This is a genomic window from Ruminiclostridium cellobioparum DSM 1351 = ATCC 15832, from assembly GCF_000621505.1.
Classification (GTDB): domain Bacteria; phylum Bacillota; class Clostridia; order Acetivibrionales; family DSM-1351; genus Ruminiclostridium; species Ruminiclostridium cellobioparum.
Genome location: NZ_JHYD01000044.1, coordinates 1 through 56,996, shown reverse-complemented (window position 1 = coordinate 56,996; position 56,996 = coordinate 1). Strand labels below are relative to the sequence as shown.

Below are 56,996 nucleotides of genomic sequence, written 5' to 3'. Positions count from 1 at the left end.
TATGACATCGAAGCTGGTAAAACAAGGAGCTCAAAGCACCGTTTTGCAAGAGCCACTTTCGCTGCTGCTAATATACATCTGGATGCTTGGATCAAACACAAATCCTTTAGTATTCTGAGTCTATTGCAATAGTACAAGAACTTTTCAAACAGCATTTAAAAATCTTTGAATTTCAAAGGTTTATTTGCTGTCCCAAAAAATCTGGGCTCAAAATTACACAACTATTAATTTCTCAAGGTACAATGCTTTTTCTACAAATAGCTCCATTTCACAAAGAAAATGGAGTGAAGTATTGGTTTTTCTCGAAATTACCAATTACTTTTCGAGAGTATTCTCATAATATTATTGTTTTAAAAAAGTAAAAAATATAAAAAAGCCCTCAATCCCTTAAACAAGGGACGAGGACTTATAATCCACGCGGTACCACCCAAATTGGTAAAAAACCATCTCAATCATGTACGGGAATATAATCATACATATCCGATACACTCCTACTATAACGGGAAGGACCCGGTATGACCTACGAATAAAGTTCAATCACACTGTTCATGGGAGAACTCACAAATATATTATCCTGCAGTACTTTCACCGCCTACTGCTCGCTTTGAAGAATCATATGATCTGCCAACTGATTTATTTCTTAAAGAATCAGTTTTCCCATTCATCACATTTAAGCTTACGATTATTATATTAATAGATATCTTAACATGTTACTTTTTTTAATGTCAACTACTTTTTTGAATTTATTACTATTTCCCAAAAAATAATCTATATATTCTTAAGTATTCTTTCGATAACCGAGGATCTGGCAGCGGTCTCAAAGGTGTCATCCAATTGTCCCAAAGTATCAAAATCAGTGTATTTCTGTTTTAGTGCCAGAGTGAGCAAATGGTCCGTCAGCCGAGGATTTTTTGGAAGAAGGCTGCCATGTGAATAGGAGCAGTAAACATTATTGTACACTGCGCCTTCATAACCGTCGGTTCCGTTATTGCCACTGCCAGAAAGAACCTTACCCAGGGGTCTGATACCCTCTCCAAGATAAGTTCTCCCGGAGTGGTTCTCAAAACCTACTATTTTTAAAGGTTTTCCGTCTTCCGATATAAAATCGCTTTCAAACACGATGTTTCCTATCATGCGTTCCTTTCCGCCCACCGTCCACAGGTCCAGTGCGCCAAGAAACTCTATTTCCTTGCCGTCCCAGGTCTTATAGTACTTGCCCATTAACTGATATCCTCCGCAAATGCACAGAAAGACCTTCATATTGTCTATGGCTGTCTTTATTTCACTGCCTTTCTGATTTAACACATCAGCCTGGATGATTTCCTGTTCGTAATCCTGTCCGCCGCCCAGGAAAATAATATCGTACTCTGATGAATCAAAAGAGTCACCGATGGTAATATTGGTTATCTGTGTGTTTATTCCATGCCACTGGGCTCGTCTCTGCAGGGCCAGGATATTGCCTCTGTCCCCATAGGTATTGAGCAGATCGGGGTATAAATGACAAATGTTCAAATCATACATAAAATCTCCAATCAGCTGCTTGTGCAGCGTCTCATTAGTGATGAAAACCCCGCTGAGGGTTTTTGCAACGCGAAATAGACAATGTTCGCACTTCTATATGTTTCGCGTTTTTTACGCTATTTCCAGAACTCCTTTAAATTGTACTTTTTCTTTAGGATACCACGAATATCCAGCATTGCAGTATAGGTGGGCAATATGTGGAAGCAGCCTCCGGGGGGAGTTTGCTCCAGACCGCGGTCCAGCAGCAGCTGGTAGTCCTTAATAATCCTTATTTTTCTGGTGTCCAGACCACTGTATTTCAATCTGACGGCCATATCCTCGCCTCGGAGTCCGGAGGCAAACAGATTGCCTATTTTATCGGGGCTTTTGTTAAGCTGCTCGAAATCCACGTCCCAAAGCCAGGAGATATCAGTGCCGTCGGCCAGCTTGTCATTTATGAGAAACGCCGCATTTAACTGTTGCTCGTCAAGAGCAAGAAAGCTCAATACCTGATTGAATCCTGTGGGATTTTTTACAAGGATAAGTTTTATTGTTTTATCTCCAACCGTTATGGCTTCCATTCTTCCAAACCCGCATTCAAAAGACTGCATGGCACTGATCACCGTATTGGCACCATAGTTTAAAGCAAGGCCGCATGTGGCTGCTGCCATTGCATTGTAAACGTTATACAGGCCTGGAAGATTGATGCGGGTGGTATATTCCTGCAAAGTTTCGGAAAGGGGAGGAGCGGATTTCCAGTTTATTGTGGTATGGCTGCTGCCTGCTTCCTGTATACCGGTACATTCAAGGCTGGCAGCAGGTCTTTTGTAACCGCAGCCGGTACAGAAAAATCCCCCCAGGTGACCATAAATATGATGGGTATACTGATATTTGCTTTTACAGTTTATACAGAATATGGCATCGGTATTAATATCACCTGAGTTCAGGGTATCACCGGCTTGGGCCTCCGGAGCAATGCCGTAGTAAAATACGGGTTTATTTGTTTCTCTGCCCAAAGATGCACACATGGAATCATCGGCATTAAGAATAAGGGCTGTATTGTCACCTACCCTCTCAAGGCCTGATTTGACGGCGTTCAGGGTTGAATAAAGCTCACCGAACCTGTCAAGCTGATCCCTGAAAAAGTTGGTGACAACGACAGCTTTGGGCTGAAGATGCTTGGTGACCTGATTAAAGGCGGCTTCATCGCTTTCAATAAGTGCCACCCTGTGCCTGGGCTTTCCTGTGAGAGTAACAGCCTGAATAAATATGGTTGTTATTCCGCTTAAAAGATTTGCTCCGGATTTATTGGTTATGTAGTCTATATTGTTGTTTTTCAAAATCTCTTCTATAATTCTGGTGGTTGTGGTTTTGCCGTTTGTACCTGTTACCATGATTATTTCAAAGTTCCCGGCAATCGATCTGAGTATGCCGGGGTAAATTTTAAAGGCCAGTTTGCCGGGGAGAGTAGTTCCGCCCTTTTTTATAAGCCGGAGTACTTTTATGGCAAGTTTTGATATAAAAATAGATATTACCTGTCTCAATTTCATAAATGCTCCTAATCGTTTAATACCATAATGATACAATTTCTTGGCAGATGCCTATAGTATTATTAATATAAAACATTATAACACCATACCGCAATATGCAAAACATTAATACGATATTACTAAATAAAATAAACTAAATTACCTATATACTTATTATTAACAGATTTATTAACATCTTATTTGATGGGCAATACATTTTTATGATATAATTATCCTGTTAAATGCCCGTAGATTAACACATCCGGGTGGTTGTGAAATAGGCCCCAGGCCAATAGATCTCCATTTAAAAGCTTTAAGAAGTCTGGGAGCCAAAATCAATGACACCAATGGCGGATATATCACCTGTGAAACAGACGGACTTATTGGTTGTGACATATATCTGGATTATCCCAGTGTAGGCGCTACTGAAAATGCCATGATAGCAGCTGTTTATGCACGGGGGGATACAATTATCAGAAATGCTGCCAAAGAACCCGAAATAGTTGATCTGCAGAACTTCCTGCAAAAGATAGGCGCCAGGGTAACCGGAGCAGGTTCAAGTGTCATACGGATCAGGGGCTTCGAGAAGAAATTTAATAATGTAGAATACAACGTAATTCCTGACAGGATCATTACTGGTACATATATGGTTGCTTCGGCAATTACAGGCGGAAATGTTGTTATCAAGGATATTATCCCCGAACACATTATTTCAATAGCGTCGGTTTTACGGGATATTGGCTGTCAGATCAATATTAAAAGAAACGATATTCAAATTGTTTCAGGGTCCAAGCTGGAATCGGTTGAAGTTATCAGGACTTTACCATATCCAGGTTTTCCCACAGATATGCAGGCTCAGATAATGGCTTTGCTCACCGTGTGCAAAGGCACGAGCATAATAATAGAAACCATATTTGAGAGTAGATATAAGCATGTGGATGAGCTTTTAAAGATGGGAGCAAATATAAGAATAGATGGCCGTATGGCCGTAATAAAGGGAGTCGGCAGGCTGAACGGGGCCCAGGTGGCGGCAAGGGATCTGCGGGGCGGAGCTGCATTGATACTGGCAGGCCTTGCTGCAAACGGAGAAACTTTTGTATCCGGTCTGGATCACATTGACAGGGGCTATTACAAAGTGGAAGAAAAACTGGCTTCGTTAGGAGCAGATATATTAAGGAATTAACAAATGAAAAAAACACCACCAGCTTCAAATGTAAAGAAAAAGAAAGTAAGCAAAAAAGTGCGCAGAAGAATGAGAAGAATCCGGCGGTTTTTCCTCTTTGTTCTGATTGCTGCGGGGATAATCATATTTGCCAGATCATCGGTTTTTATCGTCGATAAAATAGAAACAGCAGGCAATAAAAAATATTCAGCAAATGAGTTAATTCTGAGTACCGGTCTTGTTCCCGGGAAAAATGTATTCAACATGCTGGGAGAAAAACCAAAGAATCTGCTGACTTTAAGCTTTAGCGAACTGGAACAGGAAGTATTGAATTCTATGCCGTATGTTAAGTCTGTGAGCATAAGGCCGGCCTTACCAAAATCAATTAAAATAAAAGTGCAGGAAAGAACACCGTTTGCAGTTCTTGATAATGGAGGGACAAATCTCCTCATTGACAGGGAGGGTTATGTGCTGGAGCTCCTTGACAGCAAATCTCCGAAATTGAAGGATTATTTTAAAATAATAGGTATTTCGGTGGATAGCTATAAATTGGGACAAGCTGTAAAATTTAAAGGAGAGAATCCCTTAATTGATCTGATAAGTTTTTGTGATCTTATTGCAAAAAGTGATAAGGATGAAAAATTAAAATTATATAAAAAAATTACTTCGGTTGATTTGTCCGATGTACCTTATATGTCTGTACAGTTTGACAAAAGAGTTACCGCCAAATTTGGAGATTTGGAGTATACAGATTATCAGATAAGTGTTTTTAGACATTTATTTGTTAATAATATCAATGAAACGCAAAAAGGTACTCTGGATTTTACAAAGGGGAGCAATCCGTACTTTGTACCGGGAGAGTAATGGTTTTACAGGCGGAATTATACATATAATCAAGTAAAGCTAATGCCAATCTAAAAATATTTAACAGACAACAAGAGAGAAAAGGAGTAAAATGCTATGATACCAATATTAGGATTAATTTTAGGAATACTTATTGGACTGTTCATTCCAATTACCATTCCGTCCCAATACTTTACATATGTGGCTGTTGCAATTCTGGCCGCCATGGACTCGGTATTCGGGGGAATAGTTGCCACCATAAACAAAAAATTCGAAATGAGAATATTTTTATCCGGATTTTTTGGAAATGCTTTGCTGGCCGCAGGTCTGGCATATATTGGAGACAAGCTGGGAATTCAGATATATCTTGCCGCAATATTTGCATTTGGAAACAGGCTCTTTTTAAACTTTGCTTTAATTAGAAGATATCTATTGAATAAATTTCTCAAAAAAGATAATATAGTAAAAGAGGATATTTAAGCGCATTTCGAGGCATTTTTGATGCATAAATTAGGGGGGCAGTTTCGTGTCTGATGTTATTGTAGGAGTGGATATAGGAACTTCAAAAGTAAGCACCGTAGTTGGAAAAACCAATAATACAGGTGAAGTTGAAATCTTAGGCAAAGGTATTGAAAGCTGTTCGGGTATAAAAAAAGGAATAATTGTTGACATTGAAGCTACCTCCAATTCAATACAAAGTTCTGTAAAAAAAGCGGAAGCCCAGGCAGAGTTGAAGGTTGGTTCAGCCTACGTCAACATCTCCGGTCTGCATGTTGATATCATCAATCATAAGACATATACGAATATAGCCAGCGATTCCAGGGAAATCTCCAGGCATGATGTGGAAAAGCTACTTTATGCGGCAGGAACCATTTCAATACCTGCTGACAGCGAGATAATAGATGTGGTTCCCAGACAGTTTATTGTCGACGGTTATGATGGGATAAACGATCCCGTGGGAATGAAGGGAACCAAGCTTGAAGGGGATTTTGACGTCGTGGTTGGAAAAATTATTTCCATACAGAACATTGTCAGAAGTATGGAAAAAGCGGGAATCAAGGTGGACGGGCTCATTGCCGAAGGTTTTGCCGCGGGAGAATGCATTCTGCTCCCTGATGAAAAAGATATGGGTGTCATACTCATTGATATTGGCGGGGGGACCACCGAGATCAGTGTGTATAAGGATGAAAAGCTTGTGATGAACAGATGCCTTCCTGTAGGCGGGGATCATATCACAAATGATTTATCCATAGCGTTAAAAATGACTTATGCCGAATCTGAAAAAATCAAGAGACAATTCCAACTGGCATTGACCACACTTATCAAAAACGATCAGGAAATATCTGTTAATGATCTGAGCGAGAGTTTCAAGAAAAATATAAAGGTTTCCGATGCGATAGAAGTTATAGAGGCAAGAGTATATGAAATATTCAGCCTCTGCAAAGACCTCGTTTATACAAATTGCCCCGGCAGCTACGGTGCGGGAGTTGTACTTTCAGGAAATGGGATATCCACCCTGGATGGTGCCATGCAGATAGCATATGACATTTTTGACATCCCTGTCAGGGTTGCCGCTCCAAAAGTGAAAAACATACCCACACTTGATTACTGTACTGCAGCAGGAATGGTGAAATATATAGCGCGGCAGGACAGGGAAGCAAGCACCATCAGTATAAAGAGTATTCCCAAAGCCAATAAAAAGGTCAGGGAACGAACCTTCCTCAAGAAGGTTATCAGTGCTTTGAAAGATTTTTTTTATTAGGCAATATAAACAAAACTTGCCTAAATTACATTTTTACTATATTATTATTATGTGCTTTTTATAACTTTTTTGGATTATTAACCATTTAATCAATATACACAGGTAGGCAATTCAAGTCTAATTTACCAATGCTAAAGGGGGATTTACTTTGCTAGATTTCGAGATTGATATGGATCATTTTGCCCAGATAAAGGTAGTAGGATGCGGCGGAGGAGGAAACAATGCCGTTAACAGGATGATTGATGCAGGACTTAGAGGTGTGGATTTTATAGCTATAAATACAGATAAACAGGCTTTGTTTTTATCCAAGGCAAACACCAAGATTCAAATTGGAGACAAGCTTACAAAGGGTCTTGGAGCAGGTGCTAATCCCGATATCGGAGAAAAGGCGGCAAATGAAAGCAGAGATGAAATCGCCCAGGCAATAAAAGGTGCAGACATGGTATTTGTAACCGCAGGTATGGGCGGTGGTACCGGTACGGGTGCTGCTCCCGTGGTAGCACAGCTTGCCAGGGAAATGGGAATTCTGACAGTAGCGGTTGTTACAAAACCTTTTATGTTTGAAAGCAGAACGCGCATGCAGCATGCTGAAAGAGGAATAGAGAACCTTAAAAATTCAGTTGATTCACTTGTCACCATTCCAAATGACAGGTTGCTTCAGGTTGTGGAAAAGCGCACTACTATGGTGGAAGCTTTTAGGATGGCTGATGATGTGCTTCGGCAGGGTGTTCAGGGTATATCCGATTTGATAGCCGTACCTGGCTTGGTAAATCTTGACTTTGCAGATGTTAAGACTATAATGCTGAGCTCCGGCCTTGCCCATATGGGTATAGGAAGAGCCAATGGTGAAAGCAGGGCCGAAGAAGCGGCAAGACAGGCAATTCACAGTCCTCTGCTGGAAACTTCAATCGAAGGGGCAAGAAGAGTACTGGTAAATATCACCGGCGGTCCCGATCTGGGTTTGTTTGAAGTTAATACAGCCGCGGAGCTTGTCCAGAAGTCGGCAGATCCCGAAGCAAATATCATATTTGGAGCTGTTATTGACGACAACCTTAAGGATGAATTGATGATAACGGTTATAGCTACGGGTTTTGAGAACAGTCCGGTTTTAAAGAAATTTGACAAACCTGCTGAAAAACCGAAGCAGGCACCGACGGCTGTTCCGGCTCATGACAGCAGCAGCTACGCAGCAGCAACTGCTGAAAAGAATAATGCCAATGCAGTTTCTTCTGATAACGAGCTTGACATACCAACCTTCCTGAGAAGGAACAGATTTAAATAATGGAATATTAAGAATATGGTAAAATATCTGGGAAGTGCCGCAGACTACTGTTAAAGTGGGATGTGCACTTCCTTTTTAATAAGTTGACCCGTTGTGCTAATTAAAATTTTTGTTTTGCTTTACAGATAGATTTAATCAGAATCAACTGGTACGTGAGTACAACTTCATGAAATAAGATGCACAGTTAAAAACAATTGCGGTAAATTGTCGACGAAGGTAAAGTGGTTTTGCCGGCAAAGCAACAGGACGTTGCTTTGAGCTTCAAATCAAGACAGGAGGTCGAGTTTGAGCGACGGCAAAACCGCTTTAAATGAGGCGATACAATTTTCGTAATTGTTTTGGGGGCATCCTTATTTCATGAAGTTAGTACGGAAGTTACCATTTGATATAAAAAAATTAAAAAGGTAAAGCAAAAATTAAAATAACTAGCACAACACGTTAAGTTAACTTGTAAAATTGTTACACAGCTTTGCAGTTGCAAGTTTATGCTGATTATAGAGTTTAAATAAATTTTCAAAGGAAGTGTACCATGTATAAAATTTTTCTTGTTGAAGATGACGGTGTAATTTCGGCAGAGATCAAAAAGCATCTGCAAAGGTGGGGTTATGACGTGCATAGTGTCGGCGATTTCAACAATGTTGTGGGAGAATTCATAAAGTTTGATCCCCAGCTGGTATTGATGGATATATCCCTCCCCTTTTATAACGGCTTTTACTGGTGTACCGAGATCAGAAAGCTATCCAAGATCCCTGTGATTTTTGTTTCCTCCGCCGGTGATAATATGAATATCGTAATGGCTGTAAATATGGGGGGAGATGACTTTATTGCAAAGCCCTTTGATTTTGAGGTGCTTACAGCCAAGGTCCAGGCAATATTAAGAAGAACTTATGCTTACAATGAACAGACGGCTTACCAGGAGCATAATGGCGTTTTGTTCAATTCTATGGACGGGACTCTGGTATACCGCGATCAGAAGCTGGAGCTTACCAAGAATGAGCAGAGGATCATACAGCTGCTCTATGAAAACATTGGAAGGATAGTGAGCCGGGAGCAAATTATGAAGCGTCTGTGGGATAATGATTGTTTTGTGGATGACAACACACTTACGGTAAACATGACCAGATTGCGCAAAAAATTGGAGGACGCTTCCATTGAAAACTTTATACAGACTAAAAAAGGTATAGGATATATTATAGGTGGTTAGCGTGAAAGACTTCGCCAATACTCGTCTTCCAAACTAACCTGTGAATTTATGGCCGTGCGAAATATTCAAAGTATTTTGCAATACTTTGAAAGCGCACATGGCCAATTAACCTCCTTTATTCGCCACATTGCGATAAAGGATATAGGTTTTCATTACATTTTGTGGCCGCAATGCGGCTCATGGAGGTTAATATGAGGGACAGGCGCTCTTTAGGGATGTTACTGCAATATGTCAGGGACAGGCGAAAAGTAATCTTGATGTTTCTTCTGTACCAGCTCATTTTTGGTGCCATATGTGCACTGTATCAGTTGGAAAATCTGGACAAGCTTCTTTACGGTGTCTATATTTCCATTTTTATAAGTCTGTGCATCGGTGTATGGGATTTTACGGAGTATGCTGACAGGATAGCAAAAACTGAAGAAATGTGTTCAAATCTTGAAAATGTAATTGAACTGCTGCCTCAGGCAACCGACCGGAAGGAAACACAATATCAGGAGATTATCAGGGGCTTGTATGAGGAAATGCAGCAATTGCAGTTCAATACAAATCTCAAAGAGTCGGAAATGAAGGATTATTACTCGCTGTGGGCCCATCAGATAAAAACACCTCTGGCGGCAATGAGGCTCATGCTCCAGAATGATGAGAAGGAGATAAGTTCTTATGCCCTGCAGGAAGAATTGTTTAAGATTGAACAATATATAGAAATGGTAATGCATTATCTCAGGCTGGAAAGCATGTCTTCCGATATGATTTTGAGGGAATACCGGTTAAAGGATATTGTCAATCAGGCTGTTAAAAGAAATGCCGTATTGTTTATCAACAGCAAGCTTTCCATTGATATCAGGGACTTTGACTGTAGGGTCATAACCGACGAAAAGTGGCTTTTATTTGTTATAGAACAGCTTATTACCAATGCTGTCAAGTATACTCCAGTCGGAGGTATAACAATAAGCCTGGAAAAAAACAATAATAAAGAATGGCTTGTTATTCAGGATACCGGCATTGGAATCAAGTCTGAAGATTTGCCGAGGATTTTTGAAAAAGGCTTTACAGGATATAACGGCAGGTTTGACAAGAGATCTACCGGAATTGGTCTCTATTTATGCAAACAGGTTCTGGACAAATTGTCCCATAGGATAGAGGTTTTTTCAGAGGTGGGCAGGGGTACAAAAGCCTGCATAGATGTCTCGGTCAGGACTTTTTAAGAGAACAAAAACATACCTTACAGAAATGTAAGGTTAACCGTGGAAATGTAAGTCAGGTCTATGGCAGCCAATTTCTAAATATTCCATAATATATCCATAAAGTATTTTTATTAAACAAATGAAAAGGCACACGGCCTGTCCCGGAAATATTATGGCCGCTGTGCGGCTCAAAGCAACAATACGATTTATGGAGGTTAACATGGCACTTTTAGAAATTAAAAATGTAAAGAAGATATATACTTCACGGTTTGGAGGAAATAAGGTACAGGCTTTGGACAGTGTCACCTTCTCGGTTGAGAAAGGTGAATACGTGGCAATAATGGGAGAGTCGGGCTCTGGCAAGACAACGCTTCTGAATATTCTGGCTTCTATTGATAAGGCCACCAGCGGACAGGTCATGCTGGACGGCAGGGATCTGTCAAAAATAAAGCAAGGTGAGCTTTCGGCTTTCCGAAGGGATAATCTGGGCTTTGTTTTTCAGGATTTTAATCTATTGGATACGTTTTCCTTGCAGGATAACATTTTTTTGCCCCTTGTTTTATCGGGCCATTCCTATGATGAAATGCACAGGAGACTGGAACCGTTGGCCAAAAAGCTGGGAATTGACCAGCTGCTGCAAAAATACCCATATGAGGTATCGGGCGGTGAGAAGCAGAGGGCAGCGGCAGCCAGGGCCCTGATAACAAATCCCAAGATCGTTCTGGCAGATGAACCTACCGGTGCTCTTGACTCCAAGGCTTCTGCCAGATTGCTCAGACTTTTTTCGGAAATAAATGCAGAGGGTCAGACGATATTGATGGTAACTCACAGTATACAGGCTGCAAGCCATGCCGGCAGAGTTCTGTTCATCAAGGACGGCTGTGTCTTCAATCAGATATACCGTGCGAACGCCACCAAGGAGGAAATGTTTAAGAAAATAGCCGATACCATGACAGTGCTGCAAACAGGAGGAACACAGTATGAATAAGAGGTTTCTTCTGCCAAAGCTGGCTTTTGTGGGTATTAAGAAAAATGGAATAACGTACTTTCCATATATGCTTGCAGGAATATTCTCAGTTTTTGTATTTTTCGTTTTTTCATCCATAATGAATAATGAGTTGATGAAAAAGCTTCCTCACAGTGCTTATTTAGTGGTTCTTATGGGGATTGGGCTTTTTCTCCTGGGCGTTATATTGGTACCGTTTTTATTGTACTCAAACAGTTTTCTTATAAAGAGAAGGAAGCTGGAGCTGGGATTATACAGTATTCTCGGGCTTGAGAAAAAGCATATAGCCATTATGATGTTCTTTGAGACCATGTATATTTTTCTTGTTATATTTACAGGCGGAATCATTCTTGGAGTAGTTTTTTCAAAACTGCTGTTCCTTGTGCTGCTGAATCTTACACGATTGCCGGTAGACACTGGATTTACTTTTAGTTTCATTGCTCTTAAAATATCATTTTATTACTTTGTAGGGGTCAGTCTGCTCAATTTGATAGTGAATCTGGTGCAGGTATTCAAATCGAATCCCAATGATTTGATGAAGGGGGCAAAATCAGGGGAAAAACCCCCGAAACGCCTATGGATATCTGCTCTGCTGGGAATAGTATTACTTGCGGCGGGATATTATATCGCTATAATCTCAAAGGTTGATTCAGGTATTTTCACCGATTTTCTTCTGGCAGTTGCGTTGGTGGTGCTGGGAACACATTTTTTCTTCAAGGCCGGGATACTTGCGCTGCTCCGTATACTTAAGGGAAACAGGAATTTTTATTACCGCAAGGCAAATTACACCACCATATCGGGAATGCTGTACCGAATGAAGAAAAGTGCCGCCAGCCTGGCAAATATATGCATATTCAGTACCATGACCATAATTACATTGTTATGTACGGCTGCTCTATGGTTTGGAACATCCGGTGTACTTGATTTCCAATACCCCTTTGATTTTCGGATTGATTATAAGTCAGGCGGTTCCATAGACAGAAAAGGGTTGGATTCCATGCTTTCCCAGTTGTCCGGGGAAGCTCATATAAATGTCTATGATAAAATTTCCTATGCCTATATGGATACCGGTGCACTGAAAACTGAAAACAAATTTGCCAAAAAGTCTGGGAAAGGGTTTCTACCAAATGCTGAAACCATAAAGCTGATTACGCTTCAGGACTATAATCGGATGGAGCGTCAGAACGAAGAACTGGGGGAAGATGAGGTTCTTGTATATTCCACTGGGGCTGATTTCGGTTTCAGCAGTGTACTTTTTGGCAGTGACACCTACACGGTAAAAAAGGAATTGGCCCAAACGAACTTCGATCGGAAATCTTCGGTCGCACGGTTTGGCCAGGATTATTATTTCATTGTGAAGGATCAAAATACAGTAAAAAAGATTATGGTGGAGGCAGGCAACCCGGAAAAGGATTTTACTGATTCCATAGCCTTTCAGGTAAATGGGGAGGATAAAAATAAAAAAGAATTTGCAAATCTCTTAAGCGGCTGGTTCAAGGATAAAAAAGAAGTCGTTTTATTAAAGAATGGAATAGTGGGCCGTGACGAAACAGTTTCAATGAACGGAGGATTGCTGTTTCTTGGAATATTCTTCGGTATCATATTCAGTATGTGCCTGCTTTTGATAATGTACTACAAGCAGATAACCGAAGGTTTTGATGACAGGGATAAATTCAGTATCATGCAGAAGGTAGGCATGAGTGATCCGGAGGTAAAAGGCACCATCAAACGCCAGATTCTCCTGGTATTCTTCCTGCCGCTGGTATTTGCAGTCCTTCATACACTGGCCGGGTTTGGAATGATCACAGAACTGCTGGGTGTACTGTTCCTGTACAACCGGACATTAATAATAGCGACGGGTGTTGTTGTATCCTGTATTTTTGCAGTGTTGTACGGACTGAGTTATATATTTACATCCAAAGTATACTACAGCATAGTCAGGCAAATGAACTAGTACAATATACAGAATATTGTACTGGATAGGAAGATCTGAAGTAAGCAGCATATGCTCCCTGGCAGTTTGGCAGGAGCATATGCTGTTTATTTTAGTTTCCCGGTATAGGAATTTATATATTATTTTGATAGAGAAATGAGCCCGGTGAGTTTTCTTGTCACACAATATTTCTTTTTCTACATTTGTTTTTGACAAACTTTTGTAAATTAACTATGTATAATTAGGAATGGATAAAAAAGAAGGTTGATGTAATAACTCGGCATAAAAACAAAGGCGCTTGAATAATAGTAAAGTATGGACTAATAGTGTTTATGCGTTATTTTACTATTGGGTGAGGGAAACAAAGTGGAAATATATTTGGATATTCTGTTACTTGAAAATTTAGTTATAAATTATTTGATACTTTATGTTACAGCAAAGTTCTCCCGGGTAAGGGTCAGTACTCTCCGACTGTTTGCAGGAGCAATAGTGGGAGCACTTTATGTGATATTCATAATATTACAGCCGGGAATGAAGGTATATTATACGGCATTTGCCAAAATACTGCTGTCTGTTTTCATAATAGCAATAACCTTTTCGCCGCGGAAGGTTTTGCCGTTCTTAAAAACATTGGTGATCTTCTACATATCTACCTTCATATTTGCAGGGGCAGCCCTGGCCTTTTTGTATTTCAACCAGCAGGGCGGGTTTGTAAGAAATGGCATAATATATGTTTTCGGACAGTCCAGGGGCAGTTTGATGTTCTTTGGTATTGTGACGGTAGGCATAATCGTCAAGATTTTCATGGAGGTTATTCAAAGCAGGATCAACAAGGATAAGCTGCTTATCCCTGTAAAGATAGCTTTTGATAATAGAATAATCGGTTTGCCGGCTCTGGTGGATACAGGTAATTCACTGAGGGACCCCCTTACAAATATTCCGGTTATGGTAGTTGAATTTAAAGCATTGGAAGAACTTCTGCCGTCGGAAATAAGAAGTATTTTTGAGAACTCCAAGGAGGATGATCTCAATTGTGTAACTGCGACAATATCAACCTCCAGGTGGTTTTCCAGATTCAGACTGATCCCCTTTAGTTCTCTGGGAAAAGAAAATGGCATGCTTATAGGTTTTAAACCGGATTTTATTGAAGTTGGAGAGGAAGAAGAAAAACGTGACATAAAAAATGTAATTGTGGGAATATACAACAGATCCTTATCCGGAAATGATAAGTACAAGGCATTACTGGGACCGGAATTAGTCGCTTAGCCATATGTAACATACAAATGCACACAGGATATTTAACTGCATTTTAATTACGCTTTACCAATTTATCCACATTTGAAAGGGGACAGCCAAATGAAATTTTTTACCAGACTGAAAATGTGCTTTCTTATAAGCTATGAGAAGCTTTTAAGAAAGCTGAAATTAGGAGGGATATTTCCTGTTCATTACATAGGGGGCAGTGAGGCCCTGCCGCCACCGCTTACCGTTGATGAGGAGACCTATCTTCTGCATAAGCTTGAACAGAGTGATTACGGCGTAAAGAGCATTCTGATCGAAAGAAATTTAAGGCTGGTAGTCTATATAGCAAGAAAGTTTGAGAACACCGGTGTTGGTGTTGAAGACCTTATTTCCATTGGCACGATCGGACTGATTAAGGCTATAAATACCTTTAACCCCTCAAAAAATATAAAGCTGGCAACTTATGCATCACGGTGCATTGAAAATGAAATACTAATGTATCTCAGGAGAAATAACAGGGTAAAAGCTGAGATTTCAATTGATGAACCTCTGAATATCGACTGGGACGGAAATGAATTGCTGTTATCGGATATTCTGGGAACTGAAAATGATATGATTCACAGAAGCATTGAGGACGAAGTCGATAAGGAGCTTCTCAATACTGCAATGAAAAAATTATCCATCCGGGAAAAAAGAATTATGGAATTGAGATTCGGTCTCACAAACGGTGTGGAAAAAACTCAAAAAGAAGTAGCAGATATGCTTGGAATCTCCCAATCCTACATATCCCGTCTTGAAAAAAGAATAATAAGCCGGTTGAAAAAGGAAATCAGCCGCATGACCTGACAGGACTGCAAAAGGCCTTAAAATAGGCTTTGTCAAGGCCTTTGACGAAAATATTTTACTTGTGAAAACAGTATAAAAAGTACCTCCATGGCAATAATGATATTGACAAAGTCAATCTTAATAATTGACTTTGTTATTATAGCTCGGGAGGTTTTTATATGCTTATTAATAAAGTTGAAATCTGTGGTGTTAATACTTCAAAACTTCCTGTTTTGACAAATGAACAGAAAAAAGTGCTGTTCGAAAGAATGCATAAGGGTGATAATTCTGCCAGGGATGAATTCATCAAAGGCAATCTCAGGTTGGTCTTAAGTGTGATTCAGAGGTTCAATAACAGAGGCGAATATGTGGACGATCTGTTCCAGGTCGGCTGCATCGGATTAATTAAAGCTATTGATAATTTTGATGTTTCTCAAAATGTTAAATTCTCAACCTATGCTGTTCCTATGATAATCGGTGAAATCCGGAGATATTTAAGAGACAACAATTCCATAAGGGTCAGCAGGTCCTTGAGAGATATTGCTTATAAGGCTTTGCAGGCCAAGGAAAGACTGACTACGAAAAATTCCAAGGAGCCCACCATCGCAGAGCTTGCAGCCGAGCTCCAGCTCCCCAAGGAGGATATTGTATTTGCTCTGGATGCCATACAGGATCCCATTTCATTATTCGAATCAGTATATCATGACGGCGGGGATGCAATATTCGTAATGGATCAGGTCAGTGACGACAAGAATATTGATGAGAACTGGCTGGAGACCATAACCCTGAAGGAGGCCATGAGAAAGCTCAATGACAGGGAGAAGCTTATTCTCAATCTAAGATTTTTCGAAGGCCGCACCCAGATGGAAGTTGCAGATGAGATAGGAATTTCACAGGCTCAGGTGTCCAGGCTGGAAAAAACAGCTCTGATGCATATGAAAAAGTATATCTGAGGCGGGCAGGCAGCCGGACTTTTTAGCAGTATTCAAAAAAGGTATACAAATTTTTTCAAATAAGGTAAAATGGATATTGAATTATGGAGGATTAAAAAATGAAGTGTCCATTTTGCGGTTTTATTGAAGATAAGGTCATTGATTCCAGACCTACCGATGAAGGCTCGGCTATTCGAAGAAGAAGAGAGTGCATAAAGTGTTCCAAAAGGTTTACGACTTATGAAAAGGTTGAAAGCCTTCCTTTGATGGTAATAAAAAAGGACAAATCCAGGCAGCCCTTTGACAGGGAAAAGTTAATGAACGGACTTTTAAGGGCATGTGAAAAAAGGCCCATATCAATTAATGATCTTGAAAAAATGGTTGAAAATATAGAAACCCAGCTCCATAACTCCCTCATCAGGGAAGTAACTACCGAGGATATCGGAGAGATGGTAATGGCAAAGCTTAAGAACATGGACGAAGTGGCATATGTAAGATTTGCATCGGTGTATCGCCAGTTTAAAGATATCAATACATTCATGGATGAGCTGAAAAATCTGCTGAGAGACGAAAAATAGGAATTTAACCGCCGGCAATATGTGACTTTTAGGTGTTACAGACCACTGGTTGTGAGCTGCTTCTTAAATAAACAGAAGCAGCTTTTATATTTATAGGATCAAAAAACGGGATTAGCCCGTAAAATTTACCTGATACTGTTTTGGACTTACTCCGACTACTTTCTTGAAGATCCTGCTAAAATGAGGGAAATTTTCATATCCCACTTTGGCAGAGACATCGCTTACACGTTCCCCCTGGGCCAATAAAGCCTTTGCCTTTTCAATACGCACCTGTATGATATAGTCCTGCAGTGCGGTTCCAGTCTCCAGTTTGAAAATCCGGGAGAGATAGTTGGAATTGTAGTTAAAGGCTCTTGAAAGGCTGCTTACAGATATATCTGAGGAAATCTGCTCCTCTATCATATATTTTATTTTTTCAACAACTTTCCTGTTCTGAGTCAGCTGCATATTTGCAATGTAATCCATGTATTGATTGATGGCTCCGTAACATAAATCCTCAAAAACCTCAAGTGATATGAGGGTATTTGAAGCTTCAAAAAACTCCTTATAATTTTTTCCCCACTGGTTGATGCGGACATTCCTTTGCAGGGAATCCGATATGAGAGTACCCGTTACAGCGTGATATGTCTGCAAAATATTATCCTGGGTCTGATATTCGGGCTGTCTGAGCTCCTTGAATATTTCTGCTATCCTGCCGGTCAATTTTTCCCTTTGAAAAGTACTTAGCAGAGTTAACAAGGAGGGTCGCTTAAGCAGTGTTTTTAGTTCACTGGACTGCTTTTTATCGTCTGCTTCCGGCCCGAGTATTCCGCCCGACAGCATGCCGATCCGCCTCCTTATACGCTCTGATATGCCTTGATAGGCTTCTCCTATTTTAGCCAGTTCAACAGGGAAATCCCAGAATATGGAGACAGTGCAGCCCAGTGATTCGGTGATGGAAAGCTGGAAAAACTCAAGCCGGTCTACAATTTGTTTGAATAATAAGTTTAGCCATCCCCGGTCCTGGCTTAAAAAGAGAAGATTGTAGCTGTCCGTCATGCTGTGATAGGTTATGGTTCTGCAATTTTCACATAAAAGCTGAAAGGATAGATCTTTTAATGCAATATTCACGATACTTGAATTAACAGGCTGGGAGATCCATTCATCTACTTTTATGGTAACAAAAAAGCCATAATCCCCCGGATATATGTCTAAACCGGTTTCGGCCAGAGCACCGGAGGTTTTCCAGGGAGCCTCCATACCTTTTTCAAGCCATAGATTGAGATATCTCTCCTGTATGAAAGGTCTTATCTGGTCTATTTTTTTCTTGGCTTCTTCGACTATGAAGCTTTGTTGCAAATCCTGCTTAATCTCAGATAATGCCTCTGCAACTATTAATTTGAGAGCCTCATATTCAAGGGGTTTAAGTACGTAGCGGAAAACTTTGATATTGATTGCCCGCTGGGCATAGTCAAAATCCTTATAGCCCGACAAAATAATTATTTTTGTATACGAATTCAGCTTAAGTATCCTGTCACATAATGTCAGACCGTCGGTTCCTGGCATGCGGATATCGGTAATCACTATGTCTATATGATGGCTTCCCAGTATTTCCAATGCAGAGGGGACATCGGCAGCACGGAAAACATCTCTGATTTCAAGTTCGTTCCAATCGATATTGTAATACAGACCGTCAAGTATGCTCTTTTCATCATCTACCAGTAATAAATTATACATTTTTCAGCAGCTCCTGTTCCTGTTTTATTATTGTTTTTGGAATACTGAAGGTAAATTTTGTTCCGCGACCCATATCAGTGCTGATGTTTAACTCCACTTCCCCGCCGTACATGAGCCTGAAGCGGGAGAAAACATTTTGGATGCCGTGTGTCTTATCTGAGAAATCCAGGTTTAGCTGGCTTAAAATATTCCCGAGTTGTTCCTGGCTTAAGCCTATTCCATTGTCTTCAACAATCAGCTGTACATTTTCGTCTACACATATGGCTTTTATATCTATGAAATTTTTCCTGTTATGATTTACAAATGCGTGTGAAATGGCGTTCTCAACTATGGTCTGCAATGAAAGGGAAGGAATGATCATCTCTTCAAGCCCGGCATCAATCAGACAATTGTAATCAAACTTTTCGGGGGAGCGCAGTTGATGTATTTTGAGATAAAGTTTAATATTTTCCATTTCCCGCAGGATTGTTGTGTCCTTATCGTCAAAATGGGTGATCTTCTGGTAGAAGTGTCCGAGATACATGGTCATATCTGCGGCATTATCCAGGTTCTCGCTTTTTATCATATTATAAATGCTGTAAAGACAGTTGTACAGGAAATGGGGCTTTATTTGAGATTTTAAAAACTTTAAATGTGCTTTGTTTAAATTCTCCTGTGCCAGATATTTTTCTTTTAAGGATTTATCCAGTTGATCCACCATGTTATTAAACTGTACCGACATCATGCCGAATTCCGAATTATTGATTATATGGGTATGAGACTGAAAATCCCCCTCTGCCACCCGTTTCATGGCATCCACCAGTACATTGGCCGGGGAATATATTTTTCTGTATGAAACAATAATATAAAAGGCAACCGCAATGGCGGCAAAAATCAGGATGGCTACCAGGAACGACATCATCCGGGTAACGGGACTGAGGATCTCTTTTTCATTATATATGATTCCGATTATACATTGGTAAGTATCCAGTTTGCTGAAAACTATACGGTAAAGGCCGTCCTTGTCCTTATATGTAAAGGGTTCGGATTTTGTATTGTTGTTGTTCTGCTCCATAATATTCTGAAGAATATTTTGATTTAATATATTATCCTTGTCCAGCTTAAAGACTTTGCCGTTTATGTCTATAAGAAAGGAAGCCATGATTTTGTCATTGTCTCCAAATAAAGCCTTAAGCTGCCCCACGATTTCCGACTCGCTTATCTCTATGGAAATCAGCGGGCGGCTCTGCCTGGGGTAGGCATAGCCTTTGATAATAGAGTAGCACTTTTCATTGGGGTTTCTCAGTGAAGGCCTGACAGCCCATATGGGTTGATCTCTGTTCAATTCCTGCAAATTTCCAAGCATATTGTATTTGCTGAAGGAGTCAACACCGTATTTTGTGGAAATAACACGCTTCTGAATGGGAAGAATGACCGATACATTTGAGGCAATAAACCGGGATGCGAAATAGAGGGACAGCCTCGATTTAAAAATGGTATAACTCCACAAATCCAGGCTGTTTTTATCCATGACCGACATTTTGACCAGATCTTCATCCACTAAAAGCGGAGCAGCTGTCATTTCAAGATCTCTTAATTTGTCGGAAAACTGATCCGAAATTAACTTTGTATTGTTTGCATAGGAAATGTCATACTCGTCACGCAGCATATCCATGCTGGAATAGCTGTATATAAGGCACAGGGCTATGGTAGGAACTATTACAAGCAGAAAACCCCCCGCCAGTATTCTTATAATGGAAGAGTGCAATAACTTTTGAAGGCCCTTCATAAAATCCTCCTGAGTATGAGCAATATATTTAAGTAAGTAATATTTCGCATGACAATATTAACACTTTACATAAAATTTTTAAAGTAAAATCGGCTTATTTTTGTCTATTTTGTATATGATGTCTGATTAGTGCAAATAAAATATGATTAAATCATGTACTCAAAATCTTTCTGTTGTTAACATTGATAAAGTAGCAGACAATATTTTAATATTTGGAGGAGGAATATTAAGCATGAAAAGAAAATTGATTTCGGTGGCAAGCATGTTAATTGCAGGTTCTTTGTTGTTTTCTGCTTGTGGCTCTGATTCGGGAACAACGGCTTCGGAAACCCAAAGCTCAAGTTCCGGTACAGGTGCGCAGGCTTCGGGAACATCAGGGGAAAAGAGTTATTTTAAAAAATACGATGAACCTATAACTCTTACAACACATGCGGTTGTCGGTGCCGATACCATGTATCAGGACGGCGGGACAGCTGAAAATAATGCCTGGACTCAATGGCAGAAGGAACACCTGGGTATAATATGGAAACTGAAATGGGTTGCACCTGACGGAGCCACCGACCAGCAAAAACTTGATCTGGCTTTTGCAAGCGGAGATCTCCCGGATGTTATCAGTCCAACTAAAGAACAGCTGGCAAAATATGTTGCGGAGGATCAGATTCTGCCTTTGAATAATCTGATTGAAGATTATGCCTCTCCATTGATAAAGTGGGCTATTGGGGAAGCGAAAGAAAGAACAAAAGGTTCTTTGTTCCTGCCTTTTACAAAAGCCGGACAAATATACGGTTTTCCCGTTATGAAGGAATTGATGGATTATTATAACACAAACTTCATCCGGGATGATATTTTAAACCAGATGGGTGTAGCTGTACCTAAAACCCTTGCCGAATATGAAAATGTTCTTGAAAAATACCATCAGCAGTATCCAAAGGGCTATGGCCTTGGTATGGATAACACCTTGAGTGCACAGGCAATACCTATGGCGGCATATAAGGCTTATCCGAAGCACTGGGTCAAAACCGGCAACGGAGAGATAGTTTATGGAAGCATACAGCCTGAAGCCCGCGAGGCTCTTGTAAAATTGGCCGAATGGTATAAAAAGGGCTATATTGATCCGGAATTTGCCGTAAAAGACAATTCCAAGCTTCAGGAAGATGTTGTCCAGGGAAATATACTGACCTATTATGGGCATTGGGCAAGCATAGCAGCGCCCTTTAACGGAATGTGGAGCAAGGTAGCGGGTTCCAATGTGACCTGTATGCCAAATTTAACCGGGGAAGACGGTAAGACTGGAGTAATGGCAAACCCATGGTTTGATGGCTCAAGAGCAATAACCAAGGCCTGCAAGAATCCTGAGGCTGTAATGTATCTTTTAAATGAAAACTGGGATTCCTTCTATAGAAATTACACGGATCTCCGTGAAAAGATGAAAAACGAATACGGATATGAATTTAAGTACCCTGTAACCGAAGAAAGAAAACCGTTAAATGTTGACCAGGTTGCCAGGGATTATCCCGGTGCGGCTCAGCCGAGACAGCTCTGGAAATATGATTATCCGGCAGACCTTGAAGGCTGCGGATTTATGAACAGTTTCTATACACATTATACAGTCTTGTTCGGATTTACCGGAGGACCGGTCAGCATAGCAAACGGCGCACTGGCATCCATGGCTGATGCGGTAAACAAGAATGATACTTCTGTTCTGATCGGTGAAGGAAAGAATATGTACGCCGAGTGGACCAATACCAACCCTAAAATGCTTACAACCTTTGCAAGTACATATAACTACTGGAGCGAATTTGAAAAAACCGACGAGTTTTCGGCAGACGCCTTTTCAGGAGCTGCAACTCCGACCATGACAGAAAAGAAGCAATATCTCGATAAATTGGAGCTGGAAACCTATACCCGTATAATAATGGGGTCACTGCCCATCACTGCTTTTGATGAATTCGTTCAGAACTGGAAAAAGAACGGCGGAGATCAGATAACCAAAGAAGTAAATGAATGGGCCAAGGGGCTTTAATTGAACCAATTATATTTTAACTATAAATTTGTTGTTTATTTGTACATGGGAGGCCAATCCGGCTGGCCCATGTACAAATAAAACAGCAGGAGACGGAGCGACAATGCACACAACATACATCAAGCAAAAATGGCCATTGTATGCCATGCTTGTAATACCGGTTTTTTTTGTAATCCTTTTCAACTATGTTCCATTGTATGGCGTTGTGATAGCTTTTAAAAATTACAGTCCCGCAAGAGGTTTCTGGGGAAGTGAATGGGTCGGTTTAAAGTGGTTTGAAACAGCTGTTAATATGCCGGATTTTAAGTTTATATTACGAAATACATTTGTTATTGCTGTTGGGAAAATTATTTTCGGACAGGTTTTTTCCATAATATTCGCACTGCTTTTAAATGAAATCAAAAATAAAGTCTACAAAAAGACTGTGCAGACAATAACATACTTTCCTCATTTCCTATCCTGGGTTATTATCGGCGGAATATTTACAGATATGCTTTTGACCAGGGGAATTATAAACCAGCTTATAGGTCTCTTCGGAATCAAGCCCATATTCTTTTTAGGCAGCAACCAATGGTTCCAGCCCACTGTAGTTATCCTTGAAACCTGGAAAGAGTTCGGCTGGGGAGCAATAATTTATCTGGCTGCAATGACCAACATAAATCCTGAGATTTATGAGGCGGCAATCATGGACGGGGCAAGTCTGTTCAGAAGGATATGGAATGTCACTTTACCGGGAATAAGTTCAATTATAGTTATGCTGGCTGTTCTGAGTATAGGAAATATATTGAATGCCGGCTTCGAGCAGATACTTGTGCTCTATAACCCTGCGGTATATCAAACGGGTGACATTCTCGACACTTTCATATACCGTCAGGGACTTCTGCAGGCGCAATATTCACTATCAACCGCTATTGGTTTGTTCAAATCAATTATCGCATTGACACTGACACTGTTAGCTAATTTTCTGGCAACAAAATATACCGATTACAGAATTTTTTAGGGGGCAGATAACAATGAATATAACCTATACAAAGGGAGAGCGGATTTTTAATTTTTTCAATTATTTTCTCCTTGCCATTATTACTTTGACCTGCATATTGCCAATGATCCATGTTATCGCTCTTTCGCTAAGCGATACGGTGTCCGCCACTTCAAACTCGGTACGGTTCTGGCCCAAAGGATTCAATTTTGCGGCATATGAAACAATGTTCAGCAATTCGGCTTTTATAAAAGCACTTGGTGTATCGGTTTTTAGAACTATCGTAGGTTGTTCGGTCAATATGCTTGTAACAATTTTGGCGGCTTATCCGCTTTCAAAAGAAAACCGTGAGCTTAAGGGAAGAAAATTTTTAAGCTTCTTCTTCATAATTCCCATGATGGTAAGCGGAGGCTTGATACCTCTGTTTATACTGGTAAAAAACCTTCATATGCTGGATAGTATCTGGTCATTGATTCTTCCGGGCTGTGTGCCGATATTTAACGTAGTGATGATGATGAACTTTTTCCGAGGAATAAATAAGAGTATTTTTGAATCGGCTTCCATTGATGGGGCAAATGAATTTGTTATTCTTTTAAAAATTGTAATTCCGCTCTCAATGGCATCCATTGCCACACTTTCTCTTTTCCAGCTGGTGGGACATTGGAATGATTGGTTCGGAGCTACGATATATATAAATGACAGAAATAAATGGCCGCTGCAAACGCTGCTTCACAATATGCTTACCACAATAGATTTCAGCAATTTCAGTGCCGCTGATGTGAACAGGCTGAAACAATTATCGGACCGTTCCTTCCGCGGAGCAATGATTGTTTTTGCAACAATACCGATTTTATTTGTATATCCCTTTATGCAAAAGTATTTTATCTCGGGTGTGACCATCGGTTCGGTAAAAGAATAGGAGATAAGCCATGAACAATTATAATGACCATTATAATGAAGAACTTTTCAAAAATCCTCCTGCAAGGTTCAGAGGAGCACCATTTTGGGCATGGAATACAAAGCTTGAAAAGGATGAGCTTTTGAGGCAAATTGATATTTTTAAGGCAATGGGGATGGGAGGCTTCCATATACATTGCCGCTCAGGGCTGGAAACGGAATATCTGGGTGAGGAATATATGGAGCTTGTGGGAGCATGTAACGAAAAGGCCAAAAAAGAGGAAATGCTGTGCTATCTCTACGATGAAGACCGCTGGCCTTCGGGTTCGGGCGGCGGCCTCGTCACAAAAGACAGAAAGTACCGGGCAAGGTATCTGAGCTTTGGTCCGGCGGATGTTAATGAAAATAACAGCATTTCAACAAATTCGGAGGATAACGCCGGCAGGCAGGAAAGTGACGGCAAATCCGTCATTGCCAGATTTGCGGTCACTCTGAAAGACGGGTTCCTGCAGGAATATAAACGGCTGCAGGCTTCTGAAACCGCAACCGGCGGGGCGTCGGTATGGGAGGCAGCCCTGGTTATAGCCGAAGATAATCCCTGGTTCAACAACCAGGCCTATGTTAACACTCTGGATAAAAAAGCCATCGAAAGGTTTATAGAGGTGACCCACGAAAAATATTATGAGAAGTTCGGTGACGATTTCGGTACGGCAATTCCCTCAATTTTCACTGATGAGCCTCAATTTACACATAAACAGACGCTGAAATTTTCCACTGACAGAACTAATATCGCATTGCCGTTTACCGATGATTTTGAGGAAACATACAAGTCGGTATATGGTGAAAGTATTATTGATCATTTGCCGGAACTGGTCTGGGAATTGCCCGAGGGTAAGATTTCCGCCGCAAGATATAATTATCACGATCATGTTGCCGAAAGATTTTCTTCAGCTTTTGCCGACACCGTCGGAAATTGGTGTAAAGCCCATAATATAAAGCTTACAGGGCATATGATGGAGGAGCCGACTTTACAGTCGCAAACAGCCGCTCTCGGAGAAGCCATGCGGTCATACCGCTCATTTGATATGCCCGGTATTGATATGCTTTGCGATTGGAGGGAATATACAACTGCAAAGCAGGCCCAATCTGCCGCGCACCAGTATGGTAGAACCGGTGTTTTAAGTGAACTGTATGGAGTTACAAACTGGGATTTTGATTTCAGGAACCACAAGCTGCAGGGTGACTGGCAGGCGGCTCTCGGTGTGACACTGCGGGTTCACCATCTGACCTGGGTGTCGATGAATGGGGAAGCAAAGCGCGATTACCCTGCCAGCATCGGCTATCAATCCCCATGGTATAAGGAATACAGTTATATTGAAGACCATTTTGCAAGGCTGAATTCGGCACTGACCAGCGGTAAGGCAGAGGTCAGGGTTGGAGTGATTCATCCTGTCGAATCATACTGGCTGTATTATGGGCCCAACGATAAAACCGCCGGAAGAAAAAAAGAGCTGGATGATAATTTTCATGCAATCACAAACTGGCTTTTGTTTGGTCTGGTGGATTTCGATTTCATTGCGGAATCACTTCTGCCGTCACAAGCACCAAAGGCATATGACGGGAAACTGGCAGTGGGTGAAATGGAATATGAAACCATAATAGTTCCCAACTGTATAACTCTGCGCAGTACAACCCTGCAGCAGCTTAAAGCCTTCAAAAAAGCCGGGGGCAGGCTTGTCTTCGCCGGGGAAACGCCTACTCTGCTGGATGCCGGGCCTTCACAGGAGGTTCAGGCTTTTGTAAAGGAATGCGAATGTATCCAATTCAATTATAATAAAATCCACAGTGCAATTTCCGGCAGCAGAGACGTCGACATCATCAATACAAACGGCCAAAGACCGGACAGGTATATTTACCAGCTTCGAAAAGACGGCAAATACAGGTGGCTCTTTATATGTAATGCGAAACCTGCGGAAAATCCCGATATACCCAGGGAGGACAAATTGAAAATAACAGTGGGGGGAGTCTGGAAACCGACGCTTTACGATACTCTAACGGGAGAAATCCACCCTCTTGCCGCAGAATATGACAACGGAAAAACTGTAATTTCCCGTTCCTTTTATGACCATGACAGTCTGCTGCTGCTGCTTGAGGAAGGACGGGCCAGGGAGCCGGAAAAACCATATGAATATAATGTGCAAAGGCTTACAGAGCTTTCACAGCCGGTTTCTTTCAGTCTTTCTGAACCTAATTCACTGGTTCTGGATTGTGCCGAGTATTCATTTGACGGTAAGGAATGGAATTCCAGGGACGAGGTTTTGAGGATAGATAACAGGTTCAGAGAACTGCTTGGCTATCCCCTGCGTATGGAAGCCTGGGCACAGCCCTGGTCGGTTGAAAGGCAGGAAGAGGAAAAGCATGTCCTGGGGCTGAGATACAGTTTTGAATCGGAGATTGAAATCAGGGACTGCTATCTGGCACTTGAAAACATTTCAGGAACAGAAATTATTGTCAACGGTGAAAGTGTCAAAAAAGAAACCGAGGGTTATTTTGTTGATAAATGCATTCAAAAGGTGAAGCTCCCTGCGATAAAAAAGGGCACAAATCAGATAATACTATACATAGACTTCTATTCAAGGACCAATGTGGAATGGTGCTATCTGCTGGGCTCCTTTGGGGTCAGTGTTGCCGGAAGTGCCGCAAAGCTGATAGATATGCCGAAATCCATCAATTTTGGTGATTATGGCAGTCAGGGTTTCCCATTCTACACCGGAAATATAAAGTACCATAATGTAATAAATGTAGATAGCGGTAATTATAAACTGGATTTCTCATCATACCGCTCAACGGTCATGAAGGTCTTTGCGGATGGCAAGGAACGGGGAATAGTTGCCTTTGCTCCGTATACCGTTGATTTGGGGGAGTTGGGCAAGGGAGAACACAGCATTGATATTTTATGCTGCGGCAACAGATATAATTCTTTTGGGGCCCTGCACAATTCAGACTCTTCTGAAAAGTGGCACGGTCCCAACAGCTGGCGCACGGAGGGGAAGAAATGGTCCTATGAGTATCAGCTGAGAGAAATGGGAGTACTGGTCACACCAAGGCTGATAAAGTATTAAAGTAATAAAATATAAAACTATTAATATGTTAAGAGTTTTTAAGCCATGTATATAAGCACGGGAAACGGTGCTTATATACATGGCTTTTTTATGGGCTTTAGCCTGTTGAGTATGAGTGAGTTTCTCGGCAGAGAAATGAGCCATACGAAACAATAAACCACCCGCTATGCGGGTTCGCAACAGAAGTTATACAAAAAAATCACCTTTCCATTAAAATAGAGTTGTTCAAGCTACTATATTAACGAGAGGAAAGGTGATTTTAATGGCAAATAAAGAAAATAGTTTAGCACATACCAAATGGATGTGTAAGTATCACATAGTATTCACTCCAAAGTATAGACGAAAAGTGATATATAATCAATACAAACAAAGTATACGAGAAATACTGATACGATTATGCAAGTACAAAGGAGTGGAAATACTTGAAGGGCATCTAATGCCAGATCACATACACATGTTAGTAAGCATACCACCCAAAATAGCAGTTTCAACGTTTATGGGATATTTGAAGGGAAAAAGTGCATTGATGATATTCGATAAGCATGCAAACTTAAAGTATAAGTTTGGGAATAGGCATTTCTGGGCAGAAGGATTCTATGTAAGCACGGTAGGGCTTAATGAAGCAACTATTAGAAAGTATATACAAGAGCAGGAGAAACACGATATTATGGTGGATAAACTAAAATTTAAAGAATATGAAGACCCCTTCAAGGGGTAGCAAAGGTGGCAAAGGCAATAGTAACTTGAACAAAGTGAAAGCCAGCGTCTTCAAGCGCTGGCCGGTAACAAGCCCTTATAGGGCTAACACAAGCCACCCGTTTTACAGGTGGTTATGACTGTAATGAATTTTTGCATTGTGTAATGTGATTAATGTTAAGTGAAACAGGTAAATCAGACTAGTTTTCGCAATATTCAAAGAATTATTGTTGTAAATAGAAAAACTCAGCTCTATAACTCTCTGAGCAATGGAAGTAACTATTTTAGATATTGGAGAAATGGTAACCTCAAAGTTAACCATAATGAAGTTACATATGTAACGATTTGCATCGATATATCGCCAGATTAAAGGTATCAACAAATTTCATGGACGAGTTAAGGGGCAGCTTTTGTTTTACAAACAAATGTTATATTTTTCGATGTTTTTTTCTACCAAAGTTCGACCAAATTTACATAATTCTACATGATATAATGCTAAATGATGGAAGTTTTGGTATTGTAATGAGAATAAAATTAAACAAAAAAGAGGAGGTAATAATTAAGTTAAGAATTTAACCTATCGAAATTGTTTCAACATTAAGATGCACAAAAAATTATTTTTGGAGGTAATCTATGAATAAGAGGTTCGCAGTTAGAAAAAATGTTTTTATACTTGTTTTTCTTGGTGTTTTGACTCTTTGCATGTTTAGTAAGATTGGAACGATAGAAGCTTTTGCGTTCTCCGGGTCAGGAGCTGGAACTTCAGCAAGTCCGTATGAGATAACAACAAGAGCACAATTAGAAGAAGTTAAGAATAATTTGTCGGCTTATTATAAACTTACTACAAATATAGACTTACAGAACGCCGAATGGACACCAATAGGAACTCAGAAGACACCTTTTATAGGAAATTTTGATGGAAACGATTACACTATAAATAACTTAACGATTAATAAAGGAACAGCGGATTATATCGGGTTTTTTGGATATATAAATAATGCAACAATTAAGAATGTAAAGTTAAATAATGTAAGTGTTACTGGGAAGAATAACGTAGGAGCACTAGTAGGGTTTGCAACGGGAAAAACAAACCTTCAAAATAATTGTTTTGTGGTGTATCAGCTGTAGGAGGATTATTAGGCCGCACTGACACAGGTACTGTTGATGGATGTAGTTCAACTGTTGATGTAAATGTAACAACTAGTTCAGGAGGAGGTTTAGTCGGGTACGGGAAAATCGTTAAAAAAAGTTATGCGACAGGGAATGTTACTGGAGGAAATAGTTGCGGTGGATTGATGGGGACTTTAGTAGACTCTTCAAATATAACAGAGTGTTATGCAACGGGGAATATAATTGGAGTCCAGAACCTTGGTGGATTAGTCGGGCATGGATATAACTCAAGTGTTAGTAATAGTTTTGCACTTGGAAATGTAGCTACCACGAATACTAGTTCAACAGGTAGTGCTTGGTGTGGAGGGTTAGTTGGGTATACAAATACCGTAAAGGTTAAAAACTGCTATTTCGCAGGAGTGGTCACAGGTATAGGAAATTCTATAGGTGGATTGGTTGGTAATAATAATAATTTAACAATAACTAGCTGTTACTATGATGGCTTTAAATCAAAATTTTTACCTAAAACTTCATATGATATTTGTTTGCTAACTTCAGGAATGAAAACAAAAGCGAATTATGATGGGTGGGATTTTACAAATATATGGAATCTGGATGAGGGTAAATCATATCCATATCTCAAAGATGTTAGCAGACCATCTGGTGTAGACGAAGGATTTCCAGCAGATGATGTGGCAGCTGGAGTAGGTACTCCAACTGATCCATATATAATATGTACAGTAGATCAATTAAATAATGTAAAGTTTGGGTTATTAGGATATTACAAGTTATCTGAAAATATTGACATTCAAAATAGTGAATGGCAAGCTATTGGAAGTAAGGAGGCACCATTTACTGGAGTATTCGATGGAAGTGGGTATACAATTAGTAATTTACAAATTAGTAAAGGAACAGAGGATTATATAGGACTGTTTGGAAATATAAATAATGCAACAATTAAAAATGTAAAATTAAATAATGTAAGCGTTACTGGGAAGAATAACGTAGGAGCACTAGTAGGGTTTGCAACGGGAAAAACAAACCTTCAAAATAATTATGTAAGTGGAAATGGAACTGTAACAGGTGTATCAGCTGTAGGAGGATTATTAGGCCGCACTGACACAGGTACTGTTGATGGATGTAGTTCAACTGTTGATGTAAATGTAACAACTAGCTCAGGAGGAGGTTTAGTCGGGTACGGGAAAATCGTTAAAAAAAGTTATGCGACAGGGAATGTTACTGGAGGAAATAGTTGCGGTGGATTGATGGGGACTTTAGTAGACTCTTCAAATATAACAGAGTGTTATGCAACGGGGAATATAATTGGAGTCCAGAACCTTGGTGGATTAATCGGGCATGGATATAACTCAAGTGTTAGTAATAGTTTTGCACTTGGAAATGTAGCCACCACGAATACTAGTTCAACAGGTAGTGCTAGGTGTGGAGGGTTACTTGGGTATACAAATACCATAAAGGTTAAAAATTGCTATTCAGCAGGAGTGGTCACAGGTATAGGAAATTCTATAGGTGGATTGGTTGGTGATAATAATTATTCGATTAATTTAACAATAACTAGTTGTTATTTTGATATGAATACCGCTGGTTTTACAACCCCTACTACCCAAGCAAGAACAACAGATGAATTGATGCACCAGTCCACATATGTTAACTGGGACTTTACAAATATCTGGCACATAATTGAAGGCGAGACTTATGCATACCTAAGAGACTTACCTAATCCGCATCATTACAAAGATGCTCAAGCTCCAACTACACCGCAAAATTTGAATGTTTTATCAAAAACGATAAATTCAATTACCATATTATGGGACCCTTCCACAGATAATATTGGCGTAGCGGGATATAAAATTTTCAGAGATGGCCAGGAAATAGGTACTTCAACTACAAATCAGTATACTGATACAGGTTTAAAAGATGGTACAACATATATCTATACTGTAAAATCATTTGACTATATGGGAAATATATCTCTGCCAAGCAACGAAGTAACAGCTACTACTGAACTTAATGTCCCGTTGCAATTAACAATCGATTTGCCTGAACGAATCCGTGTAAACAATCTTTTAAATTTATCTACAAATCCTGTTGGAGTCGGAACAGTTATATGGACAATGCAAAAAGATGGTATCGTTGTTGATATAAAGACCGTAGCAACTGCAAATCTTGACAAAAATGGTGGTAGTATCACATTTAAGGCTGTTGGAAATTATACCTTAATTGCCAATGTAACTGATTCATCAGGAAATACATATAGCTTTTCAGATACTATCCATGTATATAGTAACAATCCACCAACAACCCCTATAATAACAATGAATCCAAATACCAGCAGTGTAGCACCGGGAACACTTGTTATGATAGATGCACTTTCAACAGATCCAGATGGTGATACTATTACATATGTATGGGTAGGAAGACCTGCACAACAATCAGTATATCCTGTTGGAAAAAACACTATTAAAGTTAAGGCTGTAGATTCATCCGGAGCAGAGTCAGCATGGGCTGCAATAGAGTTTTTCGTTGCAGATGAAACACATGGCGGTGGTGTGGTACTAACTGGACCTGAATCAACAATTATTGAGGAAGGAATTGAAGGAGCCACAATAATTGAGTATACATTTACAGTACCTTCTGTAGAGGGCCATTCAGGTGATGATTATGGGCGAGTAAAGGGATTTAATAAAATTACCGGAGAATGGGAGCAGATTGATTTACAATATACAGCAAACGGTATTATAATGCATAGTGATCTGCCAGTAGGAAAGTATACAAAATTAGAGTTTTACTATTATACGAGCCATGATTGCATGTATAATAAATCAAACATTACATATTCAGTTAAATACAGTTTTGAAAATGGAGTGTTAGATTTTTCAGCCCCAAAAGATTTTTCGTACACTGTAAAAGCAGATAAATCATCAGAGCATGGATTGGAAGAAGACGCATCATCAAGTGTTAAAATAGATACACAAGCACCATCAAACCCTCAGAATCTAACCAATTTCGAAGTATCAACTACAACATCCTCAGCTATAGTGTTATGTTGGGATAGTTCAACAGATAATGTAAAAGTTGAAGGTTATTATATATATAGAAATGGAAAAGAAATCGGGACATCAATAACTACTAATTTTACGGATATTGATGTTATTGCAGGAACAACATATATATACACAATAAAGGCGTATGATGCTGCTGAAAATGTATCTGATGAAAGTGCAGCACTAAGTGTTATAACAAGTGAAGTAAAAAATATTCAAGTACCAATAGTGCAGGAAAGGCAAACATCAAAGCAGCAAATTTGACTAAAACCAGCTTTGAGTGGTAGAACAGCATTAAATTAAAGAATTTTAATTAGTAGTATATTAATAAATACTTTTAAAACAGCTCCATGGTAAGTTTGTGGAGCTGTTTGCTTTTATGTAAAAAATAGGTGATTTTTTAAAATAGCTGTGCTATACTTAAAAAGGATAGTTTTCAATCTGTATTCCTTTAAAGGAAATCAATAATCTCATAATTTGCATAGATATAAATTTTAATCTTTTATATCCAGATCACTAATTAAAAACAGTTTATTATCTGTAATGTTTACACAAGTATATTAAAATTGTGAGTCAATTCTGTTCCAAACATAATCATACTGTATGATGGATATTTTATATCAAAATGCAGTTATCTGGTTGATCCGGCATATATCAAAATTAATAAAATTTAATATGGAAAGGAAATTTTTATGGTTTCAAAAATCAACAGTTGCGCACTTACAGGAATTGACGGCTGCATAGTGGAGGTTGAAACTGACATCAGCAACGGAATTCCCAGCTTTGATATTGTGGGCCTGGGAGATACCGCTGTCAGGGAATCCCGGGAAAGGGTCAGAGCTGCCGTCAAAAACAGCGGTATTGACTTTCCTGTCAGGCGCATAACAATCAATCTTGCCCCTGCCAATCTCCGCAAGGAGGGCTCGTTTTATGACGTGGCAGTGGCAGTGGGCATTCTGGCTGCATCGGAAATAATTCCGTCAACAGAGCTGGGCTCCTATATGTTTCTGGGAGAATTATCACTTGACGGCCGGATTAAGGCTGTACAGGGCATATTATCCATGGCTTGCTGTGCGAGATCCAACGGGATAAAAAATGTATTCGTGCCTGACGCAAATGCTGACGAGGCAGCCGTCTTAAAGGATATAAACATAATTCCCGTAAAAAGTCTTCTGGAAATCGTCAGGCACCTCAACGGACAGGAAGTCATTCCGGCCTATACAGTAGACATCAACAGCATATTTTCACAGAGTATTTCCGACTCCATGGATTTCAGCGATGTGAAAGGGCAGGCAAGTGTTAAGCGGGCGATGGAGATTGCGGCCTGCGGGGCACATAACCTGCTGATGGCGGGCACTCCCGGCAGCGGAAAAACCATGCTGGCAAAAAGACTTCCCACCATCCTGCCCCGGATGACTTTCGACGAGGCTCTGGAATTGACCAAAATATACAGTGTATCAGGCCTTCTTCCCCACAAATCCTCACTCATTTCGGCCAGACCCTTCAGAAATCCCCACCACACAATTTCAGACATTTCATTGGTAGGAGGAGGGAAACCAATAAAGCCTGGTGAAATAAGCCTGGCTCACTACGGTGTTCTCTTCCTGGATGAATTTCCCGAGTTCGGCCCGGAGGCTGCCGAAGTCCTCAGGCAGCCTCTGGAGGACGGAGAAATATGTATTTCCAGGGCAAACAACAGTATTACCTATCCTGCCAGAACAATGCTGGTTTGCGCGGCAAACCCCTGCAAATGCGGTTTCTATTTAGATCCCTCCAGGAAGTGCAGCTGTACTCCTAAAATGCTTCAACGGTATCTTGGAAGGTTCAGCCGTCCTATAATGGACAGGATCGATATACATACCGAAGTACGGCCTGTAAGGTACGATGATCTGGAAAAGGCCGGTGAGGAGGAACCTTCGGCCGTGATCAGGGAACGGGTCAATAAGGCGAGAAATGTACAGCTGGAGAGGTACCGGGGTCTTGGCATCTTTTCAAACTCCGAATTATCCCCTGCCCTTATAAGAAAATACTGTGAGCTTGACCGGGTGACCTCAAAATTGCTGAGGAGGGCGTTTGAAAAGCTGGGCCTGAGTGCCAGGGCACATGACAGAATCCTGAAGGTTGCACGGACTATTGCAGACATGGAAGGAGCTGATGCAATAAAATCCTGGCATGTTGCAGAGGCAATACAGTACAGGAGCTTTGACAGGCTGGTTTCGAAATATTAATACAAAAAACAATAGAGGAGAGTGCAATGAGAGACATTGATTATTGGATATGGTTCTCATCCTTGTCGGGCCTGGGCCCTGTCAAAGCCCGACAGCTGCTGGAGGCTTACAGGGAGCCCAAAATAATTTTTTACCTTACAGTGCAGGAACTTAGAGCATATAAACAGCTTTCACCGAAAAATATAGAAGAGATTCTGAATAAGGAAAAAAGGGAAAGGGTAAATTCAGTAAACGATTTAATGCTTAAAAATGATATTAAAATGGCTACCATCTTTGACAGCAATTACCCCGAAAAGCTGAAACATATTTATGATCCTCCTGTTGCCCTGTATTACCGGGGAAAGCTCAGACTGTCTGAATTTTCAATAGCAGTGGTCGGGTCGAGAAGGACAACAAATTACGGCGCTTCGGCAGCCAAAAAGCTATCCTATGAGCTTGCCATGAGAGGTGTTCAGATAGTGAGCGGTCTGGCAAGAGGAATCGACAGCATTGCCCATGAGGGCTGTCTGGACGCAGGCGGGAGGACAGCGGCAGTTTTGGGCTGCGGACTTGACTACATTTACCCGCCCGAGAATTTCCGGCTCTATGAAAACATATTAAATTCGGGCGGACTGATACTCTCCGAGTACCCTCCCGGGACCCCTCCGCTCCAGCACAACTTCCCGGCCAGGAACAGAATAATCAGCGGAATATCCTCCGGCGTTCTCATAGTGGAAGCCGCCGGCAGGAGCGGCTCACTGATAACCGCCGGCTATGCGCTTGAGCAGGGAAGGGAAGTATTCGCCGTTCCGGGAAATATTGACTGCTCCTACAGCAAGGGCACAAACCGGCTGATACGGGACGGTGCAAAAATGGTACTGGGAGTGGAGGATATACTGGAGGAGTTTGACTATAGGGAGGATGTAAAAATAAATGAACCTTCAGGGCAAACTTCCGGAACAGGCATAAATACCGGACTGAAGACCTATATGGGTTTGAGTACAGAAGAAATACATGTTGTAAAAATAATTCAAAAAGGTATCCGCCACATTGATGAGATAATTGAAAGGAGCAATATTTCCGTAAAGGAGATAAACAATATTCTTTTCATGCTTGAAATGAAGGGTGTCATTACCCAGCAGCCGGGGAAAATTTTTGAAATGTACCTCTAGCGGCCTGTAACATCTAAAAATCACATATTGCCGACGGTTAAATTCCCGCAGAATTTCGTTGCCGCCCTTGCCAGTACATACAGTATTGCCTTCGTCCTCCGCCTTATGCTGCAAAAACTTTCCTCACCGGCCAATATACGCTTCAGATGTTACAGACCACCGGGCATATATAAATATCAGCCTGATGTCATAATTTTATTTAATATGTGCATAATTTGATTAAGTGATGAAAGAATAATTCCAGAATTAAGTATGTGGTATAAAAATTATAAAAATATTCATAAATAATTACAGAATTTACTATTTTATCAGTACAAAACCTCAATGTAAGGTTGACAGATTTAAAAAAGCAGTTTAAATTAGTATTTGTCTGATAAAAATTGTAATATCAAAAAGCACATGAATTAACACGGAGGAATAAAATGGCTGATAACCTGGTTATTGTGGAGTCTCCCGGAAAAGTTAAATCGATCGGCAAGTTTTTGGGAAAAGGCTATAAGGTGGAAGCATCGGTTGGTCATGTAAGGGATTTGCCTAAAAGTCAAATTGGAGTAGATATAGAAAACAACTTTGAGCCCAAATACATCACCATAAGAGGCAAGGGTGATGTTATATCCAAGCTTAAGAAGGAAGCAAAGGCTGCAAAAAAAGTTTATCTGGCTACTGACCCTGACCGTGAGGGTGAGGCGATTTCCTGGCATTTGGCTAATCTTTTGAATATAGATGATGGTCAGAAATGCAGGGTATCCTTTAATGAGATAACTCAGAATGCTGTTAAAAGTGCAATAAAGCAGCCCAGAAAAATTGATATGGATCTTGTTGATGCACAGCAGGCCAGAAGAGTTCTTGACAGAATTGTCGGGTATAAGATAAGCCCCTTGCTTTGGAAAAAGGTAAAGAAGGGTTTGAGTGCCGGCAGGGTTCAATCTGTTGCAACAAAAATGATTTGCGACAGAGAGGAAGAAATTGATAATTTTGTTTCCCAGGAGTATTGGACCATTATATCCAGGCTTGCCAAACCCAAAGTAAGTCCGAACTTCGAAGCAAGGTTTTACGGTACTGAAAATGAAAGACTTGAGCTCAGCAATGAGGAACAGGTCAATTCAATTTTAAAAGAAATAGAAAAAAGCCAATACATTGTTAAAAAAGTAAAGGAACAGGAAAAAAAGCGCGCGGCAGCGGCTCCGTTCATAACAAGTACAATGCAGCAGGAAGCCTCCAGAAAGCTTGGCTTTACGACCAAGAGGACAATGATGGTGGCCCAGCAGCTGTACGAAGGCGTTGAAATCAAAGGACATGGTTCGGTTGGTCTCATAACCTATATGAGAACCGACTCCACCAGAATATCTGCCGAGGCACAAAGTGAAGCCAGGGAATATATCAGTAAGAAATACGGGCAGGCTTATATTCCTCAGACTCCCAAGGTATATAAAAACAAATCGGCTTCACAGGATGCCCATGAAGCTATCCGTCCTACCTATATAGACATGGCACCCGATGATATAAAGGACTCGCTGAGCGCTGAACAATACAAGCTGTATAAGCTGATCTGGAGCAGATTTATAGCAAGCCAGATGTCCTCTGCGGTTTATGACACCGTAAGTGCCGATATATCGGCAGGCAGGTACATCTTTAAGGCAAACGGTTCCAAAGTTAAATTCCCGGGCTTCATGGTACTTTATATTGAAGGCAGGGATACCGAAGGCAGCAGTGACGAAGAGCGCGACGAGGAGGAGAACAACAATCTGCCTGAATTGGTGCAGGGAGATGTTCTGGAGCTTAAGAAAAATACTCCCAAGCAACATTTTACACAGCCGCCTGCCAGATATACCGAGGCAACCCTGGTAAGATCACTTGAAGAAAGAGGCATAGGCAGGCCGAGTACTTACGCTCCCACTATAACTACTATTCTGTCCAGAGGTTATGTGATAAAGGAAAAGAAATTCCTGCTGCCCACAGAGCTTGGAAAAATAGTGAACGATATAATGAAAAAGCATTTTGTGGATATTGTAGATGCGGAATTTACAGCCCAGATGGAAAATGAACTGGATGCTGTGGAAGACGGAGAAAAGCCATGGAAGGACGTAATGAAGGATTTCTATTCCTCATTTGCAGGAGTGCTGAAACAGGCCGAGGAATCCATCGGTGACGTTGAAGTACCTGAAGAAATTTCAGATGTAATATGTGATAAATGCGGCAGAAACATGGTTGTTAAGCATGGCAGATTCGGAAAATTCCTGGCCTGTCCCGGATTCCCGGAGTGCCGGAACACAAAGGCTATTGTTGAAGAAGCCGGAGTATTGTGTCCTCTCTGTCAGGGAAAAGTATTATACAAAAAGACAAAAAAGGGCAGGAAGTACATCGGCTGCGAAAGGAATCCCGAATGCTCGTTTATGAGCTGGGATATGCCAAGCAACGAAACCTGCAGTGTATGCGGCAGCTTTATGCTGAAAAAGTCTTCTGGCAGGAAGAACGAACTTAAATGCAGCAATGAAAAATGTCCAAGCAACAGTGAAGATACTGCAAAAAAGACCAAATAGGTTCAGTCCAAAAGGATAACTAAATGATATAATAAAACCGGAAGTGCATAAAAGCCTTTCGGTTTATTTAGTGTATGGGAATATTAACTTTATTTAATAATGGTTTTAACATAAGGCTAATTTATTTATAACATGTATATTTTATAATATTGATAGTACATTATTTGAATAAGTAATGTATCATACGGAGGGTATATGAACAAAACAGTCAATGTGATAGGAGCGGGTCTGGCAGGCTGTGAAGCTGCTTATCAGCTGGCAAAGCGGGGGATACCTGTTAAGCTCTATGAAATGAAGCCCCAAAAATATTCTCCTGCCCACCATTCCCCGAATTTTGCGGAATTGGTATGCAGCAACTCGCTCCGGTCGGATCAGCTTGAAAATGCGGTTGGTCTGTTAAAGGAAGAATTAAGAACCATGGACTCGTTAATATTGAAGGCTGCCGATGCTACAAGAGTACCTGCAGGAGGAGCTCTTGCCGTGGACCGTGAGGGTTTTGCAGAATATATTACAAAAGCGATAAGGGAAATGGACAATATCGAGATCATTTTCGGGGAGCAGACAGGTATCCCGGATGATAACATCACCATAATTGCGACGGGGCCGCTGACCTCCGAGGGAATGTTCAATTCCATACGGGAAATGCTGGGAGAGGATTACCTGCACTTTTTTGATGCCGCTGCACCGATTGTTTCATATGATTCAATAAATATGGACAGGGCTTTTAAAGCTGCAAGGTATGGACGCGGATCAGAGGACTATATAAACTGTCCCATGAACCGGGAAGAGTATGAAACCTTCTACAACGCCTTAGTGAGTGCAGAGCTTGCCCATATAAAGGAATTTGAAAAAAACATGGTATTCGAAGGCTGCATGCCCATAGAAAGTATGGCCCAAAGGGGACCTGATACCATGCGCTTCGGCCCGCTGAAGCCGGTTGGGCTCATGGACACCAGGACAAACATAAGGCCGTATGCTGTTGTTCAATTGAGACAGGATAACAAAAACGGAACTCTATATAATATTGTAGGTTTTCAAACCCATTTAAAATGGCCCGAACAAAAAAGGGTATTCAGTCTTATTCCAGGCCTTGAGAAGGCAGAATTCGTCAGATATGGCGTTATGCACAGAAATACTTATATAAATTCACCAAAGCTTCTTGATAATACCTATAATCTGAAAAAGAACAATTCCGTATATTTTGCAGGCCAGATTACAGGGGTGGAGGGATATATTGAATCCACATCCTCGGGTTTTTTGGCAGGAATAAATGCGGCTGCCCGGATATTGGACAAGGAGAGGGTGGAATTTCCAGCCAATACGGCAATCGGTGCGTTAAGTAATTATATATCCGATCCGAGCATTAAAAATTTCCAGCCAATGAATGTAAATTTTGGTTTATTTAGTAATATAAGCTCGGATATTCGCGATAAAAGGAAAAGAAATGCAGAAAATGCTGTCAAATCACTGAGTATTTTATCCCATATATATGCAAATGTTAAAAATTGGGTTGAGTAATTAGTCCTATATTAAGTCACATTCTATCTATATTTATTGTCTTTTTAAAATTAATATGCTAGAATTTATCTAATAATATTCGATTATGTAATATTTTTGTGGGGGTGCTTTTGAGTTGATACAAAATTTATACGGTAAAAGTAGTGTTTTGGAAAAATCGCTGAATGCAGCTTGGGCCAGAAATGATGTTATATCGCAAAATTTGGCGAATGTTGACACTCCTGAATATAAACGTAAGGATATTGCTTTTGAAGAATTTCTTAACGATTCAATGGGAAAGACCAGTCTGGAAGGCAATCTTACCGATAAAAGACATATTCCGATAAACAGCGGCAATGTTGAAAAAATTGAGCCGGCGCTGGTTGAGGATAATTCCGATTCCAGTATGAGGATTGATGGAAACAATGTTGATATAGACAGTGAGATGGCTAATCTGGCTAAAAATCAGATTAAATACAATGCCCTTATTCAAATGATCAATGGCAGTTACAGCAGGATAAAGAGTGTTATTTCAGAAGGGAGAAGTTAAAAATGGGTTTTTTTACTTCGCTTGATATCGGCGCTTCGGGCCTGACAGCCCAGAGACTCAGAATGGACACAATATCTCAGAATATTGCAAACATCAATACTACAAGAACAAAGGATGGTTCACCCTATAGAAGAAGAGAAGTCATATTTGAGGAGCGTACAGGAGAAGATTCTTTTTCCTCAATACTCTCCAATGCCGGCAGCAATCTGACCGATGGACAGGGCGTACGTGTCAGCAAGATAATTGAAGACCCTACCGATTTTAAAAAGGTGTATGATCCCGGTCATCCCGATGCAGATAAAGATGGTTATGTAAGCATGCCGAATGTTGATATAGTCACAGAAATGGTAAATATGATTTCAGCTACACGTTCCTATGAAGCTAATGTTACTTCAATAAATGCAACTAAATCCATGGCACTGAAAGCTCTGGAAATTGGTAAATAATTCGGAGGATACATATGTCAGTTAACAGTATTTCGGAAGTTAAGCAATTAATCCCTGATAGCGTAGGGCTGAGCAATATAAATGAGGAGAGCAAAGCTTCCGGTATAAGCTTTGGTGAATATCTGAACTCCGCCCTTATGAAAGTAACCGATCTGGAGAACAATTCAGACCAGTTAAAAGAGGACTTTGCTCTCGGCAAAACGGATAATATTCCCGAAGTGCTCCTTGCCGGTGAAAAGGCCAGTGTTGCATTGCAGTTTACAATGCAGATCAGGAATAAAATACTTGATGCTTATTCAGAAATAATGAGAATGCAAATTTAGTTTACTTAATGTTTATTCAATATGTTATTGGGCATCAGAGCCAGTACAAAAGACAAAATAACTATAAATCGAGGTGGTAGATTTGCCAGAATTTTTATCTCGAATATTAAAGCCGATTCAGGAATTTTGGAAAGGCTTAGATAAGTCACAAAAAATCAGAATCTATATCACATCAGGAATAGTCGTTGTTGCGGTTGGATTAGGACTGTTCTTACTTACAAGACCGTCTTATACAACTGTCATAAACAATGCCGAACCTGCTGATGTCGCGGAAATGCAAAAAATTCTGACTGAAAAAGGTATATCTTACAAGCTGACAGACGATAAATCCGGAATAATAGTTAATATGAAAGATAGTGATACAGCTCACTTTGAATTGGTTTCAGCCGGATATCCCAAAAATGGTCTTACTTTTGCCGATGCTTTGAGCAGTATAAAAATCAACACTACTGAAAGTGACAAAAAGCATATATGGCAGCAGCTTGATGAATCCGATATTGCCAGACAGTTAAAGCTTTTTCAAAATGTTAAAGACGCAAGTGTTACAATCACAAAACCTGAAAAAACGCTTTTTATTGATGATACAGACACTAAAAACGTCAAAGCCTCTGTAGTAATTACGAAAATTGGTGACATAACACCTAAACAGGCAGAAAGTATGGTGAAGGTTGTTGCCAGCAGTGTAGAAGGCCTTGATATTGAAAATGTCACTATTGTGGATCAGGATGGAAATCCTCTCAGTATAGAGCAGGATGAAACCGGCATGCAGAAAACATCAACACAGTATGACATGAAAAAGAAAGTAAAAAGCGATCTTGAAAAAAATCTTAGAGAAGTATTGAATGATCAGTTTGACAGTTTTGATGCAGCCAAGGTTGTAGTAAATCCTGTTCTGGATTTCGATACATTATCCCAATCGTCAAAAGAAATTTCAAATCCCGATGGAATGGAAACCGGCGCTATAGTCAGCAGGAAAGAGGTAAAGGAAGATCTGAAGAACGGTGATTCCGCCGATACTGCTGCAGGAGTCAATTCAAATCCCGGCACGACCCCTTCATATCCTATGGGTTCTTCTGATTCAAAATCATACAAAAAATCCGATACAACTGAAAACTGGGCATATAATGAGACTTCAAAGCAAATTGAGAAATCTCTGGGAGAGGTTATTCCGGAGAGGACAACTGCTGCTATTACGTTATTGTATGGAAGCCGCGTTCCCGATGATTCAAAGTTGACTGATGATTTGATCACCCAGGTAAAGGATCTGGCAAGTAAAGCGACTGGAATTCCGGTGGAAAATCTGGCAGTTACAAAGCTTAAGGTTGCAGCGCCTGTTCAGGAAACACCTACTATGGCAGAAACCATACAGGCTTTACTTTCTACATATGGATTACCGGCACTCCTGATACTGATGCTGATAGCGCTTGTAATTGTAGCCTTGCCAAGGAAAGCAAAGAAGCAGGAACTCGAACCTTTACTTGCAGGTGCAGAAGAAATAGTAATTCCGTCAAAATATAATGTGGAAGTTAAGCAGGAGCCTATTCCTGAGATTGATATAGAAGAAAGATCGGAAGTTAAGAAGCAGCTTGAGAAATTTGTCAAGCAAAAACCTGATGCGGTTGCTCAATTACTCCGCAATTGGTTAACTGATGATTATGAATAATTGAGTCTATTATTTGTGGGGTGGAAAACTTGACGAGAAATAGCACCAAGACAGAATATACCGGCAAGGAAAAAGCGGCCATGCTGCTGATTTCGTTAGGACCTGAAAAGTCTGCCGAGATATTTAAACACTTAAAGGAAGACGAAATAGAGCAGCTTACACTGGAAATAGCCAATATACGTGCGGTAACTCCTGATGAAAAAGAAAGGATTCTGGATGAATTCTACCAGATATGTCTTGCTCAGGAGTATATTGCCGAAGGTGGTATCGGCTACGCAAAGGATATACTTGAAAAGGCGTTGGGTACTCAGAAAGCTGTTGATATTATAAATAAACTCACTGTTTCCTTACAGGTCCGGCCTTTTGATTTTGTAAGAAAAACCGACCCATCCCAGCTTTTAAACTTTATTCAGGGTGAGCACCCGCAGACAATTGCGCTGATACTGGCATATTTAAAGCCGCACCAGGCCTCCGTTGTCCTTTCGGCCTTACCGCAGGACAAGCAGGCCGATGTTGCCAGAAGAGTCGCAACAATGGACAGAACCTCACCTGATGTAATAAAGGAAGTGGAACGAATACTTGAAAAGAAGCTGTCTTCACTTGTAACTGAAGATTATACGGCTGCCGGTGGTGTTCAATCCATAGTCGACATATTGAACTCTGTTGACAGGGGTACTGAAAAGTTTATTATGGAAACTCTTGAAATTGAAGATACAGATCTGGCCGAAGAAATTAAAAGACGTATGTTTGTATTCGAAGATATACTCACCTTGGATGGCAGATCAATTCAGAGATTTCTCAGGGAAGTTGACAACAATCAGCTTGCAGTTGCTCTCAAGGGTGCGACCGACGATGTGCAGAAGCTTATATTTGCAAATATGTCCAAGCGCTTGAGTGAAATGATAAGGGAAGACCTTGAATTTATGGGACCTGTTAGACTTAAGGATGTTGAAGAAGCACAGCAGAAGATTGTCAATATCATCCGTAAGTTAGAGGATGCAGGTGAGATAGTTATTTCCAGAGGCGGAGGAGATGAAATAATTGTCTAATAACAAGATATTTAAAAATAATCAGGTTAATTTGGGAATCCCATTTTTGGTAAAATCACCTGTAACCTATCAGCCTCCGGTTTTACGGGTAAATAATCCCGGCAGGGAGATCGGTCAGGCACGGCAGGAAGAGCTTCCGAAAGTGGATTACCAGGCTATGGGAGAAGAAATCTTAAATAAAGCAAAAATCGAAGCAGATTACATAATAAAGGAAGCACTTCTGGAGGCTAAGGATATTATATCAAAAGCTTCGGTTGAAGTGCAGGAATTAAGGGATAAGGCTTTGCAGGAGGCCGGAGAAGAAGGTTATAATGTCGGCATTGCCCAGGCTCAGGAAGAGTATGAGGGCTTGCTCCGGGAGGCAAGGGAAATAAAAGAGCAGGCAGGAATGGAATACAGACAGGTATTGGATTCGTTGGAGTCGGATGCGGTCAATACAATCATTGATATTGCCAGAAAAGTCATAAGCAAAGAACTTCAATGTAAGGAAAATATCCTGCTTCTGGTGAAGGAGGCCTTTGAAAAGTGTTCAAAGGATCATAAGGCCATGCTTAAGTTATCCGAGCAGGACTTTGATTATGTCAATGAAAACAAGGAACAGCTTGCCAACATGCTTCAAAGATCTGAAGAAATTGAGATAAAAAAAGATCTGTCCTTAAAGGAAGGCGGCTGTGTCATAGAAACACCTTTTGGAAGCATAGATGCCGGCACCGATACAAAATTTGAGAAAATTGTTGATGATTTTGAAGAGCTGCTGGAAGAAAAAATCAGTTAAGGTACGCATATGTGTACCTTGAACTATTTACTAAACTTTTGTCCGGGAGGTCACGATTATAGTGATAGACCTTAAAAAGTACCGAGATGCGTTAGGGACTAAAGATTATATTGACTATATAGGTAAAGTATCAAAGGTTGTAGGTCTTACTATAGAGGCCGATGGTCCCCAGGCCAGTATCGGCGATTTATGCCATATACACGTGTCGAAGGGCGGACCGCTTAAGGCGGAAGTAGTAGGGTTTAAGGATGAAAAGGTACTTCTCATGCCACTGGGGGACATGACGGGAATAAGTCCCGGATGTACAGTTACCGCAAATGGTGACATCCTGAAGGTAGCAGTTGGAGAAGAACTTATAGGCAGAGTTCTGGACGGGCTTGGCAGACCTATGGATGATAAGGGCCCTGTGAACACCAAAAATTTTTACAGGACCGACAACAAACCTCCGAATCCCATGACAAGGAAGAGAATAACCGAACCTTTGCCTTTAGGGGTCAGAGCGATAGATGGACTCCTTACAATCGGCAAGGGTCAGAGAGTGGGGATTTTTGCAGGCAGCGGCGTCGGTAAAAGTACTCTGATGGGTATGATAGCACGTAATACCAAAGCCGATATCAATGTAATCGCACTTATAGGGGAACGAGGAAGAGAAGTCCGGGAATTTATAGAAAGAGATCTGACTGAAGAAGGTTTGGCAAGATCTGTAGTAGTGGTTGCAACCTCCGATCAGCCTGCACTCATAAGACTGAAAGGCGCAATGGTCGCCACAGCCATAGCCGAATATTTCAGGGACAGGGGAAAGGATGTACTGCTCCTGATGGATTCCCTTACCAGATATGCAATGGCTCAGAGGGAAGTCGGGCTTTCCATAGGAGAACCTCCTGTGTCGCGTGGGTATACTCCGTCGGTATTTTCAGTTTTCCCCAAACTGCTGGAGAGAGCGGGAACTGATGTGAAGGGTTCCATTACCGGCCTGTATACCGTTCTGGTTGACGGTGATGATATGACAGAGCCGGTTACAGATACAGCAAGAGGAATATTGGACGGTCACATTGTGTTGTCGAGAGCCCTTGCCAATAAAAATCACTATCCTTCAATAGATGTGCTGGCCAGTGTCAGCAGGGTAATGGGTGATATTATCGATAAAGAGCACAAAAAAAGTGCTTCGGATATAAAAAAGACCATGGCCATCCACAGGGATGCGGAAGATCTCATAAACATCGGAGCCTATGTAAAAGGCAGCAATGACAAGATTGACTATGCCATAGAATGTATTGATGATATAACTGCTTTTTTGCAGCAGGAAACAGATCACAAGGTGTCCTTTGATGAAGTACATGAAAATATATTGAATCTGCTTAAGTGATCACAAACAATATCTGCTGTATATTAAAGCTTGGAATTTAGAAGATCGGAATTGCCGGGAGGTGTGGGAGTGCAGAAATTTGGTTTCAGACTTGAATCAGTGCTTAAACTCAGAACTCAAATTGAAGACAATGCAAAAAACAACCTTGCCCGGGCCGCAAGAGAACTGGAGTACCAGAGGGAATGCCTGAATGAACTGGAGGATATTAAAGAAGCATCAATGACTAGCCTTTCTTCGGCAGTTGATCAGGGGATTCCCGTATACCAGGTGAAGAATTATAACGGTTTCTTTGCTTTAATGAAAAATAAGATTGTATCACAGAAAGAAAATGTAAATAATGCACAAAATGATGTCGATATAAATAGAGGAGCTCTCATCAAGGCAATGCAGGAACGCAAAATCATAGAGAAACTGAAAGAAAAAAAATATGAGGAATATTTAAAAGAAGAAAATAAATCAGAACAGCTTTTAATAGATGAATTAAACAGCTATAAATTCAAAGACGGTTCAGGAGAGAAAAATGCCCGATAAAAAAAATGCCGAAATACCGGAAGTTGAAGAAAGTTCAAAAAAATTAAATAAAAAGCCGGTTACTGATAAGGAAGGTCCTCAGAAGAACAGTATTCTGTTTTATGTTTTATCCATTGTGGCAGCTTTATTACTTGTTTTTTTGATTGTGGGAGGCGCATTCTTTTTTGCCATTAAGAACAATGTTAACGGGATTGCCGACAATATGAGAGATACCATACAAAAGATACCGGTAATGAATTTGGCACTTCCGGACAAGCCGGAACCTGAGGACGAAAAAAATATGACTGAAGAGCAGGTAAGACAGAAATATACCCAGGTAAGAGCTGATAAATCGGCACTTGAAAAGCAGGTGGATGAACTGAATGGCCAGGTTGAAAAACTGAGCAGCCAGCTATCCGCAAAGGACACCGATTCATCACTTCTGCAGCAGCAGAGACAGACAGCTGAAGCAGCCCAGCAGAAACAGGCTGCCGAATATGAAGCATTAAAGAAAGACTACGATGAGATGTCGGCCGTTATAGCTAAAGGAGATCCAAAAGCATATAAGGATTACTTTGACAAGATTGATCCCAAGGTAGCTGCCGATTTATATGAAAAGGTGCTCAAGGATCAGAAAATGAACGATGAAGTGAAGAAATATGTATCCATTTATGAAAATATGGATGCATCGGCTGTAGCTGGAGTTATGGAACAGATGGGAACAGGAAAGATGTCTTTGATAATTGAGATAATGAAAAATCTCAAAAAGGAGACAACAGCCGAAATTTTGACTGAAATGACTCCGGATTTTGCTGCAAAGGTGACCGAAGAGTTGGCAAAGGTCTATAATGTGGGAACTTCCAGCCAGCAGAAATAACGCTTACAAGGTTAATAGAGGGTAAGGCGGCAGCCTGCTCCTATTATATAGAAGAAAAATGCATTGAAAGGAGGTGAAAAAATGATTTCATATAATAACGCACCAATGCTCATGGTTTCCCAGAACAATGACAATTCACTGGTGAACCTGAAGGCAAGAACTTCCCAGGGCTCTTCTTCATCTGACTTTAAATCGGTATTTGATAAGACATTAAACAATTCGTCCAATTCTGCAAAGAATACATCCAATGCTCTGAATTCAAATAATGACGGACAGGCTTCCGGGAATGCCGAGGTGAAGCCGAAGTACAATTCCTTCAGGGATGTACAGGCTGAAAGAGCAGCCGTTTCAAATCAGTCAAATGTCAGGAAAGTGTCGGGCGGAGCGCAGTCAGAAGGACTTGATACAGTATCTGGGACCATGACAAAAGAGGATAAATACGATGATCAAATCGTATTGCTTGCTCAAATGTTTGGAATATCACCCAACGAATTGATGAAGCTGGCAAAGCAGCTTGGTTTTTCTGCCGAAGATCTTAAAGATGTGAAGAAACTTGCCCTTTTTGTTCAAAAGCTGGGAGATGTACTGGAACTTAATGATTCTCAAAAAGAGATATTGTTAAAAATGGCGGAGGAAGCAGGCAGGCAGGCTGGAGCAGTTGAAAAAACCGCAGATGCCGGAGCCGCAGAATCAACTGTTAAAACCGCCGCTTCTGACAACGGTACGGGTCTTGATGCCGATAAGCTGGCCAAACTGTCGGCTGACTTAAAAGCTAAAATTGACGCTATGATCAAAGAGGGAAAAACCGATTCTGAATCAATCAGCTCGGAGATTTCAAAAATTCTTGCTTCTATGAAGGCACAGGCACAGAACAGGGTCAGTGTGAGCAGCGTTTCGGACAACCCTTCGGAAATTTCCTTAAAACCGGAAAACACAGCTGAAAATATCGGTGTTAAACCGGAAATAAAGAAAGAGACCAAAACAGACGGGGCTGAAGAGAATGTGACTGTAAAAGAAGCAGCAGCTTCCGATAAAGCAGCTTCAGCGGTTGATACCAAATCCGCGGGAGTTCAGGTCAACGTGTCCAACGACCAGAATCAGCAGCAGAATGTGCAGGTGTTCGGAGATGTAAAGGTCAATATGGCCAATACCCAGAATACCGTTACAAAATCCGAGTTTACAATGCCGCAGCCGGTCAGAACGACCGAAGTCATGAATCAGGTGGTTGAAAATGCAAAAGTCATACTGGGCCAGGACAAGTCTGAAATGGTTATCCAGCTGAAGCCTGACCATCTGGGCAAGCTTGAGTTGAAAGTTGTTACAGAACAGGGTATCGTTGCTGCAAAGTTTATTGCTGAAAACCAGAAGGTTAAGGAAATAATTGAAACCAATATGCAGCTGCTCAAGGATTCACTTGAGAAACAGGGTATTTCAATTGACTCTGTCAGCGTTCAGGTGGGCCAGGACAGAAAAGGCGATTATCAGCAGCAAAATTCCTATGCAGGCAAAAGCAGCGGTTCGGCAGACAGGGTCAAGCATGGGGAGGGCAGGCAGGAAGGTATTGGAGTAACCGGAAATATTCTGGAGACTTTACCTGAAAGACTCGCTCAATATTCATATGAAACCAATACAATCAATCTGACAGCATAGAGGAAGGAGGTTTGGAATGGCAACAGGCAATGTATCAAATAATCCGACAATAGATCAGATTATTCAAAGCACCCAGAGCAAGAAGGAAACCAGAAAAACCGGCGGAGAGCTTGGAAAGGACGATTTTCTGAACCTGCTGGTAACGCAGCTCAGATATCAGGATCCTCTGGAACCTACAAACGACAAGGAATTTATTGCACAGATGGCACAGTTCAGTTCTCTGGAACAGATGCAGAACATGAACGGGGTTTTGACAAAATCCCAGGCGTTCAATATGATAGGCAAGGATGTAACTGCCAATATTACCGATCCGAAGACTTTTGAGGTCAAAACCGTCACAGGTAACGTTACTACAGTTAAAATGAGGGACGGAAAGGCATTCCTGCTTGTAAACAATCAGGAGGTCGAAGCCGATAAGGTGGTTGAAGTAAATGACAGCATTTACAACACCTACAGCAACCTGTCGGAATATACAAACCTGATAGGCTTCAGAGTCAAAGGTGCTGTTTATGATTCATCCAATGGCAATCTGATCAACCTGAGCGGCGATGTAAAAGAGATCCAGAAAGGCGTTAATGAAGATTACGCGGTAATGGATGATGTTGATGTGGAAATAGCTGAGGTAACAGGTGCAAAATCAACAAGTCCTGCTTATACCAAGGACTATCTGGAACAGAATCTGGGCAAGGAAGTAAAGATAACCATCAAGGATTCCGAAACCGGCAGCAAGGTTCCTGTAACAGCAACGTTGAAGAGCTATAATCTTGATGAGAAGACAGGAAAGATTACAGCAGTTCTTGACGATTTGTATGTTTCAGTGTACAGCGTATCAAATATCAGGAAACAGGAGGCCGGAACCGGAGAACAGGAGACACCGGCAGAAGACGGCACAACCGGAAATTGAAAGAAGGTGAGTTATGGTGATTAACAATAATTTTCCAAACAGGATAATTAATTCGCCTTTAACACCCGGAAGAATTCAGACAAACGGTGTAAAAAATAACAATACCGCTAATGTTAACGGAGTTGGTTTTGAAAATATCCTGCAGCAGGCAATAGACAAGACTGGGGCAGTAAAATTTTCAAAACATGCTGAGATGAGAATGCAGGCCAGAAATATTGATCTGACACAGACTCAAAAGGACAAGATAAACAACGCAGTCTCCATGGCTCAGCAAAAAGGCGTAAAAGATTCATTGGTGATACTGGACAATATGGCTTTTGTGGTTAATGTACCAAGTAAAACTGTCATTACCGCAGTAAACAACAATGAGTTGAAGGAAAATGTTTTTACAAATATCGACGGTGCAATTTTTGCATGACAACAATCAGCTGGACCCTTAGGGGAAGCTGAAAAGGGTTCCCGAATGACGGACGGAACCCGGGATAACCTAAAATAGGGGGTCACTTAATTATGATGAGATCAATGTTTTCTGGTGTGTCGGGACTAAGAGCACACCAGACAAGAATGGACGTTATTGGTAATAACGTTGCCAACGTAAACACAGTTGGCTTTAAGTCAGGGAGAGTAACTTTCCAGGAAGTGTTCAACCAGACTTTAAGAGGTGCAGGCGCACCTGACGCAGCGCTGGGCAGAGGGGGTACCAACCCCATGCAGATCGGTCTGGGTACAGGTGTCGGAGCTATCGACACAATGATGACAAGAGGAAGCTCACAGAGAACCGACAATCCAACCGACCTGTCAATTGAAGGAGAAGGCTTCTTCATTGTAAAAGGTTCAAATGCCGATACCTTCAAGTTTACAAGAGCAGGCAACTTCGGTCTTGACAAGCTGGGCAACCTTGTATCGGGCAGCGGCATGAATGTGTACGGGTGGATGAAATATGACAGACTGCCTGACGGAACGATAAAATACGACACAGAATCCGAAATCGGACCCATTAACCTGTACAATGATGAATTCAATGGAAACAAGAGAGTTATTGCACCAAAGGCTACCACAAATGCCGTATTTTCAGGAAATTTAAATTCGTCGATTAAAACTGATCCTACAATGCTTGATCCACAAAAACCTTCAGAGGGCCAGTTTTCAGTTCCATTTACCGCCTACGATAGCTTAGGAAATTCCCATGAATTCTCTATATGCTATTGGAATACGTCAGATGGTACTACTAATACGTGGAATTATAAGGTGTTTGAGAAAACTATAGACCCTGATACTGGTGAAGTAGGATATGATGAAGTATCTGGTACTACCACTCCACTTACATTTGACGCTAATGGAAAGTTTCAGCCTCCAACTGAACCTGACGAATTATTAATCACAGACTTAGGCAATGGAGCAGCTGAATTGAAAATAACTCTTGACTTCTCCAACGTCACCATGTTCTCGGCCGACTGTTCGGTTAAACCTACCAATATTGACGGGTATACAACCGGTAATCTGGTTACCTTCAACATAGGTTCCGACGGAGTACTGACAGGTATATACAGCAACGGGCAGCAGCAGCCTCTGGGAATGGTTGCACTGGCCAGCTTCTCAAATCCTGCGGGCTTGCAGAAGATAGGCGATAACCTGTTTATCCCGACTACCAATTCAGGTGACTTTACAAAGGGACTTCAGGCAGGTTCGGAGGGCGTGGGCTCACTGAGTCCGGGTACGCTTGAAATGTCGAATGTTGACCTTTCAAGAGAGTTTACCGATATGATCATTACGCAGAGAGGGTTCCAGGCAAACAGCAGAATTATAACAACTTCTGATGAAATGCTCCAGGAACTGGTAAACTTAAAGAGGTAAATTAAATAGTATTACAGCCATGGATCCCGGGTAAGACCTTGGGTCCATGGTAGTAGTAAAATAATGTTTTTAGTCTTATTTTGTAAGTTTTAAGGAATTTATCTATTGTCTTTTTGGAGTAAAAATATTATGATTAGATTAACTAAGCTAAACAGGTCTTCCTTTGTGCTGAACTGTGAATTGATTGAAACTGTAGAAAGTACACCCGATACAGTTATTTCCACAATAAACTGTAAAAAATATGTCGTTCTCGAAAGTGTTGATGAAGTGATTGACAAGGTGATACAATACAAAGGAAATATTATCAAAATAAAAGAAATTTCGACTTGATTTTTACTTTAGTTATTTTGATTTAGACGTTAATAATTATTGCTAATGTATTATTATAGCTAAAACGTTAAGGGGGAAAAAATTTTGGAAGGAAAAAGCAGTTATTTTATTTTACTGGTTATTGTTGCATTTCTTTCAATATCGCTTGCTTTCCTTGCAATAGGATATTTCTTTTTCGACAGCCATGGCTCAACTCCTGAGAAAGAGATAGTTATGGTGACAGAAAAGATTCCAACCGATGATGAACTTGCAAATAAGGTAATTTTTGAAAAAACCAACTTTAATCTTAAGAAAACCAATGACAAACAGGTTGCTGTAATCGTTTTAAGTGCATGCATGAAGCATTACAAAAAAGTAGATGGAATGAAATCCGAGGAAGAAATAGCTGCAAAGATAGATTTCTACAACAAGGAGATAAACTCTGCCATAGGTACTTACTTCCAGGGTTTGACACTTGAGGATGTCAGTCAGGCAGATGCCAAACAAAAAGCCTCCGAGGATTTGAAAAAGATAATAAATGATATTTTGATTAATAACGATAAAAAGGCTAGTCCTCTTGTTTACTCCATAGTTTTTGATTACTGGTTTTATCAATAGGAGGTGAGCTGATTGGGAGATATACTATCTCAAAATGAGATTGATGAACTGTTGAAAGCACTTACCACAGGGGATATAGACGTACAGCAGATTCAAACCACCAAAACTGAAAAGAAAGTAAAATTACATGACTTTAAGAAGCCACCGAAGTTTGCCAATGACCATAAGAGAACTTTACAGTTTATAAACGAAAATTACGCCAGACTGGTTCAGACCTTTTTATCAGGATATTTAAGGTCACTGGTGCAGGTGGACGTTTTATCGGTAGATGCACTGCAGTACAGTGAATTCAGCAATTCACTGGCAAATCCGGTAGTATTGGGAATTGTGGACTTCAGTCCTCTGAACGGCTCGGTTATTTTTGAAATGGATCCAAGTATAGCCTATTCCTTGATAGACAGGATACTTGGAGGCCGGGGATCTGCCATGGAAAGAGTCCGGTCTTTTACCGAAATTGAGCTGGCAATACTGGAGCGGATTATAATACAAATTTTAAACCTGATGCGTGAACCTTGGGAAAGCATTATTTCAGTAAAACCAAGGCTGGAGAAAATTGAAACCAACGCACAGTTTGCTCAAATAATTCACCCAAATGAAATGGTTGCCCTGATTACTCTCAATGTAGTAGTCGGCGAAGTGAAGGGTATGATTAACATATGCATACCGCATATGACTGTTGAGCCAATAATGCCAAAGCTCAGTACAAAGCTTTGGTTCACAAATATTGAAAATGAAAAGACTGAACATAATAAGCAGGATATTGAGTTCAAGATTGAAAATACATTGGTTCCTGTGAGAGCTGTTTTAGGAAAGACGGTAATAAACATAGGCGAGTTCCTTGATCTTCAGAAAGGTGACGTTTTGCCGCTTGAAACGAGTATAAACGGAGATTTGGAGATACTGGTGGGAGATTTGCCGAAGTTTTTAGCAAAACCTGGTGTTAAAAAGAATAAAATTGCAGTGAAAATTACAGAAGTGATTAGAAGGGAGGAAGAATAGAATGGGAGATATGCTTACACAAGCAGAAATTGACGCCTTATTAAATGGCACTTCCTCTTCGGATGAATCCACGGATAATGTTGGCGGCGCCGGCTCAAATGATGGTTTATCGACTCAGGAAATAGATGCCTTGGGAGAGATTGGCAATATAAGTATGGGTACTTCTGCTACAACCTTATTTACCCTGTTGTCTCAGAAAGTTACCATCACCACTCCAAATGTTTCGTTAACTTCATGGTCTGATCTTTCCAAGAGTTATTCTTCACAATATGTTGCGGTAAAAGTTGAGTATACCGATGGATTGATAGGGAGCAACCTTTTGATATTAAAGCAGGATGACGTTAAAATCATTACTGATTTAATGATGGGCGGAGAAGGAGTAATAGCTGAAGGTGAGCTTACCGATCTGCATTTAAGTGCCATCAGTGAAGCTATGAACCAGATGATAGGTTCTTCTGCCACATCCATGTCTTCAATGTTTTCAAAGAGAATAGACATCTCACCTCCGAAAGCTTTCGTTGTTAGTTTTGGTAACGGAGATCCCTTCGGGGAATTTGAAATGAATGATGTCCTTGTAAAAATTGCATTCAAGATGGTAGTGGGTACGTTGATTGACAGTGAAATAATGCAGCTGCTTCCAATGAAGTTTGCCAAGGAGCTGGTCAACAGCCTGCTCAATTCTGAAAAAGCCAAGGCCGCTCCCGAACCGGAAATGCCTGCGGCTCCCCAGCCACAAGCCCAGCCTGCCATGCAGCAGCCGGTTATGCAGCAACCTGTAATGCAACAGCCGGTCATGCAACAGCCTGTTATGCAGCAGCCAATGATGCAACAACCCATGATGCAGCAGCCAATGCAGGGTTATGGGTATGATATGGGCTATCAGGACATGCAAAGGCCGAGAAATCCGGTAAGTGTGCAGCCTGTTCAGTTCCAGGCTTTTGATGACGGTTTGTCCGCATCTGAAAAGAAAAACATAAGCCTTATAATGGACTTACCTCTGCAGGTGACTGTTGAATTGGGTCGGACTCAGAAGCTTATAAGAGATATTTTAGAGTTCGGTTCAGGTTCAATAATTGAATTGGATAAGCTTGCAGGAGAGCCAGTTGATATATTGGTAAACGGAAAAGCTATTGCTAAGGGAGAAGTTGTAGTAATTGATGAAAGCTTTGGTGTAAGAATTACAGATATAATTCATCCATCAAAACGATTATAATTTATGAAAATTAACGAATAGTTAAGGAGAGAGCGTTATGGGGAAAAGTATATTAATTGTTGACGATGCGGCATTTATGAGGATGATGATCAAGGATATATTATCCAAGAATGGCTATGATATAGCAGCAGATGTCGACAATGGATTAAAAGCTATAGAGAAATACAAGGAACTTACTCCTGACTTGGTTATTATGGATATAACAATGCCTGAAATGGACGGGGTAACAGCTGTCAGGGAAATAAAAAAATTACATAGTGACGCCAAAATCATAATGTGTTCAGCTATGGGACAGCAAGCAATGGTTATTGAATCAATACAAGCAGGCGCAAGAGACTTCATTGTTAAACCATTCCAGGCAGACCGCGTTGTTGAGGCGGTTAAAAAAGTTATAGGTTAATGGTCAGATAAACATTTAATGAAAATATCCTGCTGATTGTAATAAATTTATATGGCTCGGTTTCTCCACTGCTATATGATTTTTGTTAGATAACAGCAGGATATTTTATAGTAAATGGATCTTTAACCTTCAAAAATCTGGTGGCAAATAAGTTTTGTTAAAAATTTATTTCATTGCGGCTCAAAATCATAATATGCTCTTGGAGGTTACTATGGATCAAATTTTCAGGTATTTTACAGTAATCCTGGCATTTTTAGTTGTTATGGGCATTTTACTGTTGACAACAAAATATCTGACATATAAGTCAAAGAAGATGATGAAGGGCAACTATATGCAAATAATAGAGTCCCTCAGTCTTGGAGTCAATAACAGATTACATCTCGTGAAAGTGGATAAGGAATTTTTTATACTTTCTGCTTCAAACAAGAATGTGGAGTTTTTGGCCAGAGTTAATATCAGTGATTTTGAAGAAGCAGAAATCAAAAATCCCATATCCGAGGTCATAGATTTCAAATCTGTTTTAAAGAAATATATTCGTGGGTTCAATTCCGGGAATGCGGCAGCTGCTGCCGAAACAAAGCCTGCTGAAACCGTAGTTGATAAAGTGCCGGAAAATTTTCAACGGGATTCAAATGATGACAAGTTCAAGAACAATCTTGAGAAACTGAAACACATAACCAACAGTATGAACGATAGACGGGGATAAAATGAACAAGAAAAGTAAAATTAAAAAGTTTATCTTTATAACATGTATTATGGTAGTTGTTTTTTGTCTGATGGGCGGACAGGCTATGGCTGAACCCAGTATTTCTGTTACACAGGACGGAATAAATATCGGTGCGTCTCAAAATCCGAAGGATGTTTCGTCCAGTATTCAGCTTTTGTTAATGCTCACAGTGCTGGCCGTCGCTCCTTCAATTCTTATAATGATGACAGGTTTTACAAGAATAATTGTCATCCTGTCATTTTTGAGAAATGCCCTTGGTACACAGCAAATGCCGCCAAATCAGGTTATAATAGGTCTGGCTTTATTTATAACATTTTTTGTTATGACTCCGGTGCTTGCAGATATAAATGATAATGCTTTTCAGCCTTATTCCAAAGGTGAAATTACGTCGCAGCAGGCTATTGAAAAAAGTTCTGACACTATAAAAACGTGGATGGTAAAACAGATTTTCAGCAATAAGAGGGAGAAGGACCTGGAACTATTTATGACATTGAGCGGTCAGAAAGACCCCATTAAGGTTCAGGATGCTTCAAAGCTGTCATTGACAATAGTGGCACCGGCTTTTTTGATCAGTGAGCTCATGGTTGCCTTTAAATTTGGATTTTTAATATTTTTGCCGTTTCTGATTATTGACATTGTTGTTTCAAGTACTTTGATGTCCCTTGAATGAAAAAGTAAATTCCAGTTTTAAAAAGTTTAAATAGAATTTAGTCTTACATAAATTCCACCACCTGATATAGAATTAAATTGGTTTCCATATCCGCAGTGAAAGGAGTTAATTATGTCTGACTTAATACCAGGAAACCAAAAGCATCTTACCCTAGATAACAGAGTTTTTATTGAAAAATCACTAGACAACAAATTACCTTTTAAAGAGATTGCGAAATATTTATGTAAAGATCCTACTACTATTTCAAAAGAGGTCAAAAGGCATCGTGCTCTTACTCCTAGAAACGATTTTGTATCTCCTAATCACTGTGTTCATCGTGGTA

General features: G+C 40.6%; 49 protein-coding genes. 45 read left to right on the top strand and 4 right to left on the bottom strand.

The window, feature by feature from the left end; genetic code table 11:
* Positions 1 to 768: 768 nt before the first annotated feature.
* Positions 769 to 1,521 carry a type 1 glutamine amidotransferase gene (locus tag T344_RS0116110; RefSeq protein WP_027629568.1) on the bottom strand — a complete coding sequence of 251 codons (753 nt, stop codon included), beginning with the start codon at positions 1,519 to 1,521 and terminating at the stop codon, positions 769 to 771.
* Between the two features lie 116 nt (positions 1,522 to 1,637).
* Positions 1,638 to 3,050, bottom strand: coding sequence for a MurT ligase domain-containing protein (locus T344_RS0116105; RefSeq protein ID WP_027629567.1), 1,413 nt, complete (start codon positions 3,048 to 3,050; stop codon positions 1,638 to 1,640).
* Between the two features lie 190 nt (positions 3,051 to 3,240).
* Here T344_RS0116105 and murA point away from each other — a divergent pair, with 190 nt between their 5' ends.
* The 13 genes from murA to nrdR all read left to right on the top strand — a co-directional run bounded on the left by murA (position 3,241) and on the right by nrdR (position 16,982).
* Positions 3,241 to 4,212 (top strand): UDP-N-acetylglucosamine 1-carboxyvinyltransferase, encoded by a 972-nt coding sequence (gene murA / locus T344_RS28450; protein ID WP_313560427.1) that lies wholly within the window; start codon positions 3,241 to 3,243, stop codon positions 4,210 to 4,212.
* A 3-nt stretch (positions 4,213 to 4,215) separates the two neighbouring features.
* Positions 4,216 to 5,055, top strand: a complete 840-nt coding sequence (locus tag T344_RS0116095) for a cell division protein FtsQ/DivIB (RefSeq protein WP_027629566.1) — start codon at positions 4,216 to 4,218, stop codon at positions 5,053 to 5,055.
* A gap of 96 nt (positions 5,056 to 5,151) precedes the next feature.
* The gene (locus T344_RS0116090; protein WP_027629565.1) at positions 5,152 to 5,514 is read left to right on the top strand and encodes a small basic family protein; all 363 of its coding nucleotides are present in this window, start codon (positions 5,152 to 5,154) and stop codon (positions 5,512 to 5,514) included.
* 46 nt (positions 5,515 to 5,560) lie between these two features.
* Positions 5,561 to 6,796 (top strand): cell division protein FtsA, encoded by a 1,236-nt coding sequence (gene ftsA / locus T344_RS0116085; protein ID WP_027629564.1) that lies wholly within the window; start codon positions 5,561 to 5,563, stop codon positions 6,794 to 6,796.
* Positions 6,797 to 6,944: 148 nt separating this feature from the next.
* Positions 6,945 to 8,078 carry a cell division protein FtsZ gene (gene ftsZ / locus T344_RS0116080; protein ID WP_027629563.1) on the top strand — a complete coding sequence of 378 codons (1,134 nt, stop codon included), beginning with the start codon at positions 6,945 to 6,947 and terminating at the stop codon, positions 8,076 to 8,078.
* 529 nt (positions 8,079 to 8,607) lie between these two features.
* A complete protein-coding gene (locus T344_RS0116075) occupies positions 8,608 to 9,282 on the top strand; it encodes a response regulator transcription factor (protein ID WP_027629562.1) in 675 nt (224 codons plus the stop codon).
* Between the two features lie 191 nt (positions 9,283 to 9,473).
* Positions 9,474 to 10,487, top strand: coding sequence for a sensor histidine kinase (locus T344_RS0116070; RefSeq protein WP_027629561.1), 1,014 nt, complete (start codon positions 9,474 to 9,476; stop codon positions 10,485 to 10,487).
* A 199-nt stretch (positions 10,488 to 10,686) separates the two neighbouring features.
* Positions 10,687 to 11,454: an ABC transporter ATP-binding protein gene (locus T344_RS0116065; protein WP_004626870.1), complete on the top strand. Its 768-nt coding sequence runs from the start codon at positions 10,687 to 10,689 to the stop codon at positions 11,452 to 11,454.
* Complete coding sequence (locus T344_RS0116060) at positions 11,447 to 13,426, top strand: ABC transporter permease (protein WP_027629560.1); 1,980 nt, start codon at positions 11,447 to 11,449, stop codon at positions 13,424 to 13,426. Before T344_RS0116065 ends, T344_RS0116060 begins: the two co-directional genes overlap by 8 nt.
* A 345-nt stretch (positions 13,427 to 13,771) precedes the next feature.
* Complete coding sequence (gene spoIIGA / locus T344_RS0116055) at positions 13,772 to 14,671, top strand: sigma-E processing peptidase SpoIIGA (protein WP_027629559.1); 900 nt, start codon at positions 13,772 to 13,774, stop codon at positions 14,669 to 14,671.
* Between the two features lie 90 nt (positions 14,672 to 14,761).
* Positions 14,762 to 15,493 (top strand): RNA polymerase sporulation sigma factor SigE, encoded by a 732-nt coding sequence (gene sigE / locus T344_RS0116050; protein WP_004626955.1) that lies wholly within the window; start codon positions 14,762 to 14,764, stop codon positions 15,491 to 15,493.
* A 158-nt stretch (positions 15,494 to 15,651) separates the two neighbouring features.
* Entirely contained in the window at positions 15,652 to 16,425 is a 774-nt protein-coding gene (sigG, locus tag T344_RS0116045) for an RNA polymerase sporulation sigma factor SigG (protein ID WP_004626884.1), read from the top strand.
* A gap of 98 nt (positions 16,426 to 16,523) precedes the next feature.
* Positions 16,524 to 16,982, top strand: coding sequence for a transcriptional regulator NrdR (nrdR, locus tag T344_RS0116040; protein WP_004626895.1), 459 nt, complete (start codon positions 16,524 to 16,526; stop codon positions 16,980 to 16,982).
* A 111-nt stretch (positions 16,983 to 17,093) separates the two neighbouring features.
* Here nrdR and T344_RS0116035 read toward each other — a convergent pair whose 3' ends face one another.
* Together T344_RS0116035 and T344_RS0116030 are read right to left on the bottom strand one after the other, a co-directional pair.
* Positions 17,094 to 18,698: a response regulator transcription factor gene (locus tag T344_RS0116035; protein ID WP_027629558.1), complete on the bottom strand. Its 1,605-nt coding sequence runs from the start codon at positions 18,696 to 18,698 to the stop codon at positions 17,094 to 17,096.
* A complete protein-coding gene (locus tag T344_RS0116030; protein ID WP_027629557.1) occupies positions 18,691 to 20,466 on the bottom strand; it encodes a sensor histidine kinase in 1,776 nt (591 codons plus the stop codon). The genes T344_RS0116035 and T344_RS0116030 overlap by 8 nt, the downstream gene beginning before the upstream one ends.
* Before the next feature lie 232 nt (positions 20,467 to 20,698).
* Between T344_RS0116030 and T344_RS0116025 the strand changes: the two genes are divergently transcribed.
* From T344_RS0116025 to T344_RS0115870, 32 genes are all read left to right on the top strand, one after another.
* On the top strand, positions 20,699 to 22,489 hold the full coding sequence (locus T344_RS0116025) for a type 2 periplasmic-binding domain-containing protein (RefSeq protein WP_027629556.1): 1,791 nt from the start codon (positions 20,699 to 20,701) through the stop codon (positions 22,487 to 22,489).
* A 103-nt stretch (positions 22,490 to 22,592) separates the two neighbouring features.
* Complete coding sequence (locus T344_RS0116020; RefSeq protein WP_027629555.1) at positions 22,593 to 23,489, top strand: ABC transporter permease; 897 nt, start codon at positions 22,593 to 22,595, stop codon at positions 23,487 to 23,489.
* 13 nt (positions 23,490 to 23,502) lie between these two features.
* On the top strand, positions 23,503 to 24,387 hold the full coding sequence (locus T344_RS0116015) for a carbohydrate ABC transporter permease (protein WP_004626980.1): 885 nt from the start codon (positions 23,503 to 23,505) through the stop codon (positions 24,385 to 24,387).
* Between the two features lie 10 nt (positions 24,388 to 24,397).
* A complete protein-coding gene (locus T344_RS0116010; RefSeq protein ID WP_027629554.1) occupies positions 24,398 to 27,487 on the top strand; it encodes a glycosyl hydrolase family 2 protein in 3,090 nt (1,029 codons plus the stop codon).
* 262 nt (positions 27,488 to 27,749) lie between these two features.
* A complete protein-coding gene (gene tnpA / locus T344_RS0116005) occupies positions 27,750 to 28,205 on the top strand; it encodes an IS200/IS605 family transposase (RefSeq protein ID WP_027629553.1) in 456 nt (151 codons plus the stop codon).
* A 611-nt stretch (positions 28,206 to 28,816) separates the two neighbouring features.
* Entirely contained in the window at positions 28,817 to 29,311 is a 495-nt protein-coding gene (locus T344_RS0116000) for a M26 family metallopeptidase (RefSeq protein ID WP_027629552.1), read from the top strand.
* 167 nt (positions 29,312 to 29,478) lie between these two features.
* Positions 29,479 to 32,619 (top strand): fibronectin type III domain-containing protein, encoded by a 3,141-nt coding sequence (locus T344_RS0115995; protein ID WP_027629551.1) that lies wholly within the window; start codon positions 29,479 to 29,481, stop codon positions 32,617 to 32,619.
* Positions 32,620 to 33,047: 428 nt separating this feature from the next.
* Positions 33,048 to 34,583: a YifB family Mg chelatase-like AAA ATPase gene (locus tag T344_RS0115990; protein ID WP_027629550.1), complete on the top strand. Its 1,536-nt coding sequence runs from the start codon at positions 33,048 to 33,050 to the stop codon at positions 34,581 to 34,583.
* A gap of 26 nt (positions 34,584 to 34,609) precedes the next feature.
* Positions 34,610 to 35,734, top strand: coding sequence for a DNA-processing protein DprA (dprA, locus tag T344_RS0115985; RefSeq protein WP_027629549.1), 1,125 nt, complete (start codon positions 34,610 to 34,612; stop codon positions 35,732 to 35,734).
* 422 nt (positions 35,735 to 36,156) lie between these two features.
* Positions 36,157 to 38,274, top strand: a complete 2,118-nt coding sequence (gene topA, locus T344_RS0115980) for a type I DNA topoisomerase (protein ID WP_027629548.1) — start codon at positions 36,157 to 36,159, stop codon at positions 38,272 to 38,274.
* Between the two features lie 195 nt (positions 38,275 to 38,469).
* A complete protein-coding gene (gene trmFO, locus T344_RS0115975) occupies positions 38,470 to 39,792 on the top strand; it encodes a methylenetetrahydrofolate--tRNA-(uracil(54)-C(5))-methyltransferase (FADH(2)-oxidizing) TrmFO (RefSeq protein WP_027629547.1) in 1,323 nt (440 codons plus the stop codon).
* A 115-nt stretch (positions 39,793 to 39,907) separates the two neighbouring features.
* Complete coding sequence (gene flgB / locus T344_RS0115970; protein WP_004626917.1) at positions 39,908 to 40,321, top strand: flagellar basal body rod protein FlgB; 414 nt, start codon at positions 39,908 to 39,910, stop codon at positions 40,319 to 40,321.
* 2 nt (positions 40,322 to 40,323) lie between these two features.
* Positions 40,324 to 40,767, top strand: a complete 444-nt coding sequence (gene flgC, locus T344_RS0115965; protein ID WP_027629546.1) for a flagellar basal body rod protein FlgC — start codon at positions 40,324 to 40,326, stop codon at positions 40,765 to 40,767.
* A gap of 14 nt (positions 40,768 to 40,781) precedes the next feature.
* Positions 40,782 to 41,090, top strand: a complete 309-nt coding sequence (gene fliE, locus T344_RS0115960) for a flagellar hook-basal body complex protein FliE (protein WP_027629545.1) — start codon at positions 40,782 to 40,784, stop codon at positions 41,088 to 41,090.
* Positions 41,091 to 41,172: 82 nt separating this feature from the next.
* A complete protein-coding gene (fliF, locus tag T344_RS0115955) occupies positions 41,173 to 42,753 on the top strand; it encodes a flagellar basal-body MS-ring/collar protein FliF (protein ID WP_027629544.1) in 1,581 nt (526 codons plus the stop codon).
* A 29-nt stretch (positions 42,754 to 42,782) separates the two neighbouring features.
* Positions 42,783 to 43,802 carry a flagellar motor switch protein FliG gene (gene fliG, locus T344_RS0115950; protein ID WP_004626989.1) on the top strand — a complete coding sequence of 340 codons (1,020 nt, stop codon included), beginning with the start codon at positions 42,783 to 42,785 and terminating at the stop codon, positions 43,800 to 43,802.
* The gene (locus T344_RS0115945; RefSeq protein WP_027629543.1) at positions 43,795 to 44,577 is read left to right on the top strand and encodes a FliH/SctL family protein; all 783 of its coding nucleotides are present in this window, start codon (positions 43,795 to 43,797) and stop codon (positions 44,575 to 44,577) included. The genes fliG and T344_RS0115945 overlap by 8 nt, the downstream gene beginning before the upstream one ends.
* 61 nt (positions 44,578 to 44,638) lie before the next feature.
* A complete protein-coding gene (fliI, locus tag T344_RS0115940) occupies positions 44,639 to 45,943 on the top strand; it encodes a flagellar protein export ATPase FliI (RefSeq protein ID WP_027629542.1) in 1,305 nt (434 codons plus the stop codon).
* Positions 45,944 to 46,012: 69 nt separating this feature from the next.
* The gene (gene fliJ / locus T344_RS0115935; protein WP_004626987.1) at positions 46,013 to 46,474 is read left to right on the top strand and encodes a flagellar export protein FliJ; all 462 of its coding nucleotides are present in this window, start codon (positions 46,013 to 46,015) and stop codon (positions 46,472 to 46,474) included.
* Positions 46,464 to 47,330 carry a MotE family protein gene (locus T344_RS0115930; protein WP_004626983.1) on the top strand — a complete coding sequence of 289 codons (867 nt, stop codon included), beginning with the start codon at positions 46,464 to 46,466 and terminating at the stop codon, positions 47,328 to 47,330. The genes fliJ and T344_RS0115930 overlap by 11 nt, the downstream gene beginning before the upstream one ends.
* An 81-nt stretch (positions 47,331 to 47,411) precedes the next feature.
* Positions 47,412 to 48,980, top strand: a complete 1,569-nt coding sequence (locus T344_RS0115925; RefSeq protein ID WP_034861817.1) for a flagellar hook-length control protein FliK — start codon at positions 47,412 to 47,414, stop codon at positions 48,978 to 48,980.
* A 16-nt stretch (positions 48,981 to 48,996) separates the two neighbouring features.
* Positions 48,997 to 49,884, top strand: coding sequence for a flagellar hook capping FlgD N-terminal domain-containing protein (locus T344_RS28445; protein ID WP_034861814.1), 888 nt, complete (start codon positions 48,997 to 48,999; stop codon positions 49,882 to 49,884).
* 13 nt (positions 49,885 to 49,897) lie between these two features.
* Positions 49,898 to 50,302, top strand: a complete 405-nt coding sequence (locus T344_RS0115915; RefSeq protein WP_027629540.1) for a TIGR02530 family flagellar biosynthesis protein — start codon at positions 49,898 to 49,900, stop codon at positions 50,300 to 50,302.
* A gap of 92 nt (positions 50,303 to 50,394) precedes the next feature.
* Positions 50,395 to 51,738: a flagellar hook protein FlgE gene (locus T344_RS0115910; RefSeq protein WP_027629539.1), complete on the top strand. Its 1,344-nt coding sequence runs from the start codon at positions 50,395 to 50,397 to the stop codon at positions 51,736 to 51,738.
* A gap of 129 nt (positions 51,739 to 51,867) precedes the next feature.
* Positions 51,868 to 52,068, top strand: a complete 201-nt coding sequence (locus tag T344_RS0115905; protein ID WP_027629538.1) for a flagellar FlbD family protein — start codon at positions 51,868 to 51,870, stop codon at positions 52,066 to 52,068.
* An 84-nt stretch (positions 52,069 to 52,152) separates the two neighbouring features.
* Positions 52,153 to 52,665 (top strand): flagellar basal body-associated FliL family protein, encoded by a 513-nt coding sequence (locus T344_RS0115900; protein ID WP_027629537.1) that lies wholly within the window; start codon positions 52,153 to 52,155, stop codon positions 52,663 to 52,665.
* A gap of 12 nt (positions 52,666 to 52,677) precedes the next feature.
* Complete coding sequence (gene fliM / locus T344_RS0115895; protein ID WP_027629536.1) at positions 52,678 to 53,664, top strand: flagellar motor switch protein FliM; 987 nt, start codon at positions 52,678 to 52,680, stop codon at positions 53,662 to 53,664.
* A 1-nt stretch (position 53,665) separates the two neighbouring features.
* On the top strand, positions 53,666 to 54,877 hold the full coding sequence (fliY, locus tag T344_RS0115890) for a flagellar motor switch phosphatase FliY (RefSeq protein ID WP_027629535.1): 1,212 nt from the start codon (positions 53,666 to 53,668) through the stop codon (positions 54,875 to 54,877).
* A 37-nt stretch (positions 54,878 to 54,914) separates the two neighbouring features.
* Positions 54,915 to 55,277, top strand: a complete 363-nt coding sequence (locus T344_RS0115885; RefSeq protein ID WP_004626232.1) for a response regulator — start codon at positions 54,915 to 54,917, stop codon at positions 55,275 to 55,277.
* Positions 55,278 to 55,488: 211 nt separating this feature from the next.
* Positions 55,489 to 55,983, top strand: coding sequence for a flagellar biosynthetic protein FliO (locus T344_RS0115880; protein ID WP_084331254.1), 495 nt, complete (start codon positions 55,489 to 55,491; stop codon positions 55,981 to 55,983).
* Between the two features lies 1 nt (position 55,984).
* Positions 55,985 to 56,674: a flagellar type III secretion system pore protein FliP gene (locus T344_RS28440; RefSeq protein ID WP_242842095.1), complete on the top strand. Its 690-nt coding sequence runs from the start codon at positions 55,985 to 55,987 to the stop codon at positions 56,672 to 56,674.
* Positions 56,675 to 56,785: 111 nt separating this feature from the next.
* A partial coding sequence (locus tag T344_RS0115870) for a helix-turn-helix domain-containing protein (protein ID WP_027629533.1) occupies positions 56,786 to 56,996 on the top strand: 211 nt, incomplete at its 3' end.

Bases quoted from the DNA above. Each gene is read 5' to 3' on its own strand.
- topA (WP_027629548.1), top strand. From the start codon at position 36,157: ATGGCTGATAACCTGGTTATTGTGGAGTCTCCCGGAAAAGTTAAATCG.
- sigE (WP_004626955.1), top strand. From the start codon at position 14,762: ATGAAATTTTTTACCAGACTGAAAATGTGCTTTCTTATAAGCTATGAG.
- T344_RS0116110 (WP_027629568.1), bottom strand. From the start codon at position 1,521: ATGTATGATTTGAACATTTGTCATTTATACCCCGATCTGCTCAATACC.
- T344_RS0115880 (WP_084331254.1), top strand. From the start codon at position 55,489: ATGGATCAAATTTTCAGGTATTTTACAGTAATCCTGGCATTTTTAGTT.
- T344_RS0116095 (WP_027629566.1), top strand. From the start codon at position 4,216: ATGAAAAAAACACCACCAGCTTCAAATGTAAAGAAAAAGAAAGTAAGC.
- T344_RS0115990 (WP_027629550.1), top strand. From the start codon at position 33,048: ATGGTTTCAAAAATCAACAGTTGCGCACTTACAGGAATTGACGGCTGC.
- dprA (WP_027629549.1), top strand. From the start codon at position 34,610: ATGAGAGACATTGATTATTGGATATGGTTCTCATCCTTGTCGGGCCTG.
- T344_RS0115910 (WP_027629539.1), top strand. From the start codon at position 50,395: ATGATGAGATCAATGTTTTCTGGTGTGTCGGGACTAAGAGCACACCAG.
- T344_RS0116030 (WP_027629557.1), bottom strand. From the start codon at position 20,466: ATGAAGGGCCTTCAAAAGTTATTGCACTCTTCCATTATAAGAATACTG.
- T344_RS0115905 (WP_027629538.1), top strand. From the start codon at position 51,868: ATGATTAGATTAACTAAGCTAAACAGGTCTTCCTTTGTGCTGAACTGT.
- fliE (WP_027629545.1), top strand. From the start codon at position 40,782: ATGTCAGTTAACAGTATTTCGGAAGTTAAGCAATTAATCCCTGATAGC.
- T344_RS28440 (WP_242842095.1), top strand. From the start codon at position 55,985: ATGAACAAGAAAAGTAAAATTAAAAAGTTTATCTTTATAACATGTATT.
- T344_RS0115930 (WP_004626983.1), top strand. From the start codon at position 46,464: ATGCCCGATAAAAAAAATGCCGAAATACCGGAAGTTGAAGAAAGTTCA.
- T344_RS0116035 (WP_027629558.1), bottom strand. From the start codon at position 18,698: ATGTATAATTTATTACTGGTAGATGATGAAAAGAGCATACTTGACGGT.
- T344_RS0115995 (WP_027629551.1), top strand. From the start codon at position 29,479: ATGGGGACTTTAGTAGACTCTTCAAATATAACAGAGTGTTATGCAACG.
- T344_RS0115925 (WP_034861817.1), top strand. From the start codon at position 47,412: ATGATTTCATATAATAACGCACCAATGCTCATGGTTTCCCAGAACAAT.
- T344_RS0116020 (WP_027629555.1), top strand. From the start codon at position 22,593: ATGCACACAACATACATCAAGCAAAAATGGCCATTGTATGCCATGCTT.
- T344_RS0116000 (WP_027629552.1), top strand. From the start codon at position 28,817: ATGAATAAGAGGTTCGCAGTTAGAAAAAATGTTTTTATACTTGTTTTT.
- trmFO (WP_027629547.1), top strand. From the start codon at position 38,470: ATGAACAAAACAGTCAATGTGATAGGAGCGGGTCTGGCAGGCTGTGAA.
- T344_RS0116010 (WP_027629554.1), top strand. From the start codon at position 24,398: ATGAACAATTATAATGACCATTATAATGAAGAACTTTTCAAAAATCCT.
- T344_RS0116015 (WP_004626980.1), top strand. From the start codon at position 23,503: ATGAATATAACCTATACAAAGGGAGAGCGGATTTTTAATTTTTTCAAT.
- flgC (WP_027629546.1), top strand. From the start codon at position 40,324: ATGGGTTTTTTTACTTCGCTTGATATCGGCGCTTCGGGCCTGACAGCC.
- T344_RS0116060 (WP_027629560.1), top strand. From the start codon at position 11,447: ATGAATAAGAGGTTTCTTCTGCCAAAGCTGGCTTTTGTGGGTATTAAG.
- T344_RS0116090 (WP_027629565.1), top strand. From the start codon at position 5,152: ATGATACCAATATTAGGATTAATTTTAGGAATACTTATTGGACTGTTC.
- sigG (WP_004626884.1), top strand. From the start codon at position 15,652: ATGCTTATTAATAAAGTTGAAATCTGTGGTGTTAATACTTCAAAACTT.
- T344_RS0115915 (WP_027629540.1), top strand. From the start codon at position 49,898: ATGGTGATTAACAATAATTTTCCAAACAGGATAATTAATTCGCCTTTA.
- tnpA (WP_027629553.1), top strand. From the start codon at position 27,750: ATGGCAAATAAAGAAAATAGTTTAGCACATACCAAATGGATGTGTAAG.
- T344_RS0115885 (WP_004626232.1), top strand. From the start codon at position 54,915: ATGGGGAAAAGTATATTAATTGTTGACGATGCGGCATTTATGAGGATG.
- T344_RS0116065 (WP_004626870.1), top strand. From the start codon at position 10,687: ATGGCACTTTTAGAAATTAAAAATGTAAAGAAGATATATACTTCACGG.
- T344_RS0116070 (WP_027629561.1), top strand. From the start codon at position 9,474: ATGAGGGACAGGCGCTCTTTAGGGATGTTACTGCAATATGTCAGGGAC.
- T344_RS0116105 (WP_027629567.1), bottom strand. From the start codon at position 3,050: ATGAAATTGAGACAGGTAATATCTATTTTTATATCAAAACTTGCCATA.
- T344_RS28445 (WP_034861814.1), top strand. From the start codon at position 48,997: ATGGCAACAGGCAATGTATCAAATAATCCGACAATAGATCAGATTATT.
- fliY (WP_027629535.1), top strand. From the start codon at position 53,666: ATGGGAGATATGCTTACACAAGCAGAAATTGACGCCTTATTAAATGGC.
- nrdR (WP_004626895.1), top strand. From the start codon at position 16,524: ATGAAGTGTCCATTTTGCGGTTTTATTGAAGATAAGGTCATTGATTCC.
- T344_RS0116075 (WP_027629562.1), top strand. From the start codon at position 8,608: ATGTATAAAATTTTTCTTGTTGAAGATGACGGTGTAATTTCGGCAGAG.
- T344_RS0116025 (WP_027629556.1), top strand. From the start codon at position 20,699: ATGAAAAGAAAATTGATTTCGGTGGCAAGCATGTTAATTGCAGGTTCT.